This window comes from Mucilaginibacter sp. (assembly GCF_028288225.1).
Classification (GTDB): Bacteria; Bacteroidota; Bacteroidia; order Sphingobacteriales; family Sphingobacteriaceae; genus Mucilaginibacter.
Genome location: NZ_JAQBOC010000047.1, coordinates 1 through 57,671, shown reverse-complemented (window position 1 = coordinate 57,671; position 57,671 = coordinate 1). Strand labels below are relative to the sequence as shown.

53 protein-coding genes (1 of these 53 running past the window's edge) are annotated in these 57,671 nt (G+C 39.8%); 33 read left to right on the top strand and 20 right to left on the bottom strand.

The window, feature by feature from the left end; all coding sequences use genetic code 11:
* Nucleotides 1-648, bottom strand: the 5' portion of a protein-coding gene (locus JWQ54_RS14565; RefSeq protein ID WP_299585937.1) for a MoxR family ATPase. The gene continues 315 nt to the left of window position 1, outside the view; only the first 648 of its 963 coding nucleotides appear in the window; the start codon lies at nucleotides 646-648; its stop codon lies off the left edge, out of view.
* An 8-nt stretch (nucleotides 649-656) separates the two neighbouring features.
* The gene (locus JWQ54_RS14560) at nucleotides 657-2,039 is read right to left on the bottom strand and encodes a peptidylprolyl isomerase (RefSeq protein WP_299585934.1); all 1,383 of its coding nucleotides are present in this window, start codon (nucleotides 2,037-2,039) and stop codon (nucleotides 657-659) included.
* 239 nt (nucleotides 2,040-2,278) lie between these two features.
* Here JWQ54_RS14560 and JWQ54_RS14555 point away from each other — a divergent pair, with 239 nt between their 5' ends.
* The 3 genes from JWQ54_RS14555 to JWQ54_RS14545 all read left to right on the top strand — a co-directional run bounded on the left by JWQ54_RS14555 (nucleotide 2,279) and on the right by JWQ54_RS14545 (nucleotide 4,810).
* Nucleotides 2,279-2,836: a hypothetical protein gene (locus tag JWQ54_RS14555; protein ID WP_299585932.1), complete on the top strand. Its 558-nt coding sequence runs from the start codon at nucleotides 2,279-2,281 to the stop codon at nucleotides 2,834-2,836.
* Nucleotides 2,837-2,840: 4 nt separating this feature from the next.
* Nucleotides 2,841-3,419, top strand: a complete 579-nt coding sequence (locus JWQ54_RS14550; protein ID WP_299585929.1) for a non-canonical purine NTP diphosphatase — start codon at nucleotides 2,841-2,843, stop codon at nucleotides 3,417-3,419.
* A gap of 983 nt (nucleotides 3,420-4,402) precedes the next feature.
* Entirely contained in the window at nucleotides 4,403-4,810 is a 408-nt protein-coding gene (locus JWQ54_RS14545; RefSeq protein WP_299585927.1) for a hypothetical protein, read from the top strand.
* 58 nt (nucleotides 4,811-4,868) lie between these two features.
* Here JWQ54_RS14545 and JWQ54_RS14540 read toward each other — a convergent pair whose 3' ends face one another.
* Complete coding sequence (locus JWQ54_RS14540; RefSeq protein WP_299585924.1) at nucleotides 4,869-7,478, bottom strand: OstA-like protein; 2,610 nt, start codon at nucleotides 7,476-7,478, stop codon at nucleotides 4,869-4,871.
* Between the two features lie 50 nt (nucleotides 7,479-7,528).
* Here JWQ54_RS14540 and tilS point away from each other — a divergent pair, with 50 nt between their 5' ends.
* Together tilS and JWQ54_RS14530 are read left to right on the top strand one after the other, a co-directional pair.
* Complete coding sequence (gene tilS, locus JWQ54_RS14535; protein ID WP_299585921.1) at nucleotides 7,529-8,869, top strand: tRNA lysidine(34) synthetase TilS; 1,341 nt, start codon at nucleotides 7,529-7,531, stop codon at nucleotides 8,867-8,869.
* Between the two features lie 116 nt (nucleotides 8,870-8,985).
* Nucleotides 8,986-9,468 (top strand): hypothetical protein, encoded by a 483-nt coding sequence (locus JWQ54_RS14530; protein WP_299585918.1) that lies wholly within the window; start codon nucleotides 8,986-8,988, stop codon nucleotides 9,466-9,468.
* Nucleotides 9,469-9,598: 130 nt separating this feature from the next.
* On the opposite strand, the gene JWQ54_RS14525 is transcribed toward JWQ54_RS14530, so the two are convergent.
* The 4 genes from JWQ54_RS14525 to mutL form a co-directional block, all read right to left on the bottom strand.
* The gene (locus JWQ54_RS14525; protein WP_299585916.1) at nucleotides 9,599-10,708 is read right to left on the bottom strand and encodes an endonuclease/exonuclease/phosphatase family protein; all 1,110 of its coding nucleotides are present in this window, start codon (nucleotides 10,706-10,708) and stop codon (nucleotides 9,599-9,601) included.
* Entirely contained in the window at nucleotides 10,698-11,555 is an 858-nt protein-coding gene (locus JWQ54_RS14520) for a rhomboid family intramembrane serine protease (protein WP_299585913.1), read from the bottom strand. Before JWQ54_RS14520 ends, JWQ54_RS14525 begins: the two co-directional genes overlap by 11 nt.
* 111 nt (nucleotides 11,556-11,666) lie before the next feature.
* Entirely contained in the window at nucleotides 11,667-12,371 is a 705-nt protein-coding gene (locus JWQ54_RS14515) for a rhomboid family intramembrane serine protease (RefSeq protein WP_299585910.1), read from the bottom strand.
* A gap of 27 nt (nucleotides 12,372-12,398) precedes the next feature.
* The gene (gene mutL, locus JWQ54_RS14510) at nucleotides 12,399-14,255 is read right to left on the bottom strand and encodes a DNA mismatch repair endonuclease MutL (RefSeq protein ID WP_299585907.1); all 1,857 of its coding nucleotides are present in this window, start codon (nucleotides 14,253-14,255) and stop codon (nucleotides 12,399-12,401) included.
* 479 nt (nucleotides 14,256-14,734) lie between these two features.
* Here mutL and JWQ54_RS14505 point away from each other — a divergent pair, with 479 nt between their 5' ends.
* The 8 genes from JWQ54_RS14505 (at nucleotide 14,735) to JWQ54_RS14470 (ending at nucleotide 22,448) form a co-directional block, all read left to right on the top strand.
* Nucleotides 14,735-16,366 (top strand): amidohydrolase, encoded by a 1,632-nt coding sequence (locus tag JWQ54_RS14505; protein WP_299585904.1) that lies wholly within the window; start codon nucleotides 14,735-14,737, stop codon nucleotides 16,364-16,366.
* A complete protein-coding gene (locus JWQ54_RS14500) occupies nucleotides 16,353-18,170 on the top strand; it encodes a serine hydrolase (RefSeq protein WP_299585901.1) in 1,818 nt (605 codons plus the stop codon). The genes JWQ54_RS14505 and JWQ54_RS14500 overlap by 14 nt, the downstream gene beginning before the upstream one ends.
* Before the next feature lie 103 nt (nucleotides 18,171-18,273).
* Nucleotides 18,274-18,747 carry a hypothetical protein gene (locus JWQ54_RS14495; RefSeq protein WP_299585899.1) on the top strand — a complete coding sequence of 158 codons (474 nt, stop codon included), beginning with the start codon at nucleotides 18,274-18,276 and terminating at the stop codon, nucleotides 18,745-18,747.
* A gap of 66 nt (nucleotides 18,748-18,813) precedes the next feature.
* On the top strand, nucleotides 18,814-19,620 hold the full coding sequence (locus JWQ54_RS14490) for a helix-turn-helix domain-containing protein (RefSeq protein WP_299585897.1): 807 nt from the start codon (nucleotides 18,814-18,816) through the stop codon (nucleotides 19,618-19,620).
* A 76-nt stretch (nucleotides 19,621-19,696) separates the two neighbouring features.
* Nucleotides 19,697-20,074, top strand: a complete 378-nt coding sequence (locus JWQ54_RS14485; RefSeq protein ID WP_299585895.1) for a VOC family protein — start codon at nucleotides 19,697-19,699, stop codon at nucleotides 20,072-20,074.
* A 230-nt stretch (nucleotides 20,075-20,304) separates the two neighbouring features.
* Nucleotides 20,305-21,447, top strand: a complete 1,143-nt coding sequence (gene bshA, locus JWQ54_RS14480) for an N-acetyl-alpha-D-glucosaminyl L-malate synthase BshA (protein ID WP_299585893.1) — start codon at nucleotides 20,305-20,307, stop codon at nucleotides 21,445-21,447.
* A gap of 70 nt (nucleotides 21,448-21,517) precedes the next feature.
* Nucleotides 21,518-22,006, top strand: a complete 489-nt coding sequence (locus JWQ54_RS14475; protein WP_299585891.1) for a hypothetical protein — start codon at nucleotides 21,518-21,520, stop codon at nucleotides 22,004-22,006.
* Nucleotides 22,007-22,232: 226 nt separating this feature from the next.
* Nucleotides 22,233-22,448, top strand: a complete 216-nt coding sequence (locus JWQ54_RS14470) for a hypothetical protein (RefSeq protein ID WP_299585889.1) — start codon at nucleotides 22,233-22,235, stop codon at nucleotides 22,446-22,448.
* 207 nt (nucleotides 22,449-22,655) lie between these two features.
* Here the strand turns inward: JWQ54_RS14470 and JWQ54_RS14465 are convergent, their stop codons facing one another.
* Both JWQ54_RS14465 and JWQ54_RS14460 read right to left on the bottom strand, forming a co-directional pair.
* Nucleotides 22,656-23,795: a lactonase family protein gene (locus JWQ54_RS14465; protein ID WP_299585887.1), complete on the bottom strand. Its 1,140-nt coding sequence runs from the start codon at nucleotides 23,793-23,795 to the stop codon at nucleotides 22,656-22,658.
* 146 nt (nucleotides 23,796-23,941) lie between these two features.
* Nucleotides 23,942-25,444 carry a pseudouridine synthase gene (locus JWQ54_RS14460; protein ID WP_299585884.1) on the bottom strand — a complete coding sequence of 501 codons (1,503 nt, stop codon included), beginning with the start codon at nucleotides 25,442-25,444 and terminating at the stop codon, nucleotides 23,942-23,944.
* A gap of 234 nt (nucleotides 25,445-25,678) precedes the next feature.
* Between JWQ54_RS14460 and JWQ54_RS14455 the strand changes: the two genes are divergently transcribed.
* The 5 genes from JWQ54_RS14455 (at nucleotide 25,679) to JWQ54_RS14435 (ending at nucleotide 31,770) form a co-directional block, all read left to right on the top strand.
* Nucleotides 25,679-26,491, top strand: coding sequence for a lytic transglycosylase domain-containing protein (locus JWQ54_RS14455; protein WP_299585882.1), 813 nt, complete (start codon nucleotides 25,679-25,681; stop codon nucleotides 26,489-26,491).
* A 193-nt stretch (nucleotides 26,492-26,684) separates the two neighbouring features.
* Nucleotides 26,685-29,531, top strand: coding sequence for an excinuclease ABC subunit UvrA (uvrA, locus tag JWQ54_RS14450; protein WP_299585879.1), 2,847 nt, complete (start codon nucleotides 26,685-26,687; stop codon nucleotides 29,529-29,531).
* A gap of 34 nt (nucleotides 29,532-29,565) precedes the next feature.
* Nucleotides 29,566-29,802: a hypothetical protein gene (locus tag JWQ54_RS14445; RefSeq protein WP_299585876.1), complete on the top strand. Its 237-nt coding sequence runs from the start codon at nucleotides 29,566-29,568 to the stop codon at nucleotides 29,800-29,802.
* The gene (locus JWQ54_RS14440; RefSeq protein ID WP_299585874.1) at nucleotides 29,802-30,212 is read left to right on the top strand and encodes a putative toxin-antitoxin system toxin component, PIN family; all 411 of its coding nucleotides are present in this window, start codon (nucleotides 29,802-29,804) and stop codon (nucleotides 30,210-30,212) included. Before JWQ54_RS14445 ends, JWQ54_RS14440 begins: the two co-directional genes overlap by 1 nt.
* 52 nt (nucleotides 30,213-30,264) lie before the next feature.
* Entirely contained in the window at nucleotides 30,265-31,770 is a 1,506-nt protein-coding gene (locus tag JWQ54_RS14435) for an NAD(P)H-hydrate dehydratase (protein ID WP_299585872.1), read from the top strand.
* 381 nt (nucleotides 31,771-32,151) lie between these two features.
* Here the strand turns inward: JWQ54_RS14435 and JWQ54_RS14430 are convergent, their stop codons facing one another.
* The 6 genes from JWQ54_RS14430 to JWQ54_RS14405 form a co-directional block, all read right to left on the bottom strand.
* Nucleotides 32,152-32,976: an anti-sigma factor gene (locus tag JWQ54_RS14430; RefSeq protein ID WP_299585869.1), complete on the bottom strand. Its 825-nt coding sequence runs from the start codon at nucleotides 32,974-32,976 to the stop codon at nucleotides 32,152-32,154.
* A 9-nt stretch (nucleotides 32,977-32,985) separates the two neighbouring features.
* Nucleotides 32,986-33,537 (bottom strand): sigma-70 family RNA polymerase sigma factor, encoded by a 552-nt coding sequence (locus JWQ54_RS14425; RefSeq protein WP_299585867.1) that lies wholly within the window; start codon nucleotides 33,535-33,537, stop codon nucleotides 32,986-32,988.
* A 26-nt stretch (nucleotides 33,538-33,563) separates the two neighbouring features.
* Nucleotides 33,564-34,442: a lipoyl synthase gene (gene lipA / locus JWQ54_RS14420; protein ID WP_299585865.1), complete on the bottom strand. Its 879-nt coding sequence runs from the start codon at nucleotides 34,440-34,442 to the stop codon at nucleotides 33,564-33,566.
* Nucleotides 34,443-34,571: 129 nt separating this feature from the next.
* Nucleotides 34,572-34,901: a bacillithiol system redox-active protein YtxJ gene (gene ytxJ, locus JWQ54_RS14415; RefSeq protein ID WP_299585863.1), complete on the bottom strand. Its 330-nt coding sequence runs from the start codon at nucleotides 34,899-34,901 to the stop codon at nucleotides 34,572-34,574.
* Between the two features lie 233 nt (nucleotides 34,902-35,134).
* The gene (ribH, locus tag JWQ54_RS14410; protein ID WP_299585861.1) at nucleotides 35,135-35,629 is read right to left on the bottom strand and encodes a 6,7-dimethyl-8-ribityllumazine synthase; all 495 of its coding nucleotides are present in this window, start codon (nucleotides 35,627-35,629) and stop codon (nucleotides 35,135-35,137) included.
* Between the two features lie 118 nt (nucleotides 35,630-35,747).
* Nucleotides 35,748-36,425 carry a tetratricopeptide repeat protein gene (locus tag JWQ54_RS14405; protein WP_299585859.1) on the bottom strand — a complete coding sequence of 226 codons (678 nt, stop codon included), beginning with the start codon at nucleotides 36,423-36,425 and terminating at the stop codon, nucleotides 35,748-35,750.
* A 288-nt stretch (nucleotides 36,426-36,713) separates the two neighbouring features.
* Here JWQ54_RS14405 and JWQ54_RS14400 point away from each other — a divergent pair, with 288 nt between their 5' ends.
* Nucleotides 36,714-37,814 (top strand): DNA replication/repair protein RecF, encoded by a 1,101-nt coding sequence (locus tag JWQ54_RS14400; protein WP_299585857.1) that lies wholly within the window; start codon nucleotides 36,714-36,716, stop codon nucleotides 37,812-37,814.
* The gene (locus JWQ54_RS14395) at nucleotides 37,807-38,097 is read left to right on the top strand and encodes a DUF721 domain-containing protein (protein WP_299585855.1); all 291 of its coding nucleotides are present in this window, start codon (nucleotides 37,807-37,809) and stop codon (nucleotides 38,095-38,097) included. Before JWQ54_RS14400 ends, JWQ54_RS14395 begins: the two co-directional genes overlap by 8 nt.
* Before the next feature lie 322 nt (nucleotides 38,098-38,419).
* On the opposite strand, the gene JWQ54_RS14390 is transcribed toward JWQ54_RS14395, so the two are convergent.
* Complete coding sequence (locus JWQ54_RS14390; RefSeq protein ID WP_299585853.1) at nucleotides 38,420-38,839, bottom strand: nucleoside-diphosphate kinase; 420 nt, start codon at nucleotides 38,837-38,839, stop codon at nucleotides 38,420-38,422.
* Nucleotides 38,840-39,052: 213 nt separating this feature from the next.
* Between JWQ54_RS14390 and JWQ54_RS14385 the strand changes: the two genes are divergently transcribed.
* The 7 genes from JWQ54_RS14385 (at nucleotide 39,053) to JWQ54_RS14355 (ending at nucleotide 47,449) form a co-directional block, all read left to right on the top strand.
* Complete coding sequence (locus JWQ54_RS14385) at nucleotides 39,053-40,063, top strand: DHH family phosphoesterase (RefSeq protein WP_299585851.1); 1,011 nt, start codon at nucleotides 39,053-39,055, stop codon at nucleotides 40,061-40,063.
* Between the two features lie 6 nt (nucleotides 40,064-40,069).
* Nucleotides 40,070-41,041, top strand: coding sequence for an FKBP-type peptidyl-prolyl cis-trans isomerase (locus tag JWQ54_RS14380; RefSeq protein ID WP_299585849.1), 972 nt, complete (start codon nucleotides 40,070-40,072; stop codon nucleotides 41,039-41,041).
* Nucleotides 41,042-41,091: 50 nt separating this feature from the next.
* Nucleotides 41,092-42,042 (top strand): FKBP-type peptidyl-prolyl cis-trans isomerase, encoded by a 951-nt coding sequence (locus JWQ54_RS14375; RefSeq protein WP_299585847.1) that lies wholly within the window; start codon nucleotides 41,092-41,094, stop codon nucleotides 42,040-42,042.
* A gap of 45 nt (nucleotides 42,043-42,087) precedes the next feature.
* Nucleotides 42,088-42,855 (top strand): TatD family hydrolase, encoded by a 768-nt coding sequence (locus JWQ54_RS14370; RefSeq protein WP_299585845.1) that lies wholly within the window; start codon nucleotides 42,088-42,090, stop codon nucleotides 42,853-42,855.
* A 46-nt stretch (nucleotides 42,856-42,901) separates the two neighbouring features.
* Nucleotides 42,902-43,924, top strand: coding sequence for an asparaginase (locus JWQ54_RS14365; RefSeq protein ID WP_299585843.1), 1,023 nt, complete (start codon nucleotides 42,902-42,904; stop codon nucleotides 43,922-43,924).
* Between the two features lie 264 nt (nucleotides 43,925-44,188).
* Entirely contained in the window at nucleotides 44,189-44,638 is a 450-nt protein-coding gene (locus JWQ54_RS14360) for a KTSC domain-containing protein (RefSeq protein ID WP_299585841.1), read from the top strand.
* Between the two features lie 369 nt (nucleotides 44,639-45,007).
* The gene (locus JWQ54_RS14355) at nucleotides 45,008-47,449 is read left to right on the top strand and encodes an ABC transporter permease (RefSeq protein ID WP_299585839.1); all 2,442 of its coding nucleotides are present in this window, start codon (nucleotides 45,008-45,010) and stop codon (nucleotides 47,447-47,449) included.
* Nucleotides 47,450-47,543: 94 nt separating this feature from the next.
* Here the strand turns inward: JWQ54_RS14355 and JWQ54_RS14350 are convergent, their stop codons facing one another.
* A complete protein-coding gene (locus JWQ54_RS14350; RefSeq protein WP_299585837.1) occupies nucleotides 47,544-48,611 on the bottom strand; it encodes a branched-chain amino acid aminotransferase in 1,068 nt (355 codons plus the stop codon).
* A 199-nt stretch (nucleotides 48,612-48,810) separates the two neighbouring features.
* Between JWQ54_RS14350 and JWQ54_RS14345 the strand changes: the two genes are divergently transcribed.
* Nucleotides 48,811-49,041, top strand: a complete 231-nt coding sequence (locus JWQ54_RS14345; RefSeq protein ID WP_299585835.1) for a hypothetical protein — start codon at nucleotides 48,811-48,813, stop codon at nucleotides 49,039-49,041.
* Nucleotides 49,038-49,403, top strand: a complete 366-nt coding sequence (locus tag JWQ54_RS14340; RefSeq protein WP_299585834.1) for a type II toxin-antitoxin system VapC family toxin — start codon at nucleotides 49,038-49,040, stop codon at nucleotides 49,401-49,403. The genes JWQ54_RS14345 and JWQ54_RS14340 overlap by 4 nt, the downstream gene beginning before the upstream one ends.
* Before the next feature lie 136 nt (nucleotides 49,404-49,539).
* Here JWQ54_RS14340 and JWQ54_RS14335 read toward each other — a convergent pair whose 3' ends face one another.
* Nucleotides 49,540-50,547 (bottom strand): tryptophan 2,3-dioxygenase family protein, encoded by a 1,008-nt coding sequence (locus JWQ54_RS14335; RefSeq protein WP_299585832.1) that lies wholly within the window; start codon nucleotides 50,545-50,547, stop codon nucleotides 49,540-49,542.
* A 135-nt stretch (nucleotides 50,548-50,682) separates the two neighbouring features.
* Between JWQ54_RS14335 and JWQ54_RS14330 the strand changes: the two genes are divergently transcribed.
* From JWQ54_RS14330 to JWQ54_RS14315, 4 genes are all read left to right on the top strand, one after another.
* Complete coding sequence (locus tag JWQ54_RS14330; RefSeq protein ID WP_299585830.1) at nucleotides 50,683-51,438, top strand: hypothetical protein; 756 nt, start codon at nucleotides 50,683-50,685, stop codon at nucleotides 51,436-51,438.
* Between the two features lie 179 nt (nucleotides 51,439-51,617).
* Nucleotides 51,618-52,205, top strand: coding sequence for a sigma-70 family RNA polymerase sigma factor (locus JWQ54_RS14325; protein ID WP_299585828.1), 588 nt, complete (start codon nucleotides 51,618-51,620; stop codon nucleotides 52,203-52,205).
* Entirely contained in the window at nucleotides 52,202-53,737 is a 1,536-nt protein-coding gene (locus JWQ54_RS14320) for an outer membrane beta-barrel protein (RefSeq protein WP_299585826.1), read from the top strand. The genes JWQ54_RS14325 and JWQ54_RS14320 overlap by 4 nt, the downstream gene beginning before the upstream one ends.
* Nucleotides 53,738-53,815: 78 nt before the next feature.
* Nucleotides 53,816-54,292, top strand: a complete 477-nt coding sequence (locus JWQ54_RS14315; protein WP_299585824.1) for a universal stress protein — start codon at nucleotides 53,816-53,818, stop codon at nucleotides 54,290-54,292.
* A gap of 91 nt (nucleotides 54,293-54,383) precedes the next feature.
* Here JWQ54_RS14315 and JWQ54_RS14310 read toward each other — a convergent pair whose 3' ends face one another.
* Together JWQ54_RS14310 and JWQ54_RS14305 are read right to left on the bottom strand one after the other, a co-directional pair.
* Nucleotides 54,384-55,676 (bottom strand): HAD-IB family phosphatase, encoded by a 1,293-nt coding sequence (locus tag JWQ54_RS14310; protein ID WP_299585822.1) that lies wholly within the window; start codon nucleotides 55,674-55,676, stop codon nucleotides 54,384-54,386.
* 241 nt (nucleotides 55,677-55,917) lie between these two features.
* A complete protein-coding gene (locus JWQ54_RS14305; protein ID WP_299585820.1) occupies nucleotides 55,918-57,300 on the bottom strand; it encodes an RNA methyltransferase in 1,383 nt (460 codons plus the stop codon).
* Nucleotides 57,301-57,671 lie beyond the last annotated feature (371 nt).

Sequence of the window (57,671 nt, the reverse complement as noted above, 5' to 3'; positions counted from 1 at the left end):
TTGAAAATAAATTATCTGCTGGGCATTTAATAGCTTATTAACCTGCACCTGGTTAGTGCTGGTAGTATTTTTAACTACAAGCAATTCCTCCTGGAAGGTGGGGTAATCTAAGGCAACGTTAAACATGAAACGATCCAACTGCGCTTCAGGCAATGGATAGGTACCTTCCTGCTCAATAGGGTTTTGTGTGGCTAAAACAAAAAACGGTTGCGCAAGGCGGTGTGTAATACCTGCGGCAGTAACCGCTTTTTCCTGCATAGCCTCTAACAAGGCAGCCTGGGTTTTTGGCGGTGTACGGTTAATTTCATCAGCCAGGATGATGTTTGCAAAAACAGGGCCCGGTATAAACTTAAAATTCCTGTCCTCACCCAATATTTCTGAGCCTATAATGTCTGATGGCATCAGGTCAGGAGTAAACTGGATGCGTTTAAAGTCAAGGTCAAGCACCTGTGCAACAGTTTGAACAAGCAGGGTTTTTGCCAGGCCGGGCACGCCAACCAATAAGCAGTGCCCATTGCTAAAAATAGAAATAAGCACAAATTTAAGAACCTCTTGCTGGCCTATAATAACTTTTCCTATTTCAGCACTAATTTGCTGGTAAGCCTGCCTTAAAGCATCAGCAGCCTCCACTTCCGAGCGGTGTTGCATATTTTAATTTAAGGTTTAACTTCAGCGGTTGCAGGTGTTGGTGTTCCCCAACCTTTTATAGTTGGGCATCCCTGGTATTGAGGATCGATCCTGATAAATGTTTCCTTCCTCTTTTTCTCAAACCACTCACTTACCGTACGGTTTATCTTTTCATTATTTGCGTATTCTTTCATTTTTGGATAATCCTGCGTAATGTTAGCCTTATGCGCATTTGTGGTTGATTTAAGGTATAGTATTTTATAACCTTGTTTTCCGTCGGGGCCCGTAAATAAAAACGGTTTCGAAATACTTCCAACCTTCATGGTATCAGTAACAAGAGCAACTTGCGGATCCAGCTTATCGGTAGGGATATAGGTTGAACGGGACTCAACATTCTCCGCATTTAAAAGCATGCCACCATTAAATTTGGTATCCTTATTGTCTGAATAATAGGCTGCCGCAGATGAAAAGTCTATTTTTTTGTTTGTCTTCAGTAAAGTATAAATACTATCTGCTTTAGTTTTTGCCCTGTTTAAGCTTTCCTGTGTAACAGCAGGTATAATTAATATATGCCGCACATGCACCTGCTCACCCCTGCGTTCAATTACCTGTAAAAAATGAAACCCTATTTCGGTTTCAAATACAGGCGAAATATCACCGGCTTTCAGTTTAAATGCCATGGCTGTAAACTCTTTAACATACGCGGTACGGTCATTAAACCCTAAATCACCTCCGTTTGGAGCTGAACCCGGATCTTGCGAATACAGGCGGGCCAGTGATCCAAAATCTTCACCGGCTAAAACCCTTTTGCGCAGTTCTTCGGCTTTGCTTCGGTAAGCTTCTTTCTCAGCAGTATTCATTTTCGGGTTAAATACTATCTCGCCAACTTCAACTTCTTTGTTAAAGGTTGGCAAGCTATCTTTTGGTATGCCATCAAAAAATTTCTTAACATCTTGTGGCGTAGTATTTACGTTTGATGTTATCTTTTGCTGCATTTTTTGAGCGATAAGCCCTTCTTTAATATCAGGGCGGATCTCATCTTTATATTGGATAACAGATCTGCCTAAGAATTGCTCCAGCCTGTCTTGTCCACCGGCACGCTGTATCATTCCGCGCATCCTGCGGTCAACATCATTATCAACCTCGTCATCTTTTACTTCAATACTATCAATAATTGCCTGCGCCGCCAATAGCTTCTGCGTTAACAGGCCTTGCAGAATCTGACATTTAACAGCAGGGTTTGGCGGATTACCCTGAGCAATATATGTTGCATATTTTAACTCAATGTCAGATTGAAGTATAATACTGCTCCCTACTACCCCTGCAATTTTATCAAGTGTATGCTTTGGCTGTGCCTTTGCGGCTTGTATAAATAAAATAATGCTTAAAATGGCTATCCCAAACTTTCTCATGTACCTTGTATGTGCTAATTAAACTGCTCCGCCAAAGGCGGATTAAAAACCTTCGAATTTCGGTAAAAATTATGAATTCCTACGGTATAAATAACGGCAATTAATTGAAACCGAATATAATTGTGCGAATATGCCGATAATGCTTCAAACAGTTTACTTACTTTTGGTTAAAATTTGTTAAATACCCTCCTGTTCTCCCTCTGCTTTTAGAAGGAGACAGGTAAAAACCGGCGCGTACAATGAACATAGAAAACCCTATAGCTTTTAGTTTTATTATGCAGGATGATATTTACCTGTTGAATAAAGATAAATTAGCATATAGCACCCCGGCTGCACCAAAGCCGGAGAATACTTTTGCTGAGCCTGAGCCGGAGTATATCCCAGCCGCCGCTGTGCCGGTAACAGAGCCGAAACCCGTTAGCTTTAATTATTTGGGCGGACACAAAAAGAATTTCCTGGTTATTGTGCATTATCCTGAACATGATTTGATGCATGATAAACACCTTATGGCTTTGGAAAGCACGCTTACCCGTTTAGGTTTTAGCCGGGATGATGTAGCTATTTTTAACAGGGCCAAATATTTAGATACTGAATTTGGGGTGATGGCCGATTTCTTTAAACCACAAAAGTTACTTTTGCTAGGTAAAAACAGCATGCCCGCAGATATTGGAGTGTTTGAGCTAAATAAACTTACTCAACTAAATGGCTATCCGGTATTACTAACTTTCAGCTTTGATGAGATGATGGACAGCGTGGAAAACAAAAAGGCATTTTGGGAACAAATGAAGCAATTATAACGGCATGCACCAATTAGTTTTTGTAACAAATAATGCTCATAAGCTCCAGGAGGTTTCCGCTAAAATTGATGGACAAATAAAATTATTGAGCCTGGATGATATCGGCTGCTTTGATGATATTGCCGAAACCGGGTTAACCTTTCATGAAAATGCATCAATAAAAAGTCATTATATATTTGATAAGTATAAGCTGGATTGCTTTGGCGATGACAGCGGACTGGAAATAGATGCCCTGAACGGCGACCCGGGGGTATACTCCGCAAGATATGCAGGCGAGCATGGCAATCATGATGCCAATATTAATAAAGTACTCACCGGGCTGCAAAATCAAGCAAACCGCAAAGCACGTTTCCGCACTGTAATATCATTAATATGGAACAGCGCTGAATACTTTTTTGAAGGTACAGTTGAAGGAACTATCCGCCATGAACGTTCGGGTATAGAAGGGTTCGGTTATGACCCTATATTTCAACCCGACGGTTATGATGTAACGTTTGCCCAAATGAGCCTGGATGAAAAGAACAGCATTAGCCACAGGGCTAAGGCTATGGAGCAATTGGTGGCGTTTTTGAATAAGATTTAAATCGTAATTAAAGCTGCTTAACTTGTTTCAACATAATATTCTGGTTTGTCATCGTATACTCATCTGTCATCCATGTCTTTAGCAAAAAATGGATAACCAATGAATAATTATTCTCCTAAATATTAAATTTATCGAAACCACGCGTTTCTGTTTTCCGTAAAACGGAAAAACAGCTATTCTTGAAAACAGTTATAAAATTAAATCCTGTACATTTTTGCCTTTCATGCGGAGAAGATTTTAATTGCAAAAAGCACAGAGGCTGGTTTATTAAAACATTCTTGTTCTTTCTAAAAATCAGGAAGTACTACTGCACTTTTTGCCGTAAAACGTATATTTTTCATAAACCTACTTCATCACTTAAAAATATATCGCGGTAATAAATAGCACTATCATGCCACCCAAAAAAGATAATCAGCCAGAGATTAAAGCGGGCCGCCTGTTTTAAACCTAAAGCTTGTATTTGATCTGCAACAGCTTATTAAAAATAATACCTGCTATACCATCTCAATATTTAGTGTGTATAAGTTTACAATAAATTAGCAATATTCTTATTCGGCTTTGAACCAATTATTTTTATTGTAATATTATTCAAATAAATATTTTTTATAAGTCAGTAAAATATTTAAATGAAGATCCGCAAGCCTGTCCTTTTAATTGAATGCATATTCATCTGCAGCTTCATTCCATATATAAGTGCGGGCATTCATTATTGTTTAATATCTGCCCGGCTTCTAAAGGTGCCGTTATGTGTATTAAACAGTAAAGGCGGTGTACTTAAAAACCTGATAAATATATGGAGCACTCAATTTGTCAGAAGAATAATTTCTGTATGTGTTCGCAGCCCTCTTCGTCCCAGTATGCTTCGCATGGTAAATTTACTTGTTCCGCTTCGCGCTGATTCAGGCTGTATTATTGCCATTTGCCATACCCCATGGAAACGCTTGCTTGTTCAATGGTGCCTTGAAAATAACTTTGCGTTAATTATGGCAAGCGGCAAATGGACCCACCGAAAAAGACGCATTCAAAGAGAGGGTGAAGGATTTAGTGATTTGCGGCAGATTGTAAAATGTTTACAACAAAATGGGCGGATCATTATTGCATTTGATGTGTTTAATAATTTGAATAATTGCCCGGTCAATTTTTTTGGAAATTGTTGTAATGTATCGCTGCTTCCAGCGCGTTTGGCAAGAATTGCGAAGGTCCCACTGTTTACAGCCATCCCAACGCTTCGCAATGGCATAATAAATATTGATTTTGGACCCGAATTTGATTTACACCACTTAAATTCAGATTCAAGCGGGGTAATGAAAAACATTATTCTATTCCTTGAATCTGAAATAAAAAGCAACCCTGGGGTTTGGCCCACAAATTATTACCATAACTTGGCTTGAACAAGGAAAGAGATTTTTTTAAATCTGTGGGATGGATTACAAGATCATTCCTGATCTTTTAATTCTCTGCCGGTTTCTTTTCCACCGCCGGTTTAGCGCCAGCAGTGTCTTTAGCGGCCTTCCCCGCAGGCAACTTAACTGGAACGTTCTTTTGCAAACTATCTTTTGCTGTTTTTATGAGCGGCGATTTTGATGGCGCCTTATTTGAGGTATCGCCAGCCGCTTTTACCCCCGGCAGTTTTTGAGGCATATTGTTCAAGCTGTCCTTAGCGGCTTTTATGCCCGGCAGTTTTGGTGCGCTAACGTTAGTACTATCCTTAGTTGTTTTAGCCCCTGGTGGCCCTTTGTCAGGTGCTTTACCTGTTTTCGCCTTACCCTTCGCCACTTTTGCGTCAGCCTTTTTGTTGTATGATGGTATAATGGATTCTTTTGATATTGGCCTTTCTTTTGGTTTCCATATAAACCCTTTTAGTATTTTATCGTCATCAACCACTTTATCAATAGGTGTATATTTATGCTCGGGCTTTAGATAAAAGCCGATGTTGGTGGCCTGGTTTTTTTCAAAGTTAACGCGAATGCGGGTGCTCAATGAGCGTTCCATACCACTTACTTCAGTTTTTCCGCTATCCCTATTAAAGTAAATGCTTTCGGCATTGCCGTCAATAAACATCTGGTGCAGCTTATCATCCTTAAAATAGCCACGCATCTTTTTGCCGGCAACCTGGTTAAAATGCACGGAGTCTCCCTTTTCGATATTTACAATAAAGGCATTCGGAAACATGGTCATGTTATCCATTTTTTTGTGCTTCATCTGTAAATAAATGGTATCGCCTGATAGCTGCGAGCCCTCCGTCCATATAAGGGGATTAACAAAACACCGGATGGTTGAATCCTTGTTGCTATAAAACATGGAATCAGACTTAGCCTGCATGTCCGACTTAAACAGTTTAAAATTATGGTGTGCTATCACAATCCTTATCCTGGCGGTATCGCTTGGTTCCAGCTTTCTTGCTGTAGTAAGGGAATCATCACCAAGTTTTTTTCGAAGGCTATCGGCGGCCAGCTGTTTTTTACTTAAAACTATTGGTAATTTTTTAGGGATTGGCTTTGGCTTGCCAAAAAACTCACGACGACGAAAACTGCTATCCGCAGGAATCCCTGCCAGCTTACCCGTTAAAAATTTGGAGTCGGGTATTTTGGCTTTAGGCCTTGTAGTGGTGTCCCTTATATGTGCCAGCCGCTGCTTTTCCTGGTAGATCTTCAGATCTTTGTAGGTCAAAATCTGCGTTTCTATAGTATCCGCCGACATATAAACAGAGTCGCGCTTGATGTGGCCGGTATCTTTTACAGCCTTAGGCTCCGGTATGTTTTTAGGCTGGCCGGCTACCAACGGACTACTGTCCTGCTTTTTCGTGATTTTAGCTTTAGAACCAGCCGGAATTATTTTTGCCTGCACCGTTTTCAAATTGATATTTTTCATATCAACAGGTGATTTTTTTATAACAGAATCGATTTTTTTACGGAGTGCGTTTGTATCTGCGGGTAATTTTTTAACTGCCGAATCAACCTTTAATTTACCGTCTTTTATTAAAGCCGGATTAAATTTGCGGGTATTAATGACAGTATCCCCCTTGCCCGGAATGGTTTGTTTTATCAGCTGGGCCATGTTCATGGCGCCCTTACTTTTTGCAGGATTTATTCTAAACAAAGAATCAGCTTTTTTTACAGAATCGGCTTTCGCTACAGAATCGGCATTGGTGGTATCTTTTTGCTCGGTAACAATAATTATATAAGGGTCCTCTGTCATAATGGTACGTTCTTCAGCTTTAAAGTAAGTACCTAAATTGCCCTTTATAGTAGTTTTCTGTTCCTTATCAGTAAAGGTAACATGCTTAACGGCACGACCATAGCCCTTAAGCTTATCATAAAATAAGCTATCACCCTTTAATGATTTTGTTCCGGATGTATATAAATTGTTTTTCCCGAACGCTGCCTGCTCAACTACGGTATTATAAGTTCCGTTCTCTGTGTAAAGTGTGTCTTTATCCTTTTTTCCCTTCTCGTTTTTGGTGCCATAAATATGGGTTGGCCCGTAAAAATAAGCTATCTTGTCTTTGGTATTATACCGCATGGTATCAGTTTTTATCAAAGCATCAGGCGTGGTAAGCGATACATTATACCTGAAATAGGAATCGTGCGAAAAAGCAAAATAATAACCATTTTTGCTAAGCAGCGTATTATCCTTATTCACCAGTTTGCCACCATCAACATAGGTGCCAATGCGTGTTGCGGTGTTATAAGTAAGATAATTGGTAGTTAACGTGGCGTCCTTATCAACCATTTTTACATTATCTGTAAGCAAGGCAACTTTGGTGTTGCCGTTATAATTAAGCTTGTCTGAGTAAATATTTAAGGTATCGCCCTGGTTAATAATCACATGCCCAAATGCATCAAAGGCATTGTCCTGCGGATAAAAGTATGCGCTGTCGGAAGTTAGCGTCGAAAAATCTTGCCTGAAAGTTCCCTGGTAAACCTTTATAAGGTCCTTGCCGTTAAGTTTTATGCCATAGCTTTCTTTTGATTTGATCAGGTTAACAACTGATTTTTTCTGGCAAATAGCTGTCACCGATGCAAACAATAAAAAAGCGAATAAAACATATTTCCTCACGATGGCAAAATTAGTTTTTTGTTGGGGTTTTAAATTAATAATTTTGAAGGATGCTGCCGGTTAAAAAATTCATTGATTTTATTGAGCAAAATAACCTTTTCAATCAGGACAGTAAAATACTTGCTGCTGTGAGTGGTGGAATGGATTCTGTTATCATGGTTCATTTACTCAAATCAGCAGGTTTTCATTTTGGCATAGCTCATTGTAACTTTCAGCTGCGCAATGATGAATCAGTCGGCGACGAGCAATTTTGTCTTCAGCTGGCCCAACAACTTGATGTAAAGTTCCACACCATCCGCTTTGATACTTTAAAACACACGGCAGATAATAAAGTTTCAATCCAAATGGCGGCCCGTACTTTGCGTTACCAATGGTTTGAACAGGTGAGGCAACAGGCTGATTATTCGGTTATTGCGCTTGCTCACCATCAGAACGATGCAATTGAAACAATATTGTTAAATCTTACCCGCGGCACAGGTATTGCGGGCCTGCACGGTATTTTGCCTAAAAACGGCATGCTGGTTCGCCCCATGCTGTTTTTAAGCCGGGATGACATCCGGAACCTAATCAATGAATTTAAGATCTCTTACCGTGAAGACAGCTCAAATACCTCTGTAAAATATGCCCGAAACAAAATACGGTTAGAAGTTATCCCAAAACTAAAAGAGTTAAACCCGGGCCTGGAGCAAACCTTTGAAAGTAATCTTAAGCATTTCAGGGAGCTTGAATTATTACTGGATCTGCGGGTAGCAGAGTTGAAGGACAAGCTGTTAATCGCCCATAAAAACGAGACCCATATTTTATTGGATGATATAAAGGCGTTGCAGCCCCAACGTTTGTTGCTTTTTAACCTGCTACGGGAGTATGGCGTTAATGAAACTGTTATTGATGATTTGATATCTTCATTGGATAAACATTCGGGACGGTTTTTTGAAACAGGGGATTTTAGGCTTATAGTAGACAGGGAAAAGCTTATCATAGCACAAAAAGAAATTGGAGCTCAAGAGAACGTCCTGATCAATCCATTGGATAGGGAAGTTAACTGTGGGCGTTATAAGTTGAATATTTTGCATGATGATAGTCCGCTTATTGTAAAAAACAACCCGATGGCAGTATCAGTTGATACTGACTTGTTGATATATCCGTTAACTTTGCGCCGCTGGCAAACGGGCGATCATTTTTCCCCCTTGGGGATGAAGGGCAGTAAAAAGTTAAGTGATTTTTTTATAGATCAGAAGATTCCGTTGCATCAAAAGGACGAGATCCCGCTGGTAATAAACGGTAATGGCGGGATAATATGGATAGGCGGCTATCGGCTTGATGATCATTATAAAGTTACCAATAACACTAAAAAAGTAACTATATTCGAATTGGTCAATTTGAATATCTGATAATTTGAAGATTTGAAAATGAAAGCTAACTTTAAATAATTGAACAAATACTAAACAACCAATTTTCAAAACCAACCCATCTTCAAATCAACGCACCATCAAATCATCAAATTAAAATGACAGATAGACCGGCTTTTATTGAAAAACAGTATCTCGGCAGGGAATTTATTCCAATTACCATCCGCCTGGTTTTAGCAATGTTTTGTTTTGCTGCTTATTTTTTTACCGATGAGCGCGAACGCAACGGCGACTTGCTGGTGGTGGTTGGCTTTGCCATTATTATTATTTCAATTATAATGGGTTTCCTGCTCCATTTTCGCACCCGGATAGAAAATAAAAGCATTTTAGTGGACGGACTATGGACCACCCGCCTGGTTAAAATTGACCTTAACAGCATTGTTAAAGCCGAGAAAGGCGAATACAGCAGGTATTTATTTAATAATCCGGTATATAATCTGCATACAAAAGGCACCATCCGCTTTTACACAGCCGGCAAAGATGCCATTCACCTAACCGACAGGGATGGTCTTATTTACATAATCGGCTCACAACAAGCAAACGAGTTTTTAAGAGCGATAAAAGAAGAGATGAAAAAGTGAGTTAGTCATTGGTCATTGTGTCATTAGTCATTGGGGAATTATCATTAGGTAATGGCCATAACAAAACACCCTGACAATGCCCAGTGACTATCGATAGCAAACCGGGCCACTAATGACAAATGCCCAATGACTACCTAAGGACCAAATCACTCTTCACCGGGTAATGATCTGATAATTTTTTTTCGATGATCTGGTAGCTGCGGACATCAAACTGCGGACTTGCCATAATATAATCTATCTGGTAATTGGGGAAATCGCCATTATAGGTGCGGCCAAAGCCGACACCCCCTTCACGGAATGCATTCTTTAAACCTTTTGCCATCTGGTTAACGGCGTATGAGGCAGGAGTGTCATTAAAATCGCCTGATATTACGTAAGGGTATGGACACTGCGCAGCGTGTTCTTTTATTTTAATTACCTGGGCGCTTCGTTTTATAAAAGCAGCTTTCAATTTGCTTCCCAGCCTCCGTGCCGATGAACCTTCTGCCTTGCCTTGTTTGGCTATGCTGCTAAGATACCTGTAATCTTCAGGATCAAACCGGATAGACTGCAGGTGCACACTATAAACCCTGAATTGTTTATCGCCTTTTTTTACATCGATGTATAAACAAGCGTTTTCGCCCAGCTTATTGGCAAACGGAACAATACCATGAGCCATGATCGGGAACTTTGAAAAAATGGCCATCCCAATGGCTTCCTGGCTGTTCGCAATTGCCGGTTCAAAATAGTACCAGGTGGTCCCCATTATTTTCAATATGGAATCGCGCATATCATATTGTCCGGCTTTACGGGTATAAAACTCCTGGAAGCCTATCACATCCGGTTGATTTTCAGAGATCAGCTGCAGGATCTCATGTTTGGTGGATATGTCATTGTTTGAGCCATAACGCTTAAAATTATGCACGTTATACGTCATCATATTTATCACGGTTTGATTTGGCCCGTTTGAATAGGATGATGGACCGTGCAGCTGAAAGTTATTAAGCAATACATTATATCCTATTGCTATACATAACACCGATATCATAAAATACCAATTTTTTCGCAGTGCCCAGTAAATGATAAATACAATACTACCCAGCAACAAAAGCGGGTAGGCTAATCCAAAAAAGGCAATTATCCAGATTGTTTTAGGATCTACAACGGGAGCAAGGTAGCTGGTCAATAACGCAAAACACAGCAGGCAGTTTAGCCACAGGATTATTTTATCGATAAAAAACAGCCTTTTTTTAACCTTCATTATTACTGGCCCGGAATAGTATTTCTTTTTCCTGTTTATTCAGGCTGTCATATCCCGATTGTGAAATCTTATCTAAGATAAGGTCTATCTCTTCTTGTCGCGGCTTCCCACCCGATTTTCCCGAAGAATTTTTTGAAACCACTTTTAATTTCGATTTTGCCTTAAATAAATTCGCTATCCCGGCAATCCAGTCACTGCCTTTTTGCACTTGTTTAATATATACAAAACCCATCAGCACGCCACCAAGGTGAGCAATTTCGCCGCCGGCATTTGGGCCTACTATTCCAAAAAAATCAATAATTATAATAAATAGTGCAATCCATTTTAATTTAACAGGCCCAATAAGAATTAAGGATATAGTGTAATTGGGCAATAAGGTAGCTGTGCCAATAATTATTGCCATTACACTTGCCGAGGCACCTACTAACGGTGCACTTTCGTTGGCAAATAACGGAACGGTATTATAGCATAAAACAAACAGAAATGCGCCGGCCAGGCCGCCCATAATGTAAAGGCCCAGGGTGCGTTTTTTACCGAGGTATTCTTCAAATATCTGCCCAAACCAATAAAGCCATAGCATGTTAAACAGGATATGAAAAATACCTGCATGCATAAACATGTAGGTTATAGGCGTCCAGAAATGGGTAAGTAACTTTGATAAATTGGATGGCAATAAAAGATACTCAGTACTGTAATACTCAATTATGCCGGTTTTAAAAAAGAATTTGCCTAAAGTGTCGGCAATATTTATCAGCAAAAAAACAATAACATTAATACCAATAAGCAGGTTTAATTTGCTGCCTGATCGCAGCACTTTGTATTGTAAGTTTTGCCAAAGGGTACTCATAATATTTTAATCCTTTTATTAGCTGATAACTACTAATTTAAGAAAAAGTTGTCAGTTGTTTTTCTATTTTACAATTTGTAAACAGTTAAAGCTTTATTTTGATTGAAAAAATCACTGGAGCCTTTGTAAGCGCCAAGCTTTTATCAATATAAAACCAAATAATGCACCGCCAAGGTGCGCAAAATGCGCCACATTGTCGCCGGCGTACTGGGCAAAACCTAGGTATAGTTCAAGCACAATGTAAACCATTATCAAATATTTGGCTTTAACAGGTACCGGAATAAATAGCATCATCAGTTCCATATTTGGGAACAGCATTCCAAAGGCAACCAATAAACCAAAAATTGCCCCCGAAGCGCCTATTACCGGATAAGCATAAATTGCACTTAATTTAGTAAGAGCCACCTGGTCAAGTCCCTGTATCCCATTGTATAAAGTAAAACTCCCTATTATTGCATGCACTTCAAATGCCTGCACCACTACCTGTAATATACCGGCCCCGATACCACATATAAAATAAAGATTTAAGAAGCGTTTAGGACCGATTGAGTATTCCAGTATAGGGCCAAACGAGAATAAAGCGAACATATTAAAGAGTATATGCTGCCAGCCTCCATGAAAAAACATATAGGTTAAAAATTGCCAAACCTTAAAATTTGGTGAATTAAAATATGATAAACCTACCCAATTAGTAATTACCTGGTAATTATGATCGCTTAATAATACATAAGGTAAAAAGCAAATAAGGTTGATGATCAGCAGGTTTTTTACAACCGGTGTTAAATTGGCGAATGGTGATGGCCTGTATGCGCTCATAGTTATGTGTTATACCGCTTTTTGCGGTTATTTTTCAAATCGTTCTAAAAGTTCGTTCAGTGTAAAAGTAGTAATTACCAGCTTACCGTTCAATGCAAGGTTTGGCATTTGGCAGGCAAAAAGCTGATCTATCAATATATTCATTTCTTCTAATGACATTTTTATCCCCGCTTTCGTTGCAGCGTTTCTTGCTAATGACCGCGCAAGGCTGTCGCGCTTGTCGAGCTTTAAAATCGACTGGTTATTTTTAAAGCCTTCCAGTAATTGTTCCAATATCTCATGTTCCGAGGCGTTGTTCAAGTCCGCCGGGATGCCCTCAACCACTACCGTATTTTTGCCAAACTCCCTGATATCAAATCCCAGTGCGCGAATATCGGGTAAAAGTTCTTTTAATAACTCAAAATCGCTGCTATTTAATGTAACCGATTGCGGAAAAAGGCTTTGCTGGCTAACACCTGAATGATTTTGCAGCTGTTGTAAAAAACGTTCGTACAAGATCCGTTCATGCGCCGCTTGCTGATTGATCAGCATAAACCCCGATTTTATCTGCGAAAGGATAAACCTGTTCTGGATCTGGAAAAGCTGCCGCTCACTTGGCTTATTTATTTCCTGCTCATCAGCAATAATGCTTATTTCTTCATGCATTTGGTGCTGTACATTATCCTCTTTTTTACTGATCTCGTAAAGCGTATCCCAATTCTTTGGAATGGGTGAGCTGCGGTAATCGCCGCTGTTGCGTAAGGTAGGCATTTCGCGGTCTGTGCTGCTGTTGGTGTTAAAAGGATTAAAATCAGGGTTAAAGGTAATAGTAGGCGGAACTATTTCTTCCAGTGGCTTAAGGGTGACCAAATGCCCGATACTGTTTTCCTGGTCAAAATCCAAACTTGGGGTAATGTTATATCGCCCCAAAGAACGTTTTACCGCCGAGCGGATTATGGCATAAATAGTTTGCTCGTCCTGGTATTTTATTTCGGTTTTTGTTGGATGAACGTTAATATCAATCTTAGCCGGATCAATCTCTATGAACAATACATAAAGCGGAAAGGTGTCCTCGGGCAATAATTCCTTAAAGGCCATCAGCACCGCATGGTTTAAATAAGCATCTTTTATAAACCGGTTGTTTACAAAAAAGAACTGCTCGCCGCGTGTTTTACGGGCAAACTCCGGCTTGCCAACAAAGCCTTGCAACTTAACCACCATGGTATCTTCCTCAACAGGTACCAGCCGCTCATTATAATTATTGCCAAATAAATGGATAATGCGTTGTTTAACTGTTGTGGCTGGTAAATGGTAAACCTCCTGCCCGTTATGGTGCAGGGTAAAAAATACCTGTGGGTTAGCCAGGGCTATTCGTTGAAGCTCATCAATAATATACCGCATTTCCACCGAATTGCTTTTTAAAAAGTTGCGGCGGGCGGGTGTATTATAAAATAAATTTTTAATCGATATAGAGGTCCCGGGGTTAGCCGAGCAAGCTTCCTGGCTTATCACTTCCGACCCTTCAATAAATATGCAGGTGCCAAGTTCATCCTCTATCCTCCGGGTTTTTAGCTCAACCTGCGCAATAGCAGCTATTGACGCCATTGCCTCTCCCCTGAAACCCATGGTACGGATGGCAAAAAGATCTTCGGCCTTACGGATCTTTGAGGTAGCATGCCGCTCAAAGCACATTCTTGCATCAGTAACACTCATGCCGCAGCCATTGTCAATAATCTGGATTAATGATTTCCCTGCATCTTTTACTATAAGCTGAATCTTATCGGCTCCGGCATCTATCGAATTCTCTATAAGTTCTTTTACCGCCGATGCCGGCCGCTGCACTACTTCGCCTGCGGCTATCTGGTTGGCGACGGAGTCTGGTAAAAGCTGTATGATGTCTGACATTTTGTAAAAATTCCCTTCAATTGCGTTTTCGATGCTAAATTAATTATTTCACCGCATAACTTCAACGGATTAAAATCCGTTGCTACAATATTGGCCGAGCCTACGCCTCTGGATCGATCATTTTATGAAATAAATCTAAACCCTAATCTAAAGAGCCATAGGCTCGGCATATTTTGTAACAACGGATTTTAATCCGTTGCAAACAGATCACCCGGAATGAGTACCATAGGTACGTAACATTGTTGTGCATTATTTACAGGTCGCGTACTTATGGCATGCTAAATAATTAAAATGATTTTTCCTCCAATATTTTGCGCCTACCGGTGTCTGGCCGGGTAGATTTGTGAAGCGGTTTAGGGCCAGGTGGCGGTGCTTGTGCAGGCCTCAAACATCAAATTAAATATTTCCCCGTACAACTTTATGTATTTGAATTTGTATATAGTTTTGTAGTTTGCAATTTCTAATATTATTTACATCACATGAAAAAAATATGGCCCGTTCTTTTGCTGCTGGCAACCGCATGTAAAGAAAAGGATTACAATGCAGACCTGCTGGTTAAGAACGCATTGGTATACACTGTTGACAGTAAATTTAATACCGCGGAGGCCTTTGTAATAAACTCCGGAAAGATTGTGGCAGTTGGCCGCGCTGATAGTTTAGAAGAAAAATACAGGGCCCGCCGGGTTATTGATGCAGGTGGTAAAGCTGTATACCCCGGTTTTATTGATGCCCATGCCCATTTTTATGAATATGGCCTTGGTTTGCAAGAAGCCGATTTGAACAATACCAAAAGCTGGCAGGAGGTTGTAGACTCAGTAGGATCATTCGCCCGTAAAAATCCGGAAGGATGGATAGTTGGCCGCGGGTGGGATCAAAACAAGTGGAAAGTAAAACAATTTCCGGATAAAGCTAAACTGGATTCCATGTTCCCGGCCCGGCCGGTAATATTAAGCCGGATTGACGGGCATGCTATAATGGTTAACCAGGCTGCGTTAAATTTAGCAGGTGTTAAACCCGGGCAAACCATTACAGGCGGAAAGATTGAAACCATAAATGGCAAGCTTACGGGTATGATGATTGATAACGCCCAGGGCATTATCTCCCGCAAAATACCACCGCCAACTGAACAGGTAACCCAATCAGCATTTTTAGAGGCACAAAAAAAATGCTTTGCCGTAGGTTTAACTACTGTTGATGATTGCGGCCTGCCATATACTATGGTAAACATTATTGCGCAATTGCAGCATAAGGGCGCGCTAAAAATGCGTATGTATGTAATGCTTTCAGATGCCCCGGAGAACTATGATTATTTATTTAAACGTGGCGCTTATAAAACCCCTACACTTAACGTGCGTGCATTTAAAGTTTATGCTGATGGTGCTCTTGGTTCACGGGGGGCCTGCCTCCTTCAGCCCTATGCCGATCAAAAAAACTGGCGTGGATTTTTACTGAGCCAGCCAAAGCATTTTGAAGAAGTGGCAAAGAAAATAGCCGATAAAGGTTTCCAAATGTGTACCCACGCCATTGGCGACTCGGCAAACAGGGTGATGTTAAAGATCTATGCAAATGTGTTAAAAGGCAAGAACGACCGCCGCTGGCGCATTGAGCATGCACAGATCGTATCACCGGAGGATCTTAAGTATTTCGGCGATTACAATATTGTGCCATCGGTACAGCCAACCCACGCAACGTCTGATATGTATTGGGCAGGTACCCGGCTGGGTAAAAAACGTTTAAAAACAGCATATGCCTATAAGCAGCTGCTTGAACAAAACGGGTGGATGCCGTTAGGCACTGATTTCCCGGTTGAGAATATTAACCCAATGTACACGTTTTATGCAGCAGTTGCGCGCAAGGACCTAAAGGGATACCCTGAACGTGGTTTCCAGATGGAAAATGCTATTAGTCGCAAAGAAGCGTTACAGGGCATAACCATTTGGGCAGCTAAAGCAAATTTCGAAGAAAAAGAAAAGGGAAGTATTGAGCCGGGCAAGTATGCCGACTTTGTAATATTGGATAATGATATTATGAAGGCAAAAGGTTCAGCATTACCTAATGTTAAAGTTTTAAAAACATTTATAAACGGAGAGCAGGTATATGAGAAAAAATAAGTGGCGGTTATATCCATTAGTTTTAACAGGTTTTATATTATTTAATTCTGCCTGCGCACAAAATCCGCCATTCACGGGCCTGTCATATGTAAATGAAGAAAAACTTGCAGAGAAAGTTACGGTGTTATTAAATAATGCATCGTATTTAATTCCGCTACAAAACCTGGAGGAACAAAAAATAGCCAGCATTCACTTTACAAATTTGTATGCTGCAGGTTTTGATAGCCTTTTAAATAAATATGCTAAGGTTGCCATTTATAAAGGCAGCGATTACTCGGGCATAAAAAGTTTGGATGATCTATCGTCCGACCTGAAGTTTTATAATACCCTCATTGTGCAGCTAAATGATGCCGATCTGAACAATCCGCTCATTGTTGATTTTATCAATACCAATAAAAAGGTTAAAAATGTGGTAGTTGCTTTATTTGGCAGCAGCAATACGCTGGCAAAACTAACCAATGCAGCCGTGCCTGTTATCTGGTGTGAGCGGATTTCGCCTGTTACTGCATTTTATAGCGCCCAGGCTATATTTGGTGGAGTTGCCATTACACAAAAGCTAAGTAAAAACATATCTCCTTTATACAAAGCTGGTATGGGTTTTATCACCACAAAAACACGGTTGCAGTATACTGTGCCCGAGGATGTGGGTATCAGCTCGGCAAGCCTTATTGGTATTGATAATATAGCTACTGAAGCCATGCTTAACCAGGCTACGCCGGGTTGTATAGTTTTGGTAGCAAAAGATGGCAAGGTGATATTTAATAAAGCCTATGGTTATCATACCTACAGCAAAACACAGCCTGATAAGCTGACTGATATTTTTGATGTGGCATCAATGACCAAGATCTCGGCAACCACTATGGAAGCAATGATGCTTACTGACCAGGGGAAACTAAATGTTGATTCTACAATAGGCAACTATCTTCCGCAGGCACGTAAAACAAATAAGAACAACATACTGGTACGTGAAATTTTGGAACACCAGGCCGGCCTGATCCCCGATATTCCAACCTTTGACAAAATACTTCCGACAGACCACTCAACAGATTCATCTGCTTTTTTTCCAACCAAGGTTAATGATAATTATTTTTTGCGGAAGGATTATTTTAAAGAGGTGATGTGGCCCGAAATGCTAAACTCGCCGCTTAAAACGAGGGGGCAGTATGTTTATAGCGACGTAAGTATGTGTTTTATGCAGCAGATAGAGGAAACACTGACGGCAACCCCGCTAAATGTTTTTGTCCAAAAACAATTTTATGAACCGTTAGGAATGCAAACCGCTGGATTTTTACCGCTTTACCGCTTCCCCGTTGACCAGATAATCCCCACGGAAGATGATAAAAAGGATAGGCACGCTTTACTTGATGGCTATGTGCATGATCCAACCGCTGCTTTAATGGGCGGCGTTGCAGGCCATGCGGGCTTGTTTGCCAGCGCAAATGATCTTGCTATTTTATACCAGATGATGCTTAATCGTGGCACTTATGGTGGTGCAGTATATATTAAACCAGCAACGGTTGATATGTTTACTGCAAAACAATCAGACGTAAGCCGCCGTGGTTTAGGGTTCGACAGGTGGGATCCAATATCCGACAGGCATTATCCATCACAATTAGCATCAACCGAAACTTACGGGCATACCGGCTTTACCGGCACCTGCGTTTGGGTTGACCCTAAATATAACCTGGTTTATATATTTTTATCAAACAGGGTACATCCAAGTGTTGGCAGTAAGCTGTCCAGCTTAAATATCAGGCCCCGCATTCAGGATGTGGTTTACCAGGCAATACAGAGTGGAATGTAGGTTAAGGATTTCGGATTTCGGATGTTCGATTTCGCATTTGAGAAATTCTTTTGGTAATTGTATCTATCATTTATTTAAAAATCTTAATACATTTATTGAGATTATGATTGGATACGCAAAAATTATTTCAGAAAAGTCACATTTATTTTATGAGGACTGGATAAAAGAAATAAGTGAAAATTACGAGCTTTTCTTAGATGCCGCTGAAAATATATTAAGTCTTAATTACGAGGGAGAACAAAGGATACTCACCAAAAATCAAGCAAAAAAAACCCTAACAAATGAATTGCGCTTGTATGTGAAATTTACTAATTGTTTTGGGAATACTGTTACTACTACTATAACTATTGTAGATGATTACTTGGTTATTGAAGATTATTCTATGGATGAGCTAATAACTGACGAGGATGACCAAAATCTGCGTTTGTTTCTTAAAAAAAGGTTTGACCGATTATTAGACGAAAAGATTGGAATTGGATTTATATTTGATGTTAGAGGTTATAGTGAAGATTACCTACTTACGCCGCCCCCAGAATGGAGAGAAAATGATAATTGGCGCAAACTAATGGGTGGTTAATATGATTTTTAAACATTTATAAATTTCTTAATTCCGAAATCGAACATCCGAAATCCGAAATCAAAAATGAACTACTACACTATCCAACCCCCATTAATACTAATGCCCTATGTAAGGTGCTTTTGGGTGCTGGAACATGATTTTGGTGCGGATGAAGAATCATATATCTATCGTTCCATTGCCGACGGATGTGTGGAGATGGTGTTTCATTACCAGGCTGCTTTTGATGAGCTTATTAAGGATGGTGCTGCACATAACTGGCAATCCGGAATCCATTTTCAATCGAATACATACCGGCGGTTTGAAACCAAACAGAGCTTCGGCATTTTTGGCGCTTATATTTACCCATTTGCAGTTCCGTATTTCTTTAATGTTCCATCTGAAAAAACCAGTAATGAAATGCTTGATCTGGATACATTTTTAGGCATCGAGGGAAAAGAGCTGGAAGAAAAAATAATGACGGCTGGCGATAATAACAAAAGGGCTGAAATATTGGCAGCATTCCTTGAAAAGCGTTTGCAGCATGCGCGTTTAAAGGATGACGCCATTGCAATCTCTATAAAACATGTGATCCATTGCGGCGAAGTAAGTTCCGTTGAGCAACTTGCTTCCCGCTTTAATCTCTCCACACGGCAGTTCGACAGGAAATTTAAAGAATATGCAGGTTTTAGTCCTAAAATGTATATGCGGCTGGTAAGGCTAAGCAATGCGCTGAAACAGCAGGGAAACAATAAATCTCTGGGCCGCATAGCTTACGAATGTGGTTATTATGACCAATCACACTTTATACATGATGTTAAAGCCTTCACCGGTTATCATCCCGGTTTTTATTTCTCAGGGAAGGCCGAAGGGACAGAATACCTTTATGTTTAAAACGTCCGGTTTTTACAATTTATAAGATATTGGTTTTGCTAGGTTTGATTAAAATTAAATCCGAAATAAACTAAATATGAAAACAGTAAACATCCCCGAAGGCTATCCGCAAATAATGCCTTACTTAATAGTTGAAAATGCGGCAGCATTTATTGACTTTACCCAAAAAGTATTTGACGCTACAGAAAAGTTTAAAACCATGCGCGATGAGCACACAATTATGCATGCTGAAATCAGCATAGGCAACAGTGTAATAATGATGGCGGATGCTACCGATGAGTTTAACCAACAAAACGCCGGTTTATTTATTTATGTTGATGACTGTGATACAGTGTTTCAAAAAGCGCTGGATAATGACGCAATAGTAGTAATGGAGCCCGCAGATCAAAGCTATGGCCGCAGTGGCGGTGTTAAAGATGCCTTTGGGAATACCTGGTGGATAACGAGTGTGTAAACATTTGGTCTGAATCAGAATTTACAGAATTTTAAAATTTTCAAGATGCTGCTTTGAATTCTGCTAATTCTTTAATTCTGTAAATTCTGATTCAGACAATTCGCATCAATCATTTTACATCCGCGTAACACTATTCCAATAAATTGCTGTTAAACTTGTACTAATGAATTAGCTTGGGCAAAAAACATAATTTAGCTTAACGCAGGTTCATTATCACTTAAAAAACATCAATGAAAATTGGAATAGTTTGTTACCCGACCTTTGGTGGGAGCGGGGTTGTAGCCACTGAGCTGGGCAAAGCCCTTGCCGACCGTGGTCACCAGGTTCATTTTGTAACCTATAACCAGCCCGCAAGACTGGATTTGTTCTCCGAAAATCTTTTTTATCACGAAGTTTCCGTATCCAATTACCCGCTTTTTGATTTTCCACCCTATGAATTGGCACTTGCAAGCCGACTGGTTGATGTGGTAAGGTTTGAAAAATTAGATATTCTTCACGTGCATTATGCCATTCCGCATGCTTCGGCAGCGTTTATGGCCAAACAGATCCTGATGACCTACGGCATCTATATCCCGGTAGTTACCACCCTGCATGGTACAGATATTACATTAGTAGGGAAAGACCGTACTTTTAAACCGGTAGTTACATTTTCTATCAATAAATCTGATGGGGTAACAGCCGTTTCAGAGCATTTAAGGAATGATACCTTTAGTTTTTTTGAGATCGAAAATGATATCAGGGTTATTCCCAACTTTATTGATCTTAAACGTTTTAATCTTAAGGCTAAAGATCACTTTAAAAAGGCAATAGCGCCATCAGGCGAAAAGATAATTGTGCATACCTCAAACTTCCGGAAGGTAAAACGCACACAGGATGTGATAAAGATCTTTGCCAAGATCGCTAAAAAGATCCCGGCAAAGCTGTTAATGGTTGGCGACGGGGTTGAACGCTCTTATTGCGAACAACTGGCCCGTGATCTTGATGTTTGTGATGAAGTACGCTTTTTGGGCAAACAGGATGCTATAGAAGAGATCTTGTCTGTATCCGACCTGTTTTTAATGCCTTCCGAATCCGAGAGCTTTGGTTTGGCAGCATTGGAAGCCATGGCTTGTAAAGTGCCCGTAATCAGCTCAAATGCCGGTGGTTTACCTGAATTGAATGTTGACGGCGAAACCGGATTTTTGAAAGATGTAGGTGATGTTGATGGCATGGCCGAAAAAGCTATTTATATACTGGAGGATGAAGATCGCCTGAAAACCTTTAAAGAAAATGCCCTTGCCCGGGCAAAAATATTTGACCTGGCTACTATATTGCCGATATATGAAAATTACTATTTAGAGGTGCTTGATCGCGTAAAGGAAAAGGCGGTATAATAAAAATTTTGAAAACAAGAACCGATACTTTGGCAGGATTTATGCTTATGCATGTGGAAATAAACATATCATGAAAAAATTAGTTCAATTCTCTTTTGCAGTTTTAGCCTTTACCCTGGTATTATCGGCATGTTCTTCTTCCAAAAATGCCGTAACCGGTGCAAGCAATGTTTCCCGTGGCAAATTCACGGGTACCTGGACTGTAAATAACGTTAGCTATGACGGTATTGTACAACAAGCGGTTCAAAATGTATTTGACCAGGCCCCGCCGCAGGATTTTGTGGGCAGCACCTGGAAACTGACTAATAGTGGTAATGGGATCTATACTTTACAAAATGGTACATCTCAAACTATATTCTGGTCGGTAAATAACAATGCAGGCAGCAATCAGCTGTTCCAGTTCAAAAAACTTTTCCAGGGTGATAAAGCACAAAAAGTAACAGAAGGTTACCAACTTGTTGTAGCCTCAAATGATGGTAACAGCATGACTTTAAAATCGCCAATTGTGGTAGGCAATAAAACGGCTTATATTATTTACTCGTTTACGAAAGCGCAGTAAAGAATTTAAAAACAAAAGGTAAAAGCCGGAGAGTAGTCACCATAATATACGGAATTACTCTCCATCTTTTTCTTATCATTATTCGATATTGATAATAGAAATATTTGTATTAAATTCATAAATAATCCTGTCAAAGTTATTTTTACATCTTGCTTGATTTTTAAGTTAAATTTGTAAAATAATCATGCGGCTACATTAATTGTTTTTACGCTAAAGAATTACAAAGATGGAAAATACAATGCTGATACAACTTACCAATCAAAAGGCGGCAGGCCTTTTACATGAGTTGGAGGAATTGCAAATAATTAAAGTATTGAAAGAAAATGTAGTACCTGTTAAAGCCAAGCTTTCTGATAAGTACAGGGGCGTATTTTCAAAAGAAGATGCTAAAAGTTTTGATGACCATACCAAAGCAATGCGTAAGGAATGGGACAATACTTAATTGATAATAATGTAATTTCAAGCTATTTCTCTGAGGTTTTTTCTGAAAAAGCAATGGATTTTCTCACAGAAGTAATAGATTTAATTCCAAATATTTCGGTAATAACCGAGATTGAAGCGCTTTAGCTCATACGATTACCGGGAATAATAAAGCACAAAGTCCAAAACCTAACAGCTTTGGACTTTGTGCTTTTAGCTTTCAGCTATCTTATTCCGCTGCTGTAAACTTCAGGCAAACCGGGTTTCCTATTTCCAGCATTCCCTGCATCAGGGCTAATTTACCGGTAGCTTTGTTAATTCTGTAAATAAAAATACTGTCGCTATCCTGGTTGGCTACAATTAGGAAATTGCCGTTGGGATCGATCGCAAAATCACGTGGGTTTTTCCCAAAGCTCGAAACCTGGTCAACCTGGGTAAGTTCGCCTGTTTCTTCATTTATCGCAAAAGCTGTAATATTATTGGTTTCCAAACGGTTTGATGCGTACAGGAATTTACCATCGGGTGAAAGGTGTACAGCCGCCCCTGCGGTTTGCCCTTTAAAGCCTGCCGGTAAAAAGGAGATCTTTTGCTTTTCCTTTAGCTTACCATTGTCATAATCATAAACATAAACGTTTGAACCCATTTCGGTTATCAGGTAAACATGTTTTTTATCGTTTGAAAACACGAGGTGTCGTGGTCCATCGCCGGGTGTTACGCTTACAAAAGGAGGCTTTGCATCAGTCAGCGGACTTTCTTTGCCTGCCTTATAGCGGGTTACATGCAGCTTATCTGTACCCAAATCAGTGTAAAGCACATATTTTTCATCCGGAGATAATACTGCGGTGTGTACGTGTGCTGCTTCCTGCCTTTCCTTATTTACCCCATGCCCATCATCGTGCATGCTTTGTATGCCATTTCCTAGCGATCCATCCTTATTTATAGGCAACACAGCTATTGTGCCGCTGCTATAGTTTGCAATAAACGCGTTCTTTTGATCTTCATCTACAGCTATATAGCAGGGATCGGCACCCAATGACGATTGCTTGTTAATAAACTCCAGTTTGCCTTGCCTCGCATCAAACTTAAATGCACTTACCTCGCCTAGTTTGCCGTTTTCATTTACCGCATAAACAAACTTGTTATTGCTGGCAACGGTAAGGTATGATGGATTATCAACCCCATCAATTTGATTTAAATATTCCAGTCTGCCCTTTTCGGCATAAAAACGGTATACATAAATACCCTTGCTTTTACCTTTGGTATAAGTGCCGATAAGCAAATCAAAAGTAGTTGGTGGCCCGGCTTTCTTTTTTTGCGCATAAATAAGCACCGGAAACAGTATCGAAATTAGTATCAGGAATTTTTTCATTGCAGGGTGAATTTGGTTATCAGCCTGCAAGATAGTGATTGGAGGTGAAAGGTAAAGCAAAAAGCTGAAAGCTTTGCCTTAACTGGCAACAACTTTCAGCTTTAACTTTTTGTGTTTTATAGCTTTGGGCTTTTAGCGTTCTGCTTTTAGCCCTGAATCAAATGCTTCAACTGTATCACCTCTTTTTCTTCCAAAAATCTCCATCTACCGCGTGGAAGGTCTTTTTTGGTGAGGTTGGCATATACTGCCCTGTCAAGCTTTACAACTTCATAGCCTAAATGTTCAAACATACGGCGCACAATGCGGTTTTTGCCGCTGTGGATCTGGATCCCTATCTCTCTTTTTGAGCCGCCTGCCACATATGATATTGAATCAGGCTTTATTAAACCATCTTCAAGCTCAAGGCCGAAGCCTATTTTGTTCATATCGCCCTGGGTTAGGCTCTTATTTAGCTCAACCTGGTATAGCTTAACAATGCTGTTGCGTGGATGCGAAAGCTTGTCTGCAAGGTCTCCGTCATTGGTCATTAGGAGTAAACCGGTTGTGTTCCTGTCAAGACGGCCAACCGGGTAAATGCGTTCTTTGCTGGCTTTTTCAACCAGGTGCATTACCGTACGGCGCTCTTGCGGATCTTCGGTAGTTGTGATATAGTCTTTAGGTTTATTTAATAATACATAAACCATTTTCTCGCGCTTAAGCAATTCGCCGTTATAACGGATCTCATCTTTCTGCGGATCAACTTTGTGCCCTAATTCATTTATTACTGTGCCATTAACCGATACTACACCGGCAGCTATCAGCTCATCAGCCTTACGGCGCGAGCAGATGCCTGCATTTGAAATGTAACGGTTAAGCCTTATTAAGCCGGTATCTTTACTTTCCGGGCCTTTTTTACGGCCACGCAACGTTTTTACGGGTGCATCCCGGTCTTTTGTTATTTTATCGTATGTTGGTTTTGAGCGCTGTGGTCTGTCGGCATCGTATGGCTTATCGCTGCCTGTTTTTTTAAACCCGCTGCCCGCTGATGGCCTGTCGCCGAATTTTTTATCACCGCCAAAGCTTCTTTTGGGTTTATCATCAGCATTAAATGAACCTGTTGATGATTTGCTGCGCGATGTAAAAGGTTTATCGCCTGATCTTTCGCCGCCAAAGCTTCTTTTAGGCCTGTCATCAGCATTAAATGAACCTGTTGATGATTTGCTGCGCGATGTAAAAGGTTTTTTGTCACCTGTTCTTTCACCGCCAAAGCTTTTTCCCGGTCTTGGGTCATTGTCAGCAGTTCTGCCGGTATATGGCCTGCTTTTTGGGGCAAATGCTCTTTTTTCACCTGATGACTCACCATCTGACGGTCTTCCGCTATATGGCCGGCTTTTTCCGGTAAATGATTTCTTTTCGCCCGGGCCGCCGCTAAAGCTGCTCGCAGGTTTATCATAACTGCTTTTTCCGGGTGACGAAAAAGATCGTTTTTCGCCGGGAGCTTCACTGTTATATTTTTTTGATGGTCGGGTACTTTTGGCCTGATCAGAACCTGGTGTAGAATTTCCTCTTGATGAGGTTGATCTTTTTGGCCGGTCACCGGCTTTTGGAGCCCTGTTTGATGATCTGCCGGATTTGTCGTCGCGACTGTTCCCTGGTCTGTTAAATGCCATAATTTTTTCTTTTGCGCTTTCGCAGCGTGAGGGTCAAAGTTAGCGTTTTTTGGGGGATAATTATAATTTTTTTGTGTTAAACAAAAGCTGTCTTTAAACGTTTTAAAGCCAGTTTTTAGACCGAAAACCATAGTTTAAAAATGCGCTAAAAAGCTAAGTATTTGATAATCTGACTTATATAACTTACCTTTGTAGCGCATTCTACCAAATGTATAATTTATGGATAAAAAAGAAATGACTAAGAGACACCTAATTACGTGCTCCGTAATAGTGTTGCTGGTTATCATTTCCGCGTTCAGTATTTGTGGTACAAAGGCCATGCCAACTACAGATATCCGCAACGACAAGGCGCCTTTGGCTGTTAATAAAACGGAAAAAGCAAGCCCCCGCATCTCATCATTTATTTACAAAACCGCTGAGGCTGTAAATGATTATACCTTCGCTAATGAAGCTATACCACTCAGAGATGCAAATGTAACCCGCAAATTGAAGCATTCGCTTCAAAAGCATAGTTTTAAATGCGTTCAATCAAATGTTCTGCAACATAAGGCAGAAAAATTATTCCCGATAATTGAACCCATTTTAAAAGCGTATGGAATTCCTGACGACTTTAAATATATTCCTTTAGTTGAGTCGGGTTTGTGCGAAGGGACATCCATTAAAGGTGCAAGAGGCTTGTGGCAGTTTATGCCGGGCACTGCACGCACTTATGGACTAAAAGTAGGGCATGGAGTTGATGATCGCTTAAACGTACGCAAATCAACAATAGCAGCTTGTAAATACATCAAAGAATTGTATGTAGAGTTTAACAGCTGGACATTGGCTGCCGCTGCCTATAACAATGGGTCGATCAAATTGGCAAAGGTTATTAATAAGCAAAATGAGGACAATTATTTTCGCATGCATTTAAACCGTGAAACCGGTGCTTATGTTTATAACCTGATTGCAATGAAAGCAATTATTACCCAGCCTAAAAAGTATGGCTATAATTATTATAAAGTAGGAAATTCCGGCATCGGAACACTTGAACTGCTGGCAATTAACTAATAACCGGATTTTAATCCGCACAAAGTAAAAATATATTACGGAGCACTTGAGGCCGGCCTTCCAGATGGGAGATCGGCCTTTTTTTGCGTATATTTGTAGCAAAATAATGACTGAATTATTGATTTGGTGAATTAGTGATTTGACAGTTTTTTAATCACTAATTCACTAATTCACTAACTCGCTAATTCAATATATGATAAACAAATCCATCGACCTGGGCGAGCAAAACGAAGTTGAAGTGTATGGGGCCAGGATACATAATTTAAAAAATATCGACGTTTCCTTTCCGCGTAATCAACTGGTAGTAATTACCGGCTTAAGCGGCAGCGGAAAATCATCACTGGCATTTGACACCATTTATGCCGAAGGGCAGCGCCGTTATATGGAAACATTTTCGGCTTACTCGCGCCAGTTTATGGGGGGTATGGAACGGCCCGATGTTGACAAGGTTTCGGGCCTTAGCCCTGTTATAGCCATTGAACAAAAAACAACCAGTAAAAATCCACGCTCAACAGTTGGTACTATAACCGAGATCTATGATTTTATGCGTTTACTTTTCGCCCGTACCGGCGAGGCTTACTCCTACGTTACGGGTGAAAAGATGGAACGCATGTCGGAAGACCAGATCCTGAAAACCATTACTGAAAAGTTTAACGGCGAACCCGTTAATATTCTTGCCCCTGTGGTAAAAGCCAGGAAAGGACATTATCGTGAGCTTTTTGAGCAGATCCGTAAGCAGGGTTATCTTAAAGTTTGGCTGGATGGCGCCATTGCCGATGTTGAACCAAAAATGCAGGTCGACCGTTATAAGATCCATGATATAGATATTGTTGTTGACCGCCTGGTAGTTGACGAAAGCGACACCAAGCGTTTATATACATCAATACAGGCAGCTTTAAAAATTGCAAAAGGAATTATCAGGATAGGCGATAAGGATAATAATGTTGCCTATTACAGCAAGTATTTAATGGATCCGATTTCGGGGATCTCATATGATGAACCGCAGCCAAATACTTTTTCTTTTAACTCGCCTTATGGCGCTTGCGAGAAATGTAATGGCCTCGGATATATTTTTGAGGTTGATGAAGCATCAGTTATTCCAAATCCCAAATTAAGCATCCTTAATGGCGGACTTGCACCGCTGGGTGAATACCGCGAAACATGGATCTTCCAGGTATTGAAAGCATTGGCCAAAAAATACGAATTCACATTATCAACTCCCATCGAAAAACTTTCAAAAGATCATCTGGATATTATCCTGAACGGATCAACAGAAATGATAACCGTTGCCGTTGAATATAACAAATGGAATGTGCAGAGTTACCAGGTAGCTTTTGATGGCATTATCCGCATGCTGGAAGAGCAGCAGGAACGCCGCAGTGAAGAGGGTATGGACGATATGGAAAATTACCGGGTTTTAAAAACATGCCCGGTTTGTGATGGCGCCAGGCTTAAAAAAGAATCACTGCATTTTAAGGTTGATAATAAAAATATTTTTGAGTTGGCCTGTATGGATATCCGCACCCTGCAGGAATGGTTTGCTAATTTAGAAGACCGTTTAACCGAACGCCAGAATGTTATTGCCAAAGAGATCCTGAAAGAGATAAGGGCGAGGATAGTTTTCCTTCTGGACGTAGGTTTAAATTACTTAACGCTTGACAGGACTGCAAAAACATTATCAGGCGGCGAAGCACAACGCATCAGGCTTGCTACACAGATAGGCTCACAGCTGATGAATGTAATGTATATTTTGGATGAGCCAAGCATCGGCCTCCATCAGCGGGATAATGAGCGTTTAATAAATGCTTTAAAAAACCTGCGCGATCTGGGCAATACCGTACTGGTAGTTGAGCATGACAAGGATATGATATTGCATGCCGACCATGTTATTGATATGGGGCCTGCAGCCGGTGTACATGGCGGCGAAATAGTTGCACAGGGCACCCCGGCCGAATTAATGAAAGTACACACACTTACAACCAGCTATATTAACGGTGAGCGAAGCATTGCCATTCCCGAAAAAAGGCGTGATGGCAATGGAAAAACACTGAGCCTTAAAAAAGCGACAGGCCATAATTTAAAAAAGGTTTCTGTGGATTTTCCGTTAGGCAAACTCATCGGGATAACCGGAGTATCCGGCAGTGGTAAGTCAAGCTTGATAACTGAAACTTTATATCCTGTTTTGAACCATCATTTTTTCAGGGCGAAAAAGCAACCGCTCCCCTATGAAAAAATTGAAGGGCTTGAGTATGTTGATAAAGTAATAGAGATAGATCAAACACCTATCGGGCGTACCCCGCGCTCAAATCCGGCAACCTATACCGGTGTGTTTTCTGATATCAGGAATTTATATGTACAGTTGCCCGAATCAAGGATAAGAGGATACAAACCCGGTCGTTTTTCGTTCAATGTAAAGGGTGGCCGTTGCGAAACTTGCCAGGGAGCGGGCTTAAAAGTTATTGAAATGAACTTTTTGCCAGATGTACAGGTACCTTGCGAAGAGTGCGGCGGCAGGAGATACAACCGTGAAACACTCGAAGTACGTTATCGTGGTAAATCAATAAGCGATGTACTTGATATGAGCATTGAAGATGCTACACCGTTTTTTGAGCACATCCCGGCTATTTACCGCAAAGTTAATACGCTGTTTGATGTAGGCCTCGGCTATATCACCTTAGGGCAGTCATCAACCACACTTTCAGGCGGCGAGGCGCAGCGCGTTAAATTGGCTACTGAGCTTTCAAAAAAAGATACCGGCAATACTTTTTACATTCTTGATGAGCCAACTACCGGCTTGCACTTTGAAGATATTAATGTATTGCTGGGCGTATTACAGCAACTGGTTGACAAAGGAAATACCGTGCTGGTAATTGAGCATAACCTTGATGTGATAAAGGTGGTGGATCATGTAATTGACCTTGGCCCCGAAGGCGGTTCAGGCGGCGGCAAGATCCTTTTTAGCGGTACGCCCGAAGGTTTATGCAAGGTAAAAGAAAGCTTTACAGGGCAGTTTTTGAAAAAGGAGATGGGGATAAAATAAGCAATAATATATATTCAATTTCTTATATTTGAATATGAAAGTTCCGGAGTTAATATCTGATTCTTTAAATGAACAACAATTAATGATGTTGCGGCTATTAAAAAAGCCGATGCCGGAAGACGATTTTATCCAAATAAGACGTCTTGCAGTGAAGCTATTGTCCAAACAAATTGGCGAAACCATTGAAAAATGGGAGGACGAAAATAATATTACGGAAGAGACATATGAGCAAATGAGCAAAATGCATTTTCGTAGTCGCCCAAAATCGTAATGAAAGTTGTACTTGATTCAAATGTATTGCTGGTTGCTCTTGGAAGAAAAAGTCGATATAAGGCCAATTGGGAAGCTTTTGCAGATGGCAAATATCAAATGATAATTTCTGATGAAATTGTATACGAATATAATGAAATCTTAAATCAACATTCTGCCCTGGGTGTTGCAGAAGCAGTGATTGAAGTATTTATTGAATCTCCCGATATTATTTTCCAACAGATTTATTATAAATGGGATGCGATAAAAAAGGACCCTGATGAAAATAAATTCTTCGACATTGCTGTTGCAGCAAACGCTGATTATCTTGTAACCAATGATGCACATTTTAATGCAGCAAAAAAATTGGCTTTCCCATCAGTGAAAATTATATCTGTAGAACAGTTTTTGAGTGTTATTCAAATTCTTTAACTTGTAAATCTAATTCTTCAAACAAAACCAAACAATCGTAACTTTAACTTATATGTTACCATTGTTAACCTCTCCCCAAATTCGCGAAGCTGATGCTTATACCATTGCAAATGAACCCATAAGTTCTATTGATTTGATGGAGCGCGCCTCCAAAGCTTTTGTAGGTTGGTTTGTTAATCATTTTCCCGATAAAAAGAAGGCGATCAGTGTTTATTGCGGCACCGGGAATAATGGCGGCGATGGCCTTGCTATAGCCCGGATGCTGGATGAGCACCACTACAAAGCTTTGAACGTTAAAGTTGCTCGGTTTTCAGATAAGGCATCGGATGATTTTAACAAAAACTTTAACAGGCTGCAACAAACAACAATTTCCTTAATAGAGATTAAGCCGGATGGGGATTTACCATCCGAAAATAGTCCGGTTATTATTGATGCTTTACTTGGTACTGGTTTAAATAAGCCGCTTGAAGGAGATTATAAAAGATTGATTAACCATATCAATAGCTTAAAAAGGGCGGTAGTTGCCGTTGACGTGCCTACGGGTTTCTTTTCTGAAGGAGAGGTGCCAAAGGATGCTATAATTTTAAAAGCCAGCCTGGTTATCACTTTTCAGCAACCTAAAATTAATTTTTTACTGCCTGATTCCGCTTCGTATATCGAATGCTGGGAAGCTGTAAATATCGGTATTGATGAAAAGTTTGTACGTTCGCTTAGCTCACCATACCAGGCTGTTGAAGAAAAAGATATTCGCAAGCTTTTGAAGCTGCGCCACCGTTTTAGTAATAAGGGAACTTATGGGCATGCCCTTATTGTTGCCGGACAGGACGAAACTATGGGAGCTGCTTTATTAAGCGCTGCTGCATGTGCTTATGCAGGTTGTGGCTTAACTACCGCCTGCGTGCCCAAAAACGGCTTAGCTGCATTAAACAGCTATATGCCAGAGCTTACGGCTATAGTAAAAAATGGGGCAGAAGTACCGGTAATTGAATGGGAAAAATTTGATTCGATAGCTATAGGCCCCGGAATAGGTAAACAGGATGATGCCCTTGCTTTATTTGCCGATACTTTAACCTGCTGCAAAAAGCCAATGGTAATTGATGCTGATGCACTTAACCTGCTGGCAACACATAGGGAGCTTTGGAACGGGATTCCGGAAAATAGTATTTTAACCCCACACATGAAGGAGTTCGACCGGCTTTTTGGCGGGCATGCCAATTGGTGGCAACGCATCCAAACAGGAATTGAAAAAGCAAAAGAACATCAGCTGTATATATTGCTAAAAAACGATTACACCATAACTATAACACCGCAGGGAAACGTATATTTTAATACAACCGGTAACCCGGCTATGGCGACCGGTGGCATGGGCGATGTACTTACCGGTATAATTACTTCTTTATTGGCTCAAAAATATTCCCCGGAAGAGGCATGCCTTATTGGCGCTTACATACATGGTAAAGCCGGAGATGAGCTGGCACTGACTAACAGGCTTAACGTGGTAATGCCAGGGCAACTTGCAGCCCGTTTACCAGCAACTATGGCAAAATTGATGGCATAAAAAAAGGTTGTAAGTATCGTACAACCTTTTTTAAACTATTAACTGATCTTATAAAGAACAAAATACTCAACGGGGCAATTGTGAACTTTGTTTTGATATTTAACTTATACCAATGTTAAGTTCGTCTTACACCTATAAGACGTTTGGACTATTTGTTTAGTTACAAAAAATAACTGAAAAATTATTCCGGTCATTTTTATAGATGTAAATTTAGCTAAGAAACAAGCTGTTTTACAGATTGTTTTATAAAAAACAAAATAATTAGATTTTTTTTTGAAGTTGATTGAGTGAACAGATATTTTAACTAGAAGAGAGGACTGTAAAATAATTTTTGGAGAGATCAGATCTGGCTGAAACTTAAATTTAATCCAACTCAATCAATTAAAACTTACCTAAAACCATCATTTGGTCCATAGTAGGGTTTACGCTGCCGCCCCGTGGTTCAAGTGTAACGGCAAAGGCATCGGCAGAGGCAATAGATTTCATTTCCTTCATATCTGTCGAATCGGGGTTTTTATCAAAAACGCCAAGGTCAACAGGCTTTCCGGCTACAAGCGCCCATAACTGGTATTGATGTGTTTTATCATTCACAGGCATATTCATGGTGCCCATATTAATCATTACCTTTTTCTTAACCGGGCTCCATGCAACAGTAATTGCTGCGCCTGATGGAGCGTGTGTAGTTGCTTTAAGTTTAAGGAATTTGAATGACGCGTCGCGAAACACTTCCAGTTGCCGATCCATCAGGTTTACCCTGTTGGCAAAATGCTGTTTATCTATCTGCAGTGCAGCTAACTGAGTATTTGATTCCTGCAGCTTATTATTTAAATTCATTAAAGCAATGCCGCTTGTAATTAACAAAGCAAGGCAGGCAGCAAAGGCATATTTATAAAAACCATTGGCTTTTGGGGCAGGCAATGCTATAACATTATTTTCGACTGGCTCTGTTCTTGTATCAAAATTAGTGTCGTCGCCAAAGTTTGTGAGTACGCTGTTTAATACCCGGCTGCGTAAGTTTTCAGATGGTTCGATAGCATTTTGTTCAGCATATAGCTCCATTGACTGCTCAATTTCTTTAAGCTCAGCTTTAATTGCCGGATGTTTTGCAGCCATAGTCTCCACTTGTAACTTTTCTTTCCGGGAAATATCCCCCAGTACGTAAAGTTCCAAAATGCCTGATTCTATATATGCTTTAATATCTTCCACTCCGCCTTTTCAATTAAAGTGTTTCCTGAGTTGCTGAATAGCCATTCTTAACCTTGTTTTAATGGTTCCCAACGGAATGCCCAATTCATCAGCAGCTTCCACATGGGTATATCCTTTAAAGTACACCAGGTCAAGAATCGACTTTTGTTCTGGCTTTAGTGTCGCCACTAATTCTTTAATACCCAAAAGTTCAAGTTTGTAAACTGTGTTTTTTTGTCCGTCAATGAAAGCTACGTTATTTTCCAGCTCCTGGTTTTTATTCTGGTTCTTAAAATCTTTTGATCTGATCTTATCTATTGCAAGGTTACGTGCAATATTAACCATCCAGGTAAATAAACGGCCTTTTTCAGCGCTGTAACCTGAAAACGAATGCCATATTTTTACAAAAGTTTCCTGCAGCACATCTTCTGCGGTTGCAGTATCAGTTATTATGCGCGAAATAACTCCGTATAATGAGGACGAATACATATCGTAAAGCGCTTCAATAGCAATCTTTTCGCGATTTCTCAGTGCAAGCACCAATTCATCTTCCGATAACGATATTTTTCGTTTTTTACTCAAAGTGGTTTGAAGCTATAAATGCATTGTCAGATTTCAAACAAATGTTTTTCTGCATGGTATGAAGAACGAACCAAAGGCCCGCTTTCCACATATCTAAAACCCTTATTTAAGCCAAATTGTTTGTAGCGGTCAAATTGATCAGGATGGATCCAGTCAATCACCGGGTGATGATTGCGCGTTGGCTGCAAATATTGCCCTAAAGTAAGGATCTGTACCCCAGCTTCCAGCAAATCATCCATAGCTTCCAAAACGTCGGCCTCCGTTTCGCCAAGACCCAGCATAATACCTGATTTGGTGCGAAGGCCTGCCTGCGAAACATGCTTTAAACACTCAAGGCTTCTGTCATACTTTGCCTGGATGCGTACTTCTTTAGTTAAGCGCCTTACAGTTTCCAGGTTATGTGAAACAACCTCGGGCCTGGTTTCCAGCACGCGTTCAAGATTATCCCAAATGCCCCTGAAATCGGGCAGCAAAGTTTCTAATGTAGTATCAGGGCTTTCCCTGCGGATAGCATTAATGGTTTCGGCCCATATAATTGAACCGCCGTCTTTTAAATCATCGCGGTCAACGGAAGTAATAACACAATGCTTAACCTGCATCAGCTTAACTGAATTTGCAACCCGGTTAGGCTCATCCGTATCAACAGCCAGCGGACGCCCGGTAGCCACTGCGCAAAATGAGCACGATCGCGTACAAATGTTTCCCAATATCATAAAGGTAGCCGTACCGGCACCCCAGCACTCGCCCATATTCGGGCAGTTTCCGCTTTCACAAATGGTATGTAACTTATGCTCATCAACCAAACCGCGCACATGGGCATATTCCTTGCCAACAGGCAATCTCACCCTAAGCCAATCCGGCTTGCGTTGTGGTTGGTTTACAGGAACTACAGGCAAATCAATCATGGGTACAAAAGTAGGTAAAAAGTTGTGATTAGAGAGTAGTAACCGGAGGTTAGAGATTAGTTTTACAGTTTTGAAACATTCGGTAATCGGCAGCCCGAATTCCGCGTTTAACTAATCTCTGATCTCTAATTAACTAATTACTGACATCGCTTCCTCAACAGAAACCTCACCATGCGAAAGATCAAGTACACATTCGCCGTCCTTTATTATCAGCATTTGGGGTGATTCGTGGTGAACTATAAAATCAGCGGCAATTTGGCTCGACAAATCCCTGTGTTTTATTAGGTCTAAAAAATAAAGCGGCAAATTTTGGGGTAATTTATCCCAGTCGAGCTCAAAACGTTTTTTTACCATCATGCTGATGGAGCAACGGGTGCTATGTTTAAAAATTACGCTATAACCCTCCTGATTTTTTATAGCATTAATTTGCTCTGCCGATTCCAGCGATGTCCAGTTCATAAAATATTTGTAAGGATGAATACCTATTAAACGCAAAACAACACAAAACAGATTGCGGTTTTAGGCAATTGATGAAAAAATGACATTTTACTGTTAACGCCCGCTTTTTGGATAAGAGCCATAAGCCGGACACAGTTTGTTTGAGCATGAAGCAAGGGTTCCTAATGCTAATGCTATGAATGCTATGTAAATTATTTTTTTCATTTTATTCTCCGATTGGGTTTTATACGGAATTAACCATTTAAAGTTTCAGCAAGATAAGCCATTTTTATGGCAGTTACAGCACCTTCAATGCCTTTATTTCCATGTTTGCCACCTGCGCGGTCAGCAGCCTGCTGTTGGGTATCAGTAGTTAACACACCAAATATAACAGGTTTTGAATATTTGATAGCAACATTGCTTAGTCCGTTAGCTACCGCATTGCAAATAAAATCAAAATGTCTTGTTTCGCCTTGTATAACACAGCCAAGGCATATCACCGCATCCAATTTGCTATTTTTTAATAATATATCGGCGCCTGATGTTAATTCAAAACTCCCCGGAACCTGGTAGGTGAAAATGTTTTGCGCCAATGCGCCATGTTCAAGCAGGCTTTCATAAGCGCCCTGGTACAAAGCATTGGTAATGCCCGCGTTCCATTCAGCAACAACTATCCCAAATTGGTACGGAGCTGCCGATGGTATTTCGGTTTCAGAAAAATCAGATAAATTTTTAAGATGAGTAGCCATGTGGTATTTCGGATTTATTTAAATGCGGAAGTCGGAATGCCGGTTGCGGAATGATAAATCAGAACTTCAAAAATCCCAATAAAACAATTCCGAAATCGAAATTCCGACTTCCAAAATTCTATAACTTCGCTTCGATGCGTGCTATATACTCGTCAATATTTTGTGCCTCAGTACTTTCAGGATAATCGCTTTTGATTTTTTTGTAAACCTCAACAGCCGATTTGTTGTCGTTCTGAGTTTCGTAAACTAAGCCAAGTTTTTTTAAGTATAGCGGAGACAAAAATTTGTTGTTTGCTTTATCAGCAGCTTTTTTGAAGTAGGTTGATGCCTTATCATAATCCTTTAATTCAACATAAGCATCTGCTGTGCTTCCAAATGCTTCGGCGGCTAACATACTGTCACCACCGCGGTAATTGGTTAAATTATCAATAGCTTTTTGAAATTCACCTTTATTTAAATAAGCCGTGCCTAAATAAAAATAAGCCAGGTTAGCCGCCTTGGTATTACTGTAGTCGTCAATTATTTTTTGGAACCCAGGATAGCCGGCATCGCCCTTAATTGCTTTGTCCCATTCTTTTTTAGCCCAAAAATCCTGCGCAACATGCATTTGGTTTGATGCTTTGATTTCCTGTGGGGCTATATAAAATTTTTGATATGCAATGTAAGCAACAATCATTACTAAAATGGCGCCAACAATAAATAGCAAGCTTTTTTGGTTCTCTTGCACAAAATTACTTGTTGGTTTAAAACGCTTTTCTTCTACTGTTACCTTGGTATTCGCCTGGGTTTTTGACATTTCTCTTCTAAAATTAAGTTTGCAAAAATACGGTTTTCAAAATTTTTAACAATACCTTTTAAATTAAATATTTATGGTCGGAGATTAGAGGTTAGTTTATTAGAGATCAGGGCCTTGTAAAACAGCAATAAATATAGTAATACGTGGATTTGCTTTGCGCTTACAAATATGACCTTTTCAGAACGATGACTTTTAAATCTCATAGTCATTCCGCATTAACATTTCGCCTTCCGCATTTTTCAACTAACCTCCAATCTCTAACCACTAATCACTACCTTTGAACTCCTTATGTATCTACAGCAGTTATCGGTCATCAATTTTAAAAATTACGCAGAAGCCGGGGTAACCTTTAGCGATGGTGTTAACGTTTTTACCGGCAACAACGGTGCCGGGAAAACCAATTTATTGGATGCCATATATTACTTATCGCTCTGTAAAAGTTATTTTAACCCAATTGACAGCCAGCAAATAAAGCAGGGTACTGATTTTTTTATTATAACCGGTAATTTTAACAGGAACGGCAAAGCCGAGCATATTGCCTGTTCGGTTAAGCGTAATCAAAAAAAACAGTTTAAGCGCAACAAAAAAGATTATCAGCGACTGGCCGATCACATTGGCTTGCTCCCGCTGGTTATGGTTTCGCCTTATGACATCAGCATTATTATTGAAGGAAGTGATGAGCGGAGGAAATTTATTGATAACGTGATCTCGCAAACAGACAACGCATACCTTGATGAATTGATGGTATATAATAAAGTGCTGGCTAACCGTAACGCCCTGCTAAAACAAATTGCGGATACCGGCCGGTATGATCCGGGCTTGCTGGAAGTGCTTGACGAGCAGTTAACCGTTTCTGGTAATCGCATTTTTGAAAAGCGAAAACTCTTTATGGAAAGCTTTACCGAAATATTTAATAAGCATTACCAGTTTTTGAGTGATGATGCGGAGCAGGTTGAAATGATATATGAATCACAATTACTGCAAAGTGACTTTGCCACCTTGTTAAAAAAAAATATCGAAAAAGACCGGGTGCTTGAGCGCACCAATGCAGGGATCCATAAAGATGACCTGGTATTTTCTATCCATGGCATGCCTATGAAAAAATTTGGCTCACAAGGGCAGCAAAAGTCTTTTTTGATAGCGTTAAAATTAGCGCAATATAGTTTTTTAGATCAGCAGAATAAGTTTAAGCCCATATTGCTTCTTGATGATATTTTTGATAAGCTTGATGACCAGCGGGTTACTAAACTAATGCAGATGATATCAAACCACGATTTTGGACAGGTATTTATTACCGATACTAATGAAAGCCGGGTTAAAAATATATTTAATAATATAGGTGTGGCTATTACACTGTTTAAAGTAAAGGGAGGGGAGATTGATGCGTAAAGCTAACGATAAATCATTAAAAGATGCTATTGAGCAAATGCTGAATGTTTACAAAATTAAACGGAAGTTTGATGAAACATCAATAATAGCTCACTGGCCCGAGCTTGTTGGCAAACCCGTAGCTAACCGGACAAAAGAATTATTTATCCACGATAAAAAATTGTTCCTGCGGGTAGAGTCATCAGTAATAAAAAATGAACTGATGATGATGCGTACGCAAATAATTGATAAAATAAATGATGAAGCGAAGGGGACCCTGGTTGAAGAAATTATTTTCCTTTAGTCCACCTTGGGAAAATTGACCTGAAATTTAAGTCATCACTCATTCTTGAAAACGCAAGAATAAATAGTCCCGGAAGTATAAAAGCCAGCTGAGCTTCGGGGTGGGTTCTGTACAGTAATATAGTGCCCGAAACCAAAACTATTATAAGTAACAGATATAAGATATATTTAAGAAGCAGTCTCATAATTCTTGTTTCAGTTTAGAAATAATAGGGGCTTTGCAAAACGCAGTTTATCAAAACTTTATAAAAATAAGGACTTCTTATTGAAAAACAAAATAACAGGATGTTTTTTAATGATAAAACACCCTGTTAACTAATACATTAGAATTTTTCGAGGGCTGAAAAAAAGAAATCGCCTTCAATTTGGGCGTTTTCAGAAGAGTCAGATCCATGAACAGCATTTGCACCGATAGACTCAGCAAATAACTGGCGGATAGTTCCTTTTTCAGCTTTTGAAGGGTCAGTTGCGCCAATAAGCTTACGGAAATCGTCAACAGCGTTGTCCTTTTCCAAAATAGCGGCTACTATAGGGCCTGATGACATAAAGCCTACCAGCTCGCCATAAAAAGGACGTTCTTTATGAACTTCGTAAAATTTTCCGGCAGTTTGTTCAGTTAATGCAATATATTTCATAGCATTAATTTTAAAGCCGGCCTTTATTATCTGGTCTAAAATTGCACCGATATGCCCGTTTGCAACAGCATCAGGCTTAATCATGGTAAATGTTTTATTGTTACTCATCTTAATAATTTGCTTTTTTGTTTTGTAGTGATGGTTAATGACCGAACTGTTTCCGTTTTCGGCTATGAACCATGAGCCATCAACTATGAACCGTTTTCTAATTTCCCGCAAAAGTAGCTTTTTACAATTAAAACATAAAGGCTTTTACATTAAATAAGATGGTTGTATTTGATTTATTTATTTAGCTTTGCAACTCTTTTTTAAAAAAAATTGATGTTAGATACAGCCTCGCTTATAAAACTTTTAGCGCAGCCCAGAAAAATAGTAATTACTACTCATCACAAACCTGATGGTGATGCTATGGGCTCGTCTTTAGGTTTATATAACTACCTTATACAGCAGGGCCATCATGTTAAGGTTATTACGCCTACTGATTATCCTGAATTTTTAAACTGGCTGCCTGGTAATGGCGAAGTTATTATTTATACAGAACAGATTAAGGAATCGGCTGACCTGATTGCAGCAGCCGATATGATATTTTGCCTTGATTTTAATGCCTTAAACCGCATTAATGAAATGGGTGAGCTCGTTGGCGGGAGCAATGCAGTTAAAATAATGATTGATCATCACCTGGAACCTCAGGATTTTGATGATTATCGTTACTGGGATATTAATGCCTGTGCTACCGCACAATTGATCTATACTTTTATTGTTGAAGAACTAAACAATAAAAAATTAATAAATAAAGATGTTGCTACCTGTTTATATACGGGTATTATGACAGATTCTGCTTCATTTTCGCTGCCTAAAACAACATCTGCAGTACATCGCATAATTGCTGACCTGATTGATGAAGGCGCGGTTAACTGGCAAATTTATGAGCAGATATATAAAAACTCATCTGAAAATCGTTTACGCTTTTTAGGTATTTGCCTTTCGGAACGGTTGGAGGTTTTGCACGAGTTTAATACCGCTGTAATAGCTGTAACTAAAGCAGATCTTGAAAAATATGATGTTGTAACAGGCGACACAGAGGGAATAGTAAATTATGCCTTGTCAATATCAGGGGTTAAACTGGCTGCCTTTATTGTTGAACGGAATGATAAGGTAAAACTTTCATTACGGTCAAAAGGTGAATTTCCGGCTAATGAGATCTGTAAAAAATACTTTAACGGCGGCGGGCATCGTAATGCTGCCGGCGGTGTATCAACCGGGAGCCTTGAGCAGGTTGTAACTCAATTTAAATTAATATTACCTGAATATAAAAAACTATTAATACAATAAAAAAAAATGAAAAAAAGACTGATGTTTTTAGCGCTTGCTGCAATAGGTTTAGCAAGCTGCAATGGTGGCTTTAATAAAGGCGAGGGAGGATTACTATATAAAATAGTTGACGATAAATCTGGCCCGAGTATAAAAGAAGGCGATTTTATGGTATTTAACTATACAGTTAAAAATGACGCCGACTCGGTAATGCAAAGCACCTTTGATAAAGGCCAGCCGCAGCCACTAACTATGCCTAGCTTAAAGGGCCAGCCTAAGGGCAATATTATGACAGTGTTTTCATTACTTAGCGAGGGCGACAGCGCTATAATTAAAGTTAATATTGATACCATGACCAAAGGTCATCCAAGGCCGAAAGAGCTGAAAGGCAAATACATTGTATATGTTATTAAAATGGAAAAGGTTATATCCAAGGGTAACCTTAGCGACCAGGTTTTCCAGGGCCGTAAAGATGCATATGCTAAATCACTTTCAGACGCAGCTAAAGCAAAAGAGCCGGTAGCTATAAAAAAATACATAACTGATAATAACCTTAAGGTTACTACAACGCCATCCGGTTTAAATTATGTAATTACAAAACAGGGCACCGGTCCGGTACCGGCTGCAGGCGATACCGTAGTTGTTAATTATACAGGCAAATTCGTGAACGGGAAAGCTTTTGAAACAAGTGTAAAATCTGATGCTGTAAAGTATAAACTACCTATAAGCCCTATGAATCCTTATAAGCCTATCCGTTTTCCGCTTGGTGTTCAGGGAATGATCCAGGGATGGAATGAGGCCTTTTTATTGTTTAACAAAGGTACAAAAGCCACAATAGTCCTTCCGTCAAGCCTGGCCTATGGTGAACAGGGAAGCCGTGAGATTGGTCCATATACACCGCTTGTATTTGAAGTTGAGCTGGTTGATATTATTCATCCTAATCCAAATGCACCAAAGCCGGCTCAATTGCCGCCACCGGTTGTTCAGCCTGCTAAATAATATTTAATTTAACACCGCCTTCCTGTTTTAACAGGGAGGCTTTTTTATTTATGATGAAATATATTCCATTTATTTTTGCTTTAATATTAGCAGTTAATGCTAGTGCGCAAAGTGATATGCAGCGTACACCTAAAGGAGCGTTGTGCCAGATCTATACTCATAACACCGGCGAAAAACTTAAAGACGGTGATATTATTACGTTTCAATACATTCAAAAAACGGATAAAGATTCCGTGCTTTACAGCACATATGCCAGCGGCAATGTTGGCCAGGCAAGGATCCAGCCTTCACAAAACGTTGCTGATTTAATGGAGGTTTTCCCGCTTTTAGCTGTGGGTGACAGTGTGCTGGTGAAAGTTCCTACCGATTCTTTATTTAAGGAGCATGAGGACAAGCGCCCGGCATTTTTTCCGAAAGGCAGCAACCTTGATTTTACAATTAAGATTTTAAAGGCACAATCAATGGATGCCTTTATGGCAGAGATAAAGGCAACTGAAGTTAACGCTGCTAATAAATACACTGCAGATCATAAGCTTAATTTGCAAACAACAGCAAGCGGTTTGAAATATGTAATTACCCAGCCATCAACAAAGCTTAAACCTCAAAAGGGCGATACCTTGCTGGTGAATTATGCAGGACGCAGTCTTGATGATAAGGTTTTTGACTCGAGCATTGAAGCAATTGCAAAAGGTGCAGGCTTACAACAGCCCGGCCGTACTTATGAACCCATTGAGGTAATTGTTGGCACCGGCGGTGTTATCCCGGGTTGGGATGAAGGATTGCTTTTATTAAACGAAGGTTCAAAAGCAACATTTGTTGTTCCGTCAAACCTTGCTTACGGTGCGCAGGGAAATGGTAACGATATTAAACCATTCAGTACATTGGTATTTGATGTTGAGATAGTTAAAATTAAACCTGTAAAACATGCGGCTGCGCCCGCGGCAAAAGCGCCGGCAAAAAAGCCTGTTTATAAAAAGAAAGTCACAACAAAGAAAAATTAGGTGAAAGCCTCCTGATACATCAGGAGGCTTTTCTATTTTTGCACCATGTTACTTACAGATACACATACCCATTTGTATTACGAAACAGATGATGCCAAAAGGGTTGAATTAGTGCAGCGTTGTAAAGACAATGAAATTACGCGCTTATTTCTGCCCAATGTTGATGCCGCATCTGTACCTATGGTATTTTCGCTGAAGGCATCCTTCCCGGATATTTGTTTCCCCATGCTGGGTTTGCACCCCTGCTCTGTAAAGGATGATTGGGAAGAAGAGCTGAACCTGATACAACAAGCCATTCATCAGCATAAAATATACGCGATCGGCGAAATTGGGATCGACCTGTATTGGGATAAAACCACCCTGTCGCAACAAATACAGGCCTTTAAAAAGCAAATAGCCTGGGCAAAATCATTAAAGCTGCCTATTAATATTCACTGCCGGAGTGCATTTGACGAGGTTTATGAAGTATTGCTGCAGGAAAAAGATGATGATCTGCGTGGAATATTTCATTGCTTTGGCGGAACATTGGAACAAGCTAATAAATTAATTAATTTAGGTTTTTACCTGGGGATTGGCGGCGTAGTTACGTATAAAAATGCCGGGCTGGATAAAGTTGTTGCACAGACCAGCTTAAATCATATAGTTTTAGAAACAGATTCTCCGTACCTTACGCCGGTTCCGTACCGGGGTAAACCTAATGAAAGCTCTTATTTGGTTTATATTGCCCAAAAAATTGCAGAACTGCACCAAACAGATCTTGAAACTGTGGCTGCTATTACCACAGAAAATTCAAAAAAGATATTTGGTATATGAATATTTTTTTTTCAATAGTTTTATTTTTTTCAGAACCTAGATACGCATGAGTCAGATCTTGATCATTTATACCGGAGGGACAATTGGTATGATGAGCGACCCTCAAACCAAGGTGCTCAAACCGATCAATTTTGAGCAGATAATGGATAATGTGCCCGAGCTGGAGAAGCTTAATTGTAAAATTAAGGTACATTCATTCGAGCAGATAATTGATTCATCAAATATGAACCCCGCCATCTGGAGTGAGCTGGCCAGCCTGATAGAGTCAAATTATGATGATGTTGACGGCTTTGTGATATTGCACGGCTCAGACACTATGGCATTCACTGCTTCGGCATTGAGTTTTATGCTCGAAGGTTTGGATAAGCCGGTAATATTTACAGGCTCACAGCTGCCTATAAGTGCTGTCCGTACAGACGCCAAGGAAAATTTAATGACATCCATTGAAATTGCCAAAGCCAAAAAGCATGAACGCTCCCGTGTGCCCGAGGTTTGTATTTATTTTGATTATAAGTTATTCAGGGGGAACCGTTCATTTAAATATAATTCATCAAAGTTTGAGGCATTCCGTTCGCCAAATTATCCTATCCTGGCCGAGTCAGGCGTTCATCTTCGCTTTAGCGCCAATGATATCAGGCACCCAAAGGAGGGAGAAACGCTAAAGGTTCATAAAAACCTGGTAAGTGATGTTGCTGTGCTAAAGCTATACCCTGGTATTAGCCCGAAGGTTGTAGAAACCATCTTAACAGCAGATGTACGTGGAATAGTTATGGAAACATTCGGTGCAGGCAATACCACCACCGATCAATGGTTTGTTGATCTGCTAAAAACGGCAATCGACAGTGGCAAAGTGATCCTTGATATTTCACAATGTAAAGTGGGCACTGTTGAGCTTGGCCGTTACGAAACCAGCAAACACCTTAAAGATGTGGGCGTAGCCAACGGCTATGATATGACCTATGAATCTGCTGTTACCAAAATGATGTACCTGTTAGGCCAATTTGAAAATCCGCAGGATGTTAAACAGTACTTGGAAACAGATATCAGGGGTGAGATAACGGTATCGTGAGTATTGGTTGAGTAAGTTGATTGAATGAGTGGTTGATTAAGTTAACTATCGGCCAAATAGCATACCCTGCGATAAAACTTACGAAGTTTTGAAAACTTCGTAAGTTTGACTATTAACGAGTTGATATCTAATACTTTACCTTCTATTAACAAACCTGGTCAATTTTTCTGCCAGATAAAGCGTACCTTTGCAAAATTATTTTCTTGGGCAAGGCTTTTAACGCATGGCTTTACACCTCAACGACAATAAGCAAAGATTAGATTTATGAAAAAAATTGTCGATTACAGGAAGCTGTTAAATGTAGGTGAAGCAGCAGAATTGCAGGAATTAAAAACTATTTACCGCAGCTTAATGAAAACCTGGCACCCGGATAAATTCCAGGATAGTGCCGAAAGCAAATTAGAGGCTGAAGAGAAAAGTAAGACTATAATTGAGGCTTATCATTTCCTGGTAAGTATTGCGCCCGAAACCCGCGATCAATCCTTTGCGGAATATACACTAACAACTACCACATCAAACATTCTCGATTTTGATTACAAATCGCAAGTGTTAACCGTTAATTTTTTAGACGGCAACACCTATGAATACTTTGATGTGCCAAAAGAGGTGTACAGAAAATTCATCAATGCTGATTCGCCCGGAAGATTTGCCCGCAGGCACATTTTCAATAACTACATTTACCGCAGCATGAACAAGCTGGCCGCAACAGCTTAGGCAACATCTGTAACTAAGGGATTTTGAAGGGTTGATTAAGTTGATTGAGAGAGTGGTTGATTGAGTTGAAATATAACAAAAGCCAATCTAACTTAATAAACCTAATCTACCCCAATCAACTAATTTACTATATTAGTTGTTACAATCCCATCACATGAAAAAGCCCATTTTTCGGTTGCTTATTTCCATTCCGGCATCTGCCCAAACTTTCCGTACAAATATTGACATACTGATAACCAGGCTTATCGTTAAATTCTGTTAAATAAATTACAGCAAAGCCTCATTTCATTATTTTTGATTTAAGCATTTATCACTGCCCATCAATTCGTGTAATTCGAAAAAATTCGTGCTAATTAGTTTAATTCAATTATGTTCAAAAGCTACCTAAAACTTGCCCTTCGCAATTTGTGGAAACGCAAAACCACTACTCTTATTAATGTTTTAAGCCTATCAGCAGGTTTGGCCTGTTGCGCGCTGGTATTTTTGTTTTGGCAGCACGAGCTGAGCTTTGATAAAGGTTTTGATAATGGTGATGACATTTACCGCGTAACTTCCACTTTTAAAGATGGCAGTAAAGCGCCGACAGTTGGTTTGCCTTATGCAAAATATTTAAAAAGCGAGATCCCCGAAATTGAACAGGTTACCCGCCTTGACCCGACAAATGGCGTTGTTATAGTGCAGGCACAGGGCGTAGGAGTTTCAACCCCGTTTATAGAAAATTCCGGCTATTGGGTCGATCCTGAGTTTTTTGATGTGCTGTCCTTTCATTTTTTACAGGGAAACCGTAAAACGGCTTTTGCAGCGCCAAATACTATAGTGCTTTCACAATCGCTGGCTAAAAAGCTGTTTAAGAAAGTGTATCCGGTAGGTAAAACAGTAAAAGCCGGTAATAATACTTATACAATTACCGGGGTTTTTAAAGAGGATTTTTTAAATCACATCCAAGCCGGCTTTTTCGCTTCAAACAACAGCGATCACATCAGGGAGCAAATGGCTAACAATACCAGCTGGGTGGTAAACGATAATTTTTACACTTATATAAAAGTAAAGCATAGCACCAATCCTCAATATTTGATAAAAAAGCTAAACGCTTACCTTAATAGACATGCGCTTGCAGAAATGAAGGAGCATAGCGATCATATAACTAACTCCTTACAATCACTGCATGATATTCATCTTCATTCATCAGAGTTCCAGGATTACCTGGCATATAAGCAGGGTAATATAAAGTACCTGTATCTTTTGGGTTCTATAGTTCTGGTGATATTGTTACTAGGCTGCATCAATTATATGAATTTAACAACTGCCCAGGCCATAAGCCGCGCACGTGAAGTTGGCGTACGCCGGGTAATGGGTGCAGGAAAGGGATCCATCCGTTCCCAGTTTTTGATAGAAACCATTACCATCAGTATCTGTGCACTCATTATTTCCGTTGGCCTTGCGTTCCTGTTTCTGCCGGTATTTAATAATTTTACCGGGCAAAGCCTGTCTTTTTTTGCAAAAGAGAATAGCAGCCTGATTTTATGGATGGTGCTGATTGCCTTAATAACGGGCATCGCAGCAGGATTGTATCCAGCATTTTATTTATCGGCATTTAAGGCTGTTAAAGTATTAAAGGGTAAGGTAAGTGATGCATCGGGTGTGTTTAGCGTCCGTAAAGTACTTATCGTATCCCAGTTTGTTATTTCTACCTGCCTCGTATTTGCTACCATTGTTATATGGAACCAGCTGCACTTTATGATCAATGCAAAAACAGGCTTCGATCAGGATCAGCAGCTGGTTTTAAACCTTAACAGCGAGCAATCTCAAAAAAACAGTTCGCTGCTTGTCAGGCAGCTTGCTAATAATATAAATTTTAAATCAGTTACCCTTGCAGCCGCGCCTCTGGTGTCTGGTGATATGAACTTGTACCCGGCAGAAAAGACAATAAATGATAAGCAAATAGTTTTCTTTGACTTTGCCGATGAAAATTATTTAAAAACGCTGGGCCTTAAACTAATCGCAGGGAGCAATTTTAGTCCGCAAGTATTTACCAATACCAATATGCAGGAAGACACAGAATTGCATGACTTTGGCAAAGAGGTAATTTTAAACGAAGAAGCGGCAAAGCTATTAGGATTTGATCCGTACACAGCGGCCGGTAAATATGTATCGCACCTGCACAACGGGGTGGTTTACAATTACAAGATTGTGGGTGTAGCTAAAAACTATCATTACTTTTCGTTACACGCAGCAATAGGGCCCTGCGCTATTATGAATGTAAACCCCCTAAGGTGCAGTACCATTGTGGCAAAAATTAATGGGCGCCATATATCAGCAGCTATTGACCACGCATCAAAAAACTGGAAAGCGTTGAACCCTGATACCCCTTTTTCTTATGGGTTTTTGAATGATATTTTCCAAAGTGATTATGAGCAAGATCAGCGACAGCAAAAAATGATAGGCACATTTACTGTTATCGCCATATTTATTTCCTGCCTCGGGTTGTTAGGATTGATAACCTACTCCGTTGCTCAAAAGGCAAAGGAAATAGGCATCCGTAAAGTTATAGGGGCCAGTGTTGCCAGTGTGGTTGCGTTGTTTTTAAAACAGTATTTTAAATTATTGTTGATAGCCAATGTTATTGCCTGGCCGTTGGGCTGGTATTTTATGCATAGCTGGCTGCAGGATTTCCCATACCGGGTAAATATAAGCTGGTGGATGTTTGCGGTTTCATTATCTGCAGGACTAATCACCGGATTTTCAACCATCGCATTCAAAACAATCAGGGCGGCAATGGCAAACCCGATAAATAGTTTGAGAGTGGAGTAGGGGAATTAGTTGCAGGTGGTAAAATTGAAAAGCCTCAATCTAAGTGGTTATATAACTATTTAGATTGAGGCTTTATTTCAGACGCTGCTAGTGTTTACAGCACCGGGTAGTTCCAGCCATGTGCATCAGTTGCACGGCCATATTTAATACTATCAAGTTCTCTTAATACTTTTTGCGAAAATTCGCGTGTTTTAGGATCGCTTAAAAAATACTCTTCACCGTTATGGCTTATTGAACCAACTGCTGCAATGGTAGCGGCAGTTCCGGCGCCAAAAGCATCCTGGAGTTTTCCCGTTTTAGCGCCTTCAATAATTTCAGCAACTGATACGCGGCGTTCTTCAACCGGCATACCCCATTCGCGGGCAAGGGTTAATACGGTATCGCGGGTAACGCCATCTAAAATAGTATCGCGGGTTGATGGGGTTATTAGCGTTCCGTCAAGCACAAACATTACGTTAGCAGCTCCCATTTCTTCTATATACTGATGATCTTTCGCATCGGTCCAAATTAATTGGTCAAAACCTTCTTCGGTAGCTTTTTTAGCCGGGTACATACTGCCCCCATAGTTACCAGATGATTTTGCATAACCCATTCCGCCTTCTGCTGAGCGGGTATAAAAAGTTTCAATTTTAACCCGTAAGGTTTTTGAGAAATAGGGTCCTACAGGGCATAACAAAACCATGTATTTATAGGTGCTTGATGGTGCTACGCCTAAAAAAGGATCGGTAGCAAACATAAACGGCCTTATATATAGTGCATGGTTAGCTTTTGAGGGCACCCAGTCGCGGTCAATATCAACCACCGCTGCAATGCTTTGGATAAAGATCTCCTCGGGTAAAGTCGGCATACATAAGCGTTCGGCAGATTTATTGAAACGGATCGCATTTTTATCCGGGCGGAAAATAGTTACCTGTCCGTCTTCATGTTTATAAGCTTTAATTCCTTCAAAAAACGATTGGCCATAATGCAGCGATGAAATAGCCGGACTTAAACCAATTTCGCCATAAGGGACTATCTGAAAATTCTTCCATTCGCCATCGGCATAATCGGCCACAAACATATGGTCAGAAAATGTTTTACCGAAGGGTAAGTTGTTGAAATCCGTTTCATGTAAACGGGAATGATTGGTTTTAGTGATCTTGATGTCCAGCGTCTCTGTCATGGCCTTAGTGTATTTAATTCGGAAAATGGCAAGTTAGGAAAATTTTTCATGAGATGATAATTTGAATTAACGGTTGATGATTAGTAAAACAATAGATAATGAGAATTTTACCTCGTCAAGACAATGTGAATTCGGCATAAGGATGTCTGGTATTACACAAATATTCGTAAATTTGTTAATAAGAAAGGAGTTTAGGAAAATGGGTAAAAATAATATCAAAACATCAGAGGACGAATTAAGGCCATTTTTTAATTATAAATCTTACTCCATAGATGAAATAATTGCTGCAGGCGGAGCTACAGCGTTCGCTAATAAATTAGGCAAAAACCCTCAGAATATTATAAAAAACTTAAAAACACTACCTAAAGATGCTTTTTTTACCGACGAGGAAGTAAGGCAGGCGTTAGAGACCTTAAAGACGAGTAAATGAGATTATTGCTTGATACCAATATTCTGATTTTCCTTTCCAAAGATCCCAGTTTTAAATTGCTGGAAAAAATTGTAAATCCTGAAGGCCAAAGGATTTTCATCTCCGTTGTCTCTATTGCCGAACTAAATTCATTATCAATACAATACAAGTGGGGTATAAAAAGATGGCAGGTACTTAACTTCATAATAGAGCAGGCTGTGATTATTGAGGTTAATCAAAACCTGATAAATATCTACGCTGAAATGGATGCTTTTTCTCAGCGACGAAACCCTTCATATTCTGAATACTCTTTTAATACGCCAAGAAACATGGGTAAAAATGATTTGTGGCTCGCGTCGATAGCTGCTTTACTTGGGTTGTAACTTGTAACAACGGATTCTGATTTTAACCACCTACACAAAGTATTCATAGAAGTACAGCATATGAAGCCGGAGTTGTTCAGGTTATGATCTTAAACCATGTTCGTGACTGGGGTATATACTATCAATCACGAACGATCTACCTAACTTCCTTCAAAACCTTTTCCACCCAACCCTTACCCCATTCATCAATTTCCTGTTCATTCCACAATGCAGGATAAAAGATACGTTTCTGAAAACGCGGAGGCAGATACTTTTGCCAGTTGGTGCCGCCGGTGGCTTTAATTTCTTCAGGTTCGCGGTTAAGGTAGCGTACGGCAGATTTATAATGTACGAGCGGCCAGTTCACGTTTACATTTATATCCAGCTGTTTCAATTCGTTTTCAAGCTCAATACTTGATTTGCTTGCGCTTTTAAGCTGATTAAATAATGCATAAAAATTATGGTTAGCACTTGTCTTACCAAGTTCAATAAATGTTTTGGCGTATTTTTTTTCGAACTGTTTAAGAGTTAGCGTCTTTTTACCAGTTGATAGTTCAGTTGCGCCAAACTTCCAGTAGATGTATTCAAACTGCTCGTCAATGGGGGCATTCCTTAGTTCTTCGCGTTTGTCTTTGGCAACCAGGTTAATAAAATCAGTGGCATAGATCTCTATCATCCGGTACTGACCCGATTGAAAACCGCTTGCAGGAAGCAGCGACATCCTGAACTTTAAAAACTGTTCTTTATCCATCCCATCAATCATAATATCAAACGATTGGGTAAGCGCTTCAAAATATTTATTAATTCGCTTTAAGCGGATGGTAAAAAATTCCGCTGTTAACGGATGTGCCGCGGTTATTTGTTTGCACTCGTGTAAAACCAGTTTAAAATACAATTCTGTTATCTGGTGATACATAATAAAGATCTCTTCATCCGGAAATGGTGTTTTCGGACTTTGAAGACTTAATAGTGTATCCAAATGGATATAATCCCAGTAGGTTAAAAAATCAGCATAAAGCAAACCATCCAGGTATGATACCATATCCTGGCCCATTGCCTCATATTTTTCCTGTAATTGTGCCAGTCGTTCTTCTATTTCGGGAGAGAAATGCATGGGATAAAGGTAGAAAGTTTTGCTATTTAAATCACGATTCAGAAACCTCATATAAAATCAGCTTGATTTTTATTCGCTTTTAATCTATAGCATACCAATTCTTTATTTTCATCGCTACCCAACGTTTATCATCTTCATTACGATGATGTAATAAAAACGGATTTTTAATTATCTAAAATCAAAAAAATGAAAAACTTAATTTATGGCCTTCTGGCTCTTTCACTTACTTTATTTGTTATATCAGCCTGTAACAAAGGTAGTTTATCCGATAACAAGAACGGACAATTAACCGCTTCCAGTTATAAGGTAAAAATTAATCAACCAGACTCCCTGCTGCTGGTTGGTGCAAAAGCAACTGATACTACCCGCTGGAGTATAGTTCCTTCGGGACACGATTCCATTATAACTAAAAATAATACGGCATTAATTTTCTTCAAAAAACCAGGGAGTTACCTGGTTAAGGCTATTAATGGCATAACCACAGCAACTGCCTCTGTAACAGTAAGTGATTCTGTTTACCATCCTGCAGGTCAACACACTATTGTGTCGCTTATTGGCGATCAGGTTACTTTGGTGCCCCACTATTATAAAAGTAAAACTTCTGATTCAGCTTACTTGTCTTTTGTAGCTCAAACTCATAATAGTTATTGCAGTAATAGTTCACTCAAATTTGCAGACAGCGTTGTTAATAATAGTTATGGCATCGGTTTTCTCAATGTGATCCAGCCAGCCCAATGTACACTTGGTATTACACCGATTGCTGCAGTTATTAATTTTACCCAAAATCAACCTGATTCTTTGCCCAATGGGACTTTCCCGCTCAATGTTACTTTAAATGGCATAACTTACACTGGGAGTATAGTTGCAACAACCACAACCATTACATTTAACTGGAATTATAATGCCGGGGTTTTAATTGCACCTAAGCAAATCAGCAAGTGATGTATTGAATAGAGTGATAAATGTTGTAAGGGCGTAAATATTAAAGGGTTTAATTATTACAGCCTTTACAACATCATCAACTATTACAGTTAATTAAATAAAAATAGTTTGATTTTGACCCAACGTTTTATAAGCAGCTTACGAAGCGTAATTCAAGTGGATGAGGAATGAATTTTTAAATGAACTTTTCTAAAAAACAGGCGGAAATGCTTGTAAAAGGGTGTGTAAATAATGAACGTACGGCTCAGGAGGCCTTGTACAAATTATTTCATGCCGATATGTTAAGGGTATGTTATAACTATTTGCCTGATAAAGAACTGGCAAAGGAGGCTTTTAACATGGGCTTTCTAAAAGTATTTCAATCCATAAAAGATTTTGATATAAAAAAAGGTGAATTGGGTGGATGGATCAGGAAGATAATGATCTATACCTCAATAGATATCTGCCGAAGTGAATTGAAATTTAACACCATACAACTTTCAGAGAAAGATGAAGTTGAATTTTTTATTTCACCGTCAGTTTTAGAGAAGTTATTTTTTGAGGATGTTTTAAAAAACATCAGGACATTGCCTTATGCAACACAAACCGTGTTCAATTTATCTGTATTGGATGGTTTTACGCATAAGGAAATAAGCGAACAATTATATATAAGCGAGGGTACTTCCCGCTGGCATTTATCCGAAGCAAAAAAACAATTAAGAGCTTTGCTTAAAACATCTGCAAAAACCACTGATGAGCTAACAGAAAGGAGTGGTAAAGCAAAATGAAGAAATTAAACTACCTCAGTCTCTGGCAAAAAAAAAGGAGTGAATTGCCAATCAATGATGATCCTCAATCCGACTGGGCTGAAATGGATTCGCTTTTAAATAAACATATGCCTCATACAAGCCAACCGACTGGTAAAGGTAAATTCAATTTAAAATTTTTTAAAATATTGCCCAAATTGTTCATTACCCTTTCGGCAGCTGCTATGGTTTACACGGTATCGCATATAATTTTATCTAAATCGCATCAACAGCAACCCAAACATAAAATCCATAAGGGCAGTCAATCCGTACCTGATTCATCAGTTATTGATACTTTAAATAAAGATTCAATTAATAATATTGAGGATAGCCTGGTTTTAAAAAATCAGGTTGTAGCGGATAGTTCGATAAATAACCCCGGCGATTATAAAAACCCGGCAAATAGTTCAACAGCAAATATTGATTTAAAAAATAAGCCCGCAGGCTCGGTTAAAAACAGCAGCACTTTGGTAAAACCATTGCTAAATAAAAACCGTGTCTTTGCAAGTAATCGTACTAATAATAAATTAGGGACTGGTTTTTCAATAGGTAAAACCAACCTGAGTAAAACTAATTTATTGGGTGCCGGTAAAAATAATGCTTTAGTAAGTTCAGTAGTAAATTATAGCGCGTTCAGATCTTATAACAGTGAAGGGGAGGTTGGAAAACCAAATAATAATGAGAATGCAGTTAATAATTTCAACCAGAATTATCCTGCATTGCAAACAACCGCACTTCAACTGAGTTTGTATCCGGGGTTAATTGGTAAACAGCCACATATAATACAAGGATCAAATTATGGTGTTGTTAAAATACCTTTTTTAGGCACATCGAAATCTATAAAGGATAAAAAAACAAAATTAAAAAACCTGGATGTTTCAAATATCGATTGGGGAGTATTAATGGGCGCTAATGCATCAGGCAGTTTTACGCCGGCAAAACAGAATGCCAATTTTTACGGAAGTTTACCAGTTGATGTTTATTTTGGTTTATTTGCTAATTACAATTTAAACAATAAATGGGCAATAGGCTCACAGATTCAAATCTTAAGTGCGCAAAATAGTACTGTCAACTATACCCATGCCAATGAAAGTAAGGTTGATTCCGGTCAATCATTAAGAATAACAACTTCCGGAAAATTGTATTCGGTTAATATTCCGTTGCACTTAGTTTATAAAGTAACAAATAATGTAAGCCTTAAGGCTGGTCCGGTGATCGGTATCCCGGTAAAACAGACAAATATTAACAGCACTTTGCAGCCGAATAGTATAAGGTCTGATAGTACCTATTATTCTAAGATGGCCGGAATATTAAATGCGACCAAATATGAGCAAAAGCTCAACCTGGGCGTTTCAGGCGGAGTAAACTTTCATATTAAACGCTTTGTTTTTGAAGCCACTTATTTGAAAAGCCTAAGAGGTTACGCTGTCACTAACGATTTGGGCAGCTATAGGTCCGGCAATGGTACGGTCCAATTTGCTATAGGTTTTCAATTAAATAAACCAAAGCCATAATTTACTTCTTTTAAATTTATTCCATCTCAAAACATTTTCGCTATCAGTTGTTATTACTTAAAGCCAATCCTTTCAATCATGAAGATCAGTAAAATCCTTATAGGAATTGACGACAGCAAGCAGGCAGAGCACGCCGCCGAATATGGTTTTGATATAGCACATAAGTTTGGCGCCGCAGTAGGCATGGTAAATATTGTTGAACCCATGATAATGCCTGCATCCGGTGGTATCGATCCTATGATGGGATCGTCCCTGAATACTGCAACATTACAGGATATGGAGATCCTGGATATTCAAAAAAATCAAGCGGAGAATATTGTTGAGCGCACCATAAAACAATATGCCGGTGGTATGCAGGTAACTCATTTTACAGAATACGGCTCAACAGCCGACGGTATAATACAATGCAGCAAAGAATTTGGTGCCGACCTTATTGTTATAGGTACGCATTCACGCAGCGGACTTGATCGCTTGCTGATGGGCAGCGTTGCTGAACATGTTGTGCGCCACTCAGAAGTGCCAGTGCTGGTGGTGCCGTTTAAGGTTGAAGAGTAGTCCATGGTCGATAGTCCATAGACCATGGTTTATCGATCGCTGACTTTTAAAAATTTTACTATGGACCATAGACCATGGTCTATGGACTCCTCTAATACAACAACCTAAACTTTATCGTCTGCTCTATCGCTTTCAGCTCATTTAATACTTCTGCGTCATAACCGGTGTTAACATCAGTAATTACATAGCCTATTTGCGCATTGGTAACCAAAAACTCGCCGACTATATTAATGTTATGGCGCGCAAAAACTTCGTTAATCTTGGCTAAGATCCCTGGCACGTTTTTATGGATGTGTATTAAGCGGTGCGCATTGTTAATGCGTGGTGGTTGCAGGTCTGGAAAGTTGCAGCTGGTATGTGTTTTTCCCTCGTTCATAAATGCCATTACCCTTTTAGGAATAAAATCATCATTACGGGGATTGTGTTTAGGGTCGTCGAAAATAATAACTCCATTTTCGCAGGCTGCTTCTGCTAACTTGCGGCTGCTTATCCTGCCAAAAATGCCTATAACTTTTAGCCTGCCCGCATTCTGTACCTGTTCAGGTGTGGGCTGATTGGCCTCATCACAAAACAATATCCCCGCCTCTTCCAGGTATTTATCATCAATGCTTTCATGATGGCGGATATTATAGCCCTCCTTTTTCATTTGCGCCAAGGCATCGTCCTCTACCGCGCCTACTACTAAACATTTGATGCGGTTTTTAGGATACGATATTGCACGGGGCAGTTTATTGATAAACAAAAACTCGTCAAAGCTGGGTGTAATATGATCTGCCTTTTCAGCAACTGATTTGCGTTCGATGTTCTCTGTAAAGGCAAAAAACTTTTTGATCATACCTGATTCTTTTAATTGGAAATCAGAATAACCATCACCTATACCATATATGTCACCCGGCAAGTTCAGCTCCCTTAAAAGTTTAACCTTGCCACCTTCCTGACTTAAAGGGTTTTCGCGATCATAGCCTATTATATTACCATCAGCATCAAACACAAAAGTGTTGGCATAAATATTCTCTTTTTTAATATGATATTCGGTTACTACCGGAATAATAAACTCTTTGAATCCACCTGATACGATAAGTACCTCATCGGAATGGTTCTTAAAAAAAATGGTATTGCGGCTGAATGAGGTTGATACCTTTTTCTTTAAATGGGTAACCAGTTGTTTTAAATGTTCACGGTTTGCCTGTAACAGTTTAACCCGGCTCTCCAAACTTTGGGTAAAAGATAGCCTGCCTTCCATCGAGGCATTGGTAAGATCCTCGATCTGTTTGTAAATATTTTCGCGGTCGGGGTGGTTTTTTAATGATATGCGGGCCAGTTCGTCCAGTGCCTCAACCTGTGTAAAAGTACTATCGAAGTCTATAATAAAGTATTGATCCATTGTTTATTGATGTGCAAATATGCGGATGTGCAAATGTGCGGATTTTTTAGATTGATTTTTTATAGATGTTTATAAAGTTGATAGGATGAGTAGACTAAATGTGGAAAATGTAACCTGTAGGAGCGAAATGCTTGCGCATTAGTTTATAAGGATGAATTCGTAGGAGACGCAATGCATCCTTATAAACGCGAACAGGTTTCATGCATATGATAGAAAATGATAGACGCATTGTGTTGCGTCTCTATAATACTGGGGGGCTCGCCAGAATTCTTAGCTCCTTTGGGAAATAATTATTTATCCTGTTTGGCAGCAGCTTTGCCCATCCCAACGCGTGTCCTTCAAAATTCATCAGGCTCCAGCCCTTATCGGTAATATTTATGTCGATGTTTTCGCGGCGCAGGTATTGTATGGCTTGTTCAAGGCTCAGATCGGTTTGCAGCACCTTATCCTTATTAATATATATACTAAGCGCCAGCTCATGATCGGGCACCAGGTCATTTCCCATCAGCTTACCAATCCGCACGCCTGATTTCTTTATATATAGATGTCGTTGCAAAGTGTCCAAACTTTCCTTATGCTCACGGCTTATAGCCAGCCAGTCATCATTCACCTTATTATAATAGTAGTTTTCAGGGTCATTGATATACTTCTTTATAAGCTCTATTTCTAATAGCGCCAGTTTCTGATGTCCTTTTGTCTTAAAGGCTGGTGGTTCATCAGTTTGCTCTTTCTTTTTTAAACAGGCTGCAAATAAGCCCTCGCCCTTTACCTTGCCCGGGTAAAAGCGATAACCCCAGGCCTTTTGCTCCGGCGATAGCGTTTCAACAATTCCCCACTCCTTATATATAGGTATCCGGATGCTTTCCATATCAAATTCACGGCACAGCCAGTCAAGGATCTCCTCGTTTTCCTGGTGCGAGTAGGAGCATGTACTATATATAAGGTGTCCATCTTCTTTTAATGCCGGGTAAACATCAGCCAGGATGCGTTCCTGGCGTTGGTGGCACAGGTTCACATTTGCCTCCGACCATTCATTCATGGCTGCCGGATCTTTCCTGAACATTCCCGAGCCTGAGCATGGTGCATCAACCAGTATTGTATCGAAAAAGCCGGGAAGCCTGCCAAAATCCCGCGGGTCATTATTACTTACTATAGTATTGGCCGTGCCCCAGCGGTTAAGGTTATCGCACAAAGCCGGCACGCGGGTTTTTATTATTTCGTTTGATACTAAGAGATCATTACCATTAATAGCCGAATTGATAAGCGTGCTTTTACCGCCCGGCGCAGCGCAAAGGTCAAGCACCTTGATAGGCTCACCGTCATTATTTTGCTTAATATGTTTAAGGATCTGATCAATAAACATTGACGATGCTTCCTGCACATAATAGCACCCCGCATGGAAAAGCGGGTCGAATGTAAAGGACGGGCGCGTATTTAAATAGTACCCTTCATGGCACCACGGCACCTGTCCGTCTGTTTTTAATATTGATCTTTTAAAAGGATTTATCCGCATAGAGGTGGGCGACGCGCTATTTTGGTGTGCATCCACAAAGTTTTCGCGCTCAAAATCGGACTCTTCATTTAATGAATTAAGAAAATTTTCGGGAAAAATGTATTCGCTCATATCAGTTTCAAAGATACGAATTCGTTAATTGCCATTATTAAGGCATGTTTATTAAAGATAATAGCATAAAAATGATGGTAGTTTACAGGCAGTTACATGGATTGTTTTAATTAATGTAAAATTCTTTTTGCAGGGAGCCAAAAACTCTGTACATTTGTGACCGCTTTGGAAAAAGGCGTTGTTATTTGAGAAGTTAGTGACTAATAAAAGGGCTGAAAAATAAGTAAAAAAAGTACTTGACAGATAAATAAAAAAGTCACATCTTTGCAGCCCGCAAACGAGGAAGAGAAAAGAGGGAAGGCGGGTAAAAAAAGGCAAACAAAAAATAAAAAAAATAAAGTTTGCAAGTTTAAAAAAGGTTTCTACCTTTG

What these genes read in the sequence shown, in the direction of transcription:
- JWQ54_RS14560 (WP_299585934.1), bottom strand. Translation starts at nt 2,039, where the DNA reads ATGAGAAAGTTTGGGATAGCCATTTTAAGCATTATTTTATTTATACAA.
- JWQ54_RS14555 (WP_299585932.1), top strand. Translation starts at nt 2,279, where the DNA reads ATGAACATAGAAAACCCTATAGCTTTTAGTTTTATTATGCAGGATGAT.
- JWQ54_RS14550 (WP_299585929.1), top strand. Translation starts at nt 2,841, where the DNA reads ATGCACCAATTAGTTTTTGTAACAAATAATGCTCATAAGCTCCAGGAG.
- JWQ54_RS14545 (WP_299585927.1), top strand. Translation starts at nt 4,403, where the DNA reads ATGGCAAGCGGCAAATGGACCCACCGAAAAAGACGCATTCAAAGAGAG.
- tilS (WP_299585921.1), top strand. Translation starts at nt 7,529, where the DNA reads ATGCTGCCGGTTAAAAAATTCATTGATTTTATTGAGCAAAATAACCTT.
- JWQ54_RS14530 (WP_299585918.1), top strand. Translation starts at nt 8,986, where the DNA reads ATGACAGATAGACCGGCTTTTATTGAAAAACAGTATCTCGGCAGGGAA.
- JWQ54_RS14525 (WP_299585916.1), bottom strand. Translation starts at nt 10,708, where the DNA reads ATGAAGGTTAAAAAAAGGCTGTTTTTTATCGATAAAATAATCCTGTGG.
- JWQ54_RS14520 (WP_299585913.1), bottom strand. Translation starts at nt 11,555, where the DNA reads ATGAGTACCCTTTGGCAAAACTTACAATACAAAGTGCTGCGATCAGGC.
- JWQ54_RS14515 (WP_299585910.1), bottom strand. Translation starts at nt 12,371, where the DNA reads ATGAGCGCATACAGGCCATCACCATTCGCCAATTTAACACCGGTTGTA.
- mutL (WP_299585907.1), bottom strand. Translation starts at nt 14,255, where the DNA reads ATGTCAGACATCATACAGCTTTTACCAGACTCCGTCGCCAACCAGATA.
- JWQ54_RS14505 (WP_299585904.1), top strand. Translation starts at nt 14,735, where the DNA reads ATGAAAAAAATATGGCCCGTTCTTTTGCTGCTGGCAACCGCATGTAAA.
- JWQ54_RS14500 (WP_299585901.1), top strand. Translation starts at nt 16,353, where the DNA reads ATGAGAAAAAATAAGTGGCGGTTATATCCATTAGTTTTAACAGGTTTT.
- JWQ54_RS14495 (WP_299585899.1), top strand. Translation starts at nt 18,274, where the DNA reads ATGATTGGATACGCAAAAATTATTTCAGAAAAGTCACATTTATTTTAT.
- JWQ54_RS14490 (WP_299585897.1), top strand. Translation starts at nt 18,814, where the DNA reads ATGAACTACTACACTATCCAACCCCCATTAATACTAATGCCCTATGTA.
- JWQ54_RS14485 (WP_299585895.1), top strand. Translation starts at nt 19,697, where the DNA reads ATGAAAACAGTAAACATCCCCGAAGGCTATCCGCAAATAATGCCTTAC.
- bshA (WP_299585893.1), top strand. Translation starts at nt 20,305, where the DNA reads ATGAAAATTGGAATAGTTTGTTACCCGACCTTTGGTGGGAGCGGGGTT.
- JWQ54_RS14475 (WP_299585891.1), top strand. Translation starts at nt 21,518, where the DNA reads ATGAAAAAATTAGTTCAATTCTCTTTTGCAGTTTTAGCCTTTACCCTG.
- JWQ54_RS14470 (WP_299585889.1), top strand. Translation starts at nt 22,233, where the DNA reads ATGGAAAATACAATGCTGATACAACTTACCAATCAAAAGGCGGCAGGC.
- JWQ54_RS14465 (WP_299585887.1), bottom strand. Translation starts at nt 23,795, where the DNA reads ATGAAAAAATTCCTGATACTAATTTCGATACTGTTTCCGGTGCTTATT.
- JWQ54_RS14460 (WP_299585884.1), bottom strand. Translation starts at nt 25,444, where the DNA reads ATGGCATTTAACAGACCAGGGAACAGTCGCGACGACAAATCCGGCAGA.
- JWQ54_RS14455 (WP_299585882.1), top strand. Translation starts at nt 25,679, where the DNA reads ATGACTAAGAGACACCTAATTACGTGCTCCGTAATAGTGTTGCTGGTT.
- uvrA (WP_299585879.1), top strand. Translation starts at nt 26,685, where the DNA reads ATGATAAACAAATCCATCGACCTGGGCGAGCAAAACGAAGTTGAAGTG.
- JWQ54_RS14445 (WP_299585876.1), top strand. Translation starts at nt 29,566, where the DNA reads ATGAAAGTTCCGGAGTTAATATCTGATTCTTTAAATGAACAACAATTA.
- JWQ54_RS14440 (WP_299585874.1), top strand. Translation starts at nt 29,802, where the DNA reads ATGAAAGTTGTACTTGATTCAAATGTATTGCTGGTTGCTCTTGGAAGA.
- JWQ54_RS14435 (WP_299585872.1), top strand. Translation starts at nt 30,265, where the DNA reads ATGTTACCATTGTTAACCTCTCCCCAAATTCGCGAAGCTGATGCTTAT.
- lipA (WP_299585865.1), bottom strand. Translation starts at nt 34,442, where the DNA reads ATGATTGATTTGCCTGTAGTTCCTGTAAACCAACCACAACGCAAGCCG.
- ytxJ (WP_299585863.1), bottom strand. Translation starts at nt 34,901, where the DNA reads ATGAACTGGACATCGCTGGAATCGGCAGAGCAAATTAATGCTATAAAA.
- ribH (WP_299585861.1), bottom strand. Translation starts at nt 35,629, where the DNA reads ATGGCTACTCATCTTAAAAATTTATCTGATTTTTCTGAAACCGAAATA.
- JWQ54_RS14405 (WP_299585859.1), bottom strand. Translation starts at nt 36,425, where the DNA reads ATGTCAAAAACCCAGGCGAATACCAAGGTAACAGTAGAAGAAAAGCGT.
- JWQ54_RS14400 (WP_299585857.1), top strand. Translation starts at nt 36,714, where the DNA reads ATGTATCTACAGCAGTTATCGGTCATCAATTTTAAAAATTACGCAGAA.
- JWQ54_RS14395 (WP_299585855.1), top strand. Translation starts at nt 37,807, where the DNA reads ATGCGTAAAGCTAACGATAAATCATTAAAAGATGCTATTGAGCAAATG.
- JWQ54_RS14390 (WP_299585853.1), bottom strand. Translation starts at nt 38,839, where the DNA reads ATGAGTAACAATAAAACATTTACCATGATTAAGCCTGATGCTGTTGCA.
- JWQ54_RS14385 (WP_299585851.1), top strand. Translation starts at nt 39,053, where the DNA reads ATGTTAGATACAGCCTCGCTTATAAAACTTTTAGCGCAGCCCAGAAAA.
- JWQ54_RS14380 (WP_299585849.1), top strand. Translation starts at nt 40,070, where the DNA reads ATGAAAAAAAGACTGATGTTTTTAGCGCTTGCTGCAATAGGTTTAGCA.
- JWQ54_RS14375 (WP_299585847.1), top strand. Translation starts at nt 41,092, where the DNA reads ATGATGAAATATATTCCATTTATTTTTGCTTTAATATTAGCAGTTAAT.
- JWQ54_RS14370 (WP_299585845.1), top strand. Translation starts at nt 42,088, where the DNA reads ATGTTACTTACAGATACACATACCCATTTGTATTACGAAACAGATGAT.
- JWQ54_RS14365 (WP_299585843.1), top strand. Translation starts at nt 42,902, where the DNA reads ATGAGTCAGATCTTGATCATTTATACCGGAGGGACAATTGGTATGATG.
- JWQ54_RS14360 (WP_299585841.1), top strand. Translation starts at nt 44,189, where the DNA reads ATGAAAAAAATTGTCGATTACAGGAAGCTGTTAAATGTAGGTGAAGCA.
- JWQ54_RS14355 (WP_299585839.1), top strand. Translation starts at nt 45,008, where the DNA reads ATGTTCAAAAGCTACCTAAAACTTGCCCTTCGCAATTTGTGGAAACGC.
- JWQ54_RS14350 (WP_299585837.1), bottom strand. Translation starts at nt 48,611, where the DNA reads ATGACAGAGACGCTGGACATCAAGATCACTAAAACCAATCATTCCCGT.
- JWQ54_RS14345 (WP_299585835.1), top strand. Translation starts at nt 48,811, where the DNA reads ATGGGTAAAAATAATATCAAAACATCAGAGGACGAATTAAGGCCATTT.
- JWQ54_RS14340 (WP_299585834.1), top strand. Translation starts at nt 49,038, where the DNA reads ATGAGATTATTGCTTGATACCAATATTCTGATTTTCCTTTCCAAAGAT.
- JWQ54_RS14335 (WP_299585832.1), bottom strand. Translation starts at nt 50,547, where the DNA reads ATGAGGTTTCTGAATCGTGATTTAAATAGCAAAACTTTCTACCTTTAT.
- JWQ54_RS14330 (WP_299585830.1), top strand. Translation starts at nt 50,683, where the DNA reads ATGAAAAACTTAATTTATGGCCTTCTGGCTCTTTCACTTACTTTATTT.
- JWQ54_RS14325 (WP_299585828.1), top strand. Translation starts at nt 51,618, where the DNA reads ATGAACTTTTCTAAAAAACAGGCGGAAATGCTTGTAAAAGGGTGTGTA.
- JWQ54_RS14320 (WP_299585826.1), top strand. Translation starts at nt 52,202, where the DNA reads ATGAAGAAATTAAACTACCTCAGTCTCTGGCAAAAAAAAAGGAGTGAA.
- JWQ54_RS14315 (WP_299585824.1), top strand. Translation starts at nt 53,816, where the DNA reads ATGAAGATCAGTAAAATCCTTATAGGAATTGACGACAGCAAGCAGGCA.
- JWQ54_RS14310 (WP_299585822.1), bottom strand. Translation starts at nt 55,676, where the DNA reads ATGGATCAATACTTTATTATAGACTTCGATAGTACTTTTACACAGGTT.
- JWQ54_RS14305 (WP_299585820.1), bottom strand. Translation starts at nt 57,300, where the DNA reads ATGAGCGAATACATTTTTCCCGAAAATTTTCTTAATTCATTAAATGAA.